This is a genomic window from Streptomyces sp. NPDC005898 (assembly GCF_040629635.1).
Classification (GTDB): domain Bacteria; phylum Actinomycetota; class Actinomycetes; order Streptomycetales; family Streptomycetaceae; genus Streptomyces.
The window spans coordinates 230,687-286,389 of record NZ_JBEXWC010000004.1 but is presented as its reverse complement, the minus strand read 5'-3'; the positions used below and the strand labels follow the sequence as shown (position 1 = coordinate 286,389).

Below are 55,703 nucleotides of genomic sequence, written 5' to 3'. Positions count from 1 at the left end.
TGCCGGTGACGCAGTGGGCCGAGGAGACGGGGACGGTGACGAATCTGGAGGGGCGGGTGCTGCTGCGCCGCCGGGCGGTGTCCGCGCCTGCCGGGGTCCGCAGCGACCTGGAGGTGCTGCACGGGCTCGCGGCGCGGCTCGGCCACGGGAAGGGCTTCCCCACCGACCCGGAGGAGGTCTTCGAGGAACTGCGGAGGGCGAGCGCGGGCGGGCCCGCCGACTACTCGGGGATCTCGTACGAGCGGTTGGAGGAGGGCGAGGGCGAGGGCGTCTTCTGGCCGTGCCCCGCTCCGGAGGGCGTGACCGAAGGGGCTGACGGGAGTGACGGGGCCGAAGAGGGTGACGGGGTCGGAGGTGGTGACCGGGCCGAAGGGGGTGACGTGGCCGGAAGCGGTGGCGGGGGTGGGGCTGGGCTCGTGCACCCGGGGTCGCCGCGGCTGTTTCTGGACCGGTTCGCCACGGAGGACGGGCGGGCGCGGTTCGTGCCGGTGGCGCACCGGGCCGCCGCGGAGGAGCCGGACGCGGAGTACCCCGTGCTGCTCACGACCGGGCGGGTGCTCGCGCAGTATCAGTCGGGGGCGCAGACGCGGCGGGTCGACGAGCTGAACGCGGCGGCGCCGGGGCCGTTCGTGGAGCTGCATCCGCGGCTCGCGGCGCGGCTCGGGGTGGCCGACGGCGCGGCGGTCGCCGTGGTGTCGCGGCGGGGCCGGGCGGTGGCCCCGGCGCGGGTGACGTCGTCCATCCGCTCGGACACGGTGTTCATGCCGTTCCACTGGCCGGGCGAGGGGCGGGCCAACGCACTGACGAACCCGGCGCTGGATCCCGTGTCGCGGATGCCGGAGTTCAAGGTCTGCGCCGTGCGGCTCGAACCGGTGGAGGGGACCGGAGCCGGCGAAGACGGGGGCGGGGGCGGGGCCCGGGACGGCGTGCGCCCGGGCCCGTAGGAGGAGGCCCGCAGGAGGAGCCCCTAGGAGGAGCGGATCAGCAGGTGCGTCCGATGTACCAGGCGCCGTCCACGTCCCCGGCCTCGCCGATCCAGGTGACGCCGGGGCCGACGCACCTGACCGTGTTGGGGCCCCAGTCGTCGATCTCGATGAGGATCTTCGAGCCGTCGCTGGTGCAGTGGTTGTAGTAGGCGTCGCTGTGCGTCTCGTAGAAGCCGCAGGGGTTCTGGACGGCCGGCGAGGCGGCGGTGGCGCTCCCCGTCATCGACATGCCGAGGGCGAGGGTGACGGCTCCGACAAAAGCCGGCAGAGAACGGCGCATTCGCATGAGGCGGCTCCTTCTTGAGGGCGTGGTGCTTGAGGCCGTGGTGCTTGAGGCCGTGGTGCTTGAGGCCGTGGTGCTTGAGGCCGTGGTGCTTGAGGCCGTGGTGCTTGAGGCCGTGGTGCTTGAGGCCGTGATGCACGCCGGTCGCGCGCACCGTTCGGCGCGCACGCAGAGTCTGCATGTCGCTACACCGCGTGGTCACGCGGTATCGCTCGGACGAGTGGTGGAGTACGCCGGATCGAGTGCGCCGGGGTTTGAACTGCGGCTTTCGCCTCGCGGGGGGGGCGGAGGTGACCGAAGAGGCTCAGCGGCCTCGGCGGAAGGCCGTCCAGTCGCCTCCCTCGATCACCGCGCCCGACGCCCGCAGGTATGCCGTGACGCGGGGCGCCGCCACGTAGACCCAGGCCCGTACCGTCGCCCCGTCGGCGGTGCGGGTGACCTCGCGCGTGACGCGGTCGTAGAGGTTGCGGGGGTCGCCCGGCGTGTACTCCTCCAGGAGGTCGAGGGCGGCGAGCAGCCGGTCGTGGGCGTGGGGCGCGGCCGTCACCAACTCGCCGTGGACGGGCCCGGCTTCCGGGCCTTCCACCGCGTACGGGTAGCCGGGGCCCTCGTACAGGACCGCGCCCGGGAGCAGGGCGGGCTCTTGCGCGTCCACGTCGTCGCCCCGGAGGTGGACGGCGTGGTTCCGCTCCCCCGGGCGCAGCGTGCCGTACACGAAGAACGGCAGCCGGGGCGCGGGCCGCTCGGTCACCCGGTGGTCTCCCGTTCCACCCATGCCAGATAGGCCGCACTCCCCCGGGTCACCGGCGTCGCGATGATCTCGGGGGTGTCGTAGTCGTGGGCCTCGGTGAGCCACGCCTCCAGGGCGGCGTAGCGCGCGGCGGTCGTCTTGAGGAGCACCTGCCATTCCTGGGCGGTCTCGATGGCGCCCTCCCACCGGTACACGGAGGTGACGGGGCCGGCGATCTGCGCGCAGGCCGCGAGCCGCGCCCGGACCGCCTCGCGCGCGAGGTCACGCGCCTTGTCCTCCGCGTCCGTCGTGGTCAGCACGGTCAGTACGGTCGGCACGGTCAGCACGGTCGGCGTTGTCTGGTCGTCGTCCATACGCCGATTGTGCACAGCGGGGGCGGGCGGGAGCGGACCGGGCATCCTCGGAGTCACCCCTGCGGATCGCTCACCGCCGCACCCAAGGGCCGCGCCCCCTCAACTGCCGTACGGGCGATCCGCCTTGGCCTTGCGCAGTGCCCAGCCCCACCACGCCACCTGGTCGAGCATGGCCTTCGCCGCGGCGTCGGCGGCCGCCGGGTCGCGGTGGCGGCCCGCGTCGTCGAAGAGGGCGCCGGCGTTGTGGAAGGAGACGGTGTCGCGGATGGTCACGGTGTGCAGCTCGGCGAAGACCGGGCGCAGGTGCTCGACGGCGCGCAGACCGCCGGAGAGCCCGCCGTACGAGACGAAGGCGACGGGCTTGGCCTGCCACTCGCCCTTGTGCCAGTCGATGACGCTCTTCAGCGACGCCGGGTAGGAGTGGTTGTACTCGGGGGTGAGGACGATGAACGCGTCGGCGGCGGCCAACTTGGGCGTGACCTTGGCGAGTTCGGTGGAGACGGCGGTGGAGGGGCGGAAGGAGAGGGACGTCGGCAGGTCCACCTCGGCCAGGTCGACGACGTCGACGGTCAGGTCGGACCGCTCGCGGACCCGGGCCAGGAGCCATTCGGCGACGGTCGGCCCGAAGCGGCCCTCGCGGTTGCTGCCCACGATGACGGCGACCCGCAGCGGCGCGTCGTCGCCTCCGCCGCCGAAGGCCGAGGCGAGGGAGGTCGCGGCGGAGGAGACGACGGCGGGGGCAGGGGCGGGAAAGGAAGACGTGGTGTCGGTCATGGGTGAAGCCTCGTAGCTCAACCATGGTTGAGGTCAAGCGGCTCTGCCGACCAATCCGGGCGCGCGGCGAGCACATCGTGGGGCGAGCCGGTGAGCGCGGGCCGAGGGGGTCGCGTCGCCTCCCTAACCGGAGTTGAGCGCCTGCTCGGGCGGGGCAGGGGACGGGGGCGGCCGGGGTCCCCTCGGCGGTCTCGTAGCGTGGTCGCATGACATATCCGGCGCTGGTGCAGCGCATCGAGATCGACGGGCAGCCGGTCACCGCGGGGAGCCTGCTCTGGCCGGCCCTCGTCACCACCGGGCACTTCACGGCGATGCAGGTCAGAGGCGGCAAGGTGCGCGGCATCGGGCTGCACCTGGCCCGGCTCGACGCGGCCACGCGCGAGCTGTTCGGGCGGGAGCTGGACGGGGAGCGGGTGCGCGGCGTGGTCCGGCACATCCTGCGGGACGACATCGACGACGCGTCCGTACGCGTCTACGTCCACGCGCCCGACGGGGAGCCGTCCCTCATGGTCACCGTGCGGCCGCCCGTCGAGCTGCCCGCGGGCCAGGAGGCGCGCGCGCAGTCACTGATGTCCGTGGCATATCAGCGGCCGTTCGCCCACATCAAGCATCTGGGCGGTTTCGGGCAGGCCCGGCACGGTGAGCTGGCGCGGGGCGCCGGCTTCGACGACGCGCTGCTCACCGGGGACGGCGGGCGGATCAGCGAGGGTGCCGTCACGAACATCGCGTTCTTCGACGGCACCGGGATCGTATGGCCGGACGCACCCCATCTGGCCGGTGTCACGATGCAGCTTCTCAAGGCGTGCCTGCCCGGGGCGGGCCTGCCCACGCGGCACGCCCCCGTCACCCTCGCGGACCTGCCGTCGTACCGGGCGGCCTTCGTCACCAACTCCTGGGGGGTCTGTCCGGTGCGGCGGATCGACGACGTGTCGTACGGCATCGACGAGCAGCTGATGACGACGGTCATGGACGCCTATGAACAGATCCCCTGGGACACGATCTGACGCCGCCGCCACCTCCCCGATGCCCCTTCACCGGCGGGGCGCCCCTTCCTCCCCGGCCGCCTCCGGTCACCCATTCACAGCCGCCCCGCCCGCTCTTCGGAGTCCGGCGGGTGAAAAGGCGGTGACCTGCTGGAACGCCGGTTCCCTTGTGGCGTGGAGCCGCTCGTTCGGCGGCTTTTCGACGAGGTCTCAGGAGGCGTGGGTCGCGCGGTGCCACTTACCTCGGTAGAGCGGGGCTCGACCGACGCAGCGGCACTTGGGGGTGCCGCGGGCCGTGTTCCGCGAAGGCCTCGGAGGAACCAGCACCATGCGCAACACCCGCCTGCTGTCCGGTACCGCGCTCGCCGTAGCGGTGGCGGGCGCCCTGGCCGCTCCCGCCGCCGCCGCGCCGGCCGGCGGCCTGGAGATCCAGCCGTCCACCGTCACCCCCGGCACCGCCGTCACCGTGCACACCACCGCCTGCGGCCCGGGAGGGACCGCGACGGGCGACGCGAGCGCGGTCGGGGCGGGCACGTTCAGCCTGGCGCCCGGCAAGGCACCCGGTGAGGCGGCCGGGCGGTTCGAGGTGCCGCCGTCGGCGCAGCCGGGCACCTACGAGATCGTCGCGAAGTGTTCCGGCGCCGGTGGCCGGGCGACGAAGGACAAGCAGGTCGCGGGCGATCTGGTGGTGACCATCACCTCCACCGCGGCCGCCGGGGAACGGCCGCGGCCGCACCCCAAAGGACACGTGAAGACGGGGGTCGGCGGCGCGCTCGGTCCCGACCCCGCACAGACCGCGGCGGGAGTGGCGGCCCTGGCCGTCGCCGCCGCGGGCGGTACCTGGCTCCTGCATCGCCGGGCGAGAGGCGACAGGATCTGACGGACACCCTCCGCTGTCCGACCGGTACCGCCGCCCCCGCCCCCTCCCGGCCCGTGTCCCCTCGTGGGCCGGGAGGGGGACGAGGGTCCGGCCCCACCGACCCCGAGGGGGACGCCGTATGCGCGAGAAGACCGGCAACGCCGTCATAGCGACCGTCAGCCTCGTGGCGCTGTGCTCCGGCGCCTGGCTGCTGAGCAGCGGCACCGCCGCGCACCCACCGCCGCAGCCCTCCACCGCGCAGGCGGCGCAGGCCGCGCAGAGCCCGCGGGCCCCGCGTCCCGACCCCCGCCCCGATCCGGGCACCGCGCCGCTGGCGCCGTCCCCGCCGGACCGCGTGCGGATCCCCGCGATCGGCGTCGACGCGCCCCTGATGGGGCTCAAACTCACCCCTCAGGGCAGCCTGGACGTGCCGCCGCCCGAGCGCGAGAACCTCGCGGGCTGGTACGAGGCGGGCACCACGCCGGGTGAGCGCGGCACCGCGATCGTGGCCGGCCACGTCGACAACAAGGAGGGCCCGGCCGTCTTCTACCAGCTGGGCGCGTTGGCCAAGGGCCGCACGATCGAGGTCGAGCGCAGGGACGGCAGCGTCGCCGTCTTCACGGTCCACGCGAACGAGGTGTACGACGCCAAGGACTTCCCCGACGAGAAGGTGTACGGCCCGGCGCCCCGGCCGGAACTGCGGGTGATCACCTGCGGCGGGAAGTACTCGAAGCGGACCGGCTACCAGGGCAATGTGGTGGTCTTCGCCCACCTGACGGCGGTGCGCTGAGCCCGGTCGTCGCCGGGGGCGCTGCCCGCCTCGGGCTCCCCGACGCCTCGGGCTCCCCAACGCCTCAGGCGACCCACTGCTCGTACGCCATCTTGACGACGAGTCCGAAGACGGTGGTCAGCAGCACGACCCGGACGAACCCGCTGCCCTTCTTCAGCGCGGTGCGCGCGCCCAGCATGCCGCCGGCGAGGTTGAAGACGGCCATCAGCGCGGCCAGTTTCCACAGGACCACGCCCTGCCAGGCGAACATCGCGAGGGCGCCCGCGTTGGTGCAGCAGTTGACGATCTTGGCGGTGGCCGAGGCGGTGACCAGGTCCAGGTGGAGCACGGCGGTCAGGGCGAGCACGAGGAAGGTGCCGGTGCCCGGGCCGATGAAACCGTCGTAGAACCCGATGCCGAGGCCCGCGAGGCCGATCGCGGCGAGGATCCGGCGCGGCGAGGCGGGCCCGGTGGCGGGCGCGGTGCCGAAGGCGGGCCGCAGGATCACGAAGGTGCCGACGCCGACGAGCACCACCATGATCACGGGCTTCAGTACGTCGGTGCTCATCCCGGCCGCGAAGAAGGCGCCGGCCATCGACCCGGCGAGCGCGGCGAGGCCGATCCGCACGGCGGTGCGCACGTCGACGGGTGCCTTGCGCGCGTACGTCACCGCCGCGCCCGCGGTGCCGACGATCGCCACGGCCTTGTTGGTGCCGAGCGCGTGCGGGGCGGGGGTACCGCCCGGCAGACCGAGCAGCAGGGCGGGCAGCAACAGCAGTCCCCCACCCCCGACCACGGCATCGATCCAGCCGGCCACGAGCGCGGCGAGACACAGCACGACGACCACGGCCAGCGATATGTCAGGCATGATCGCGACCTTATAACCCCCACGACGCCCCCCCTACGGCAAGGACCCGACGCCGCGAGACGCGCGGACCAAGCCCCTACGGCATGGGCCAGACGCGGCAAGACGGGCGGGTGGGTGGGAAAAGCCCCTACGGCAAGGGCCAGACGCCGCGAGACGGGCGGGTGGGTGGGAAAAGCCCCTACGGCAACGGCCAGACGCGGCGAAACGGGCGGGTGGGTGGGAAAAGCCCCTACGGCAAGGGCCCGACGCCGCGAGACGGGCGGGTGGGTGGGAAAGGCCCTTGCGGCAAGGGTCCGACGCCGAGACGAGCGGGTGGGTGGCGAAACCGCAGCGGCACCCCAGCGCCCCTCACACCGCCCCCGGCCCCCCGCTGAGCGCACCGTTCCCCGAGGGAAACAACCCGGCCCCGACCGGGAAACACCCACCCCGCAGGCTGCGGAACATGACATCCACGGCAGTGGTGATCGGCGCGGGCCTGGCCGGCACCCGCGTAGCGCAGCGCCTCGGCGCCGAGGGCCCCGGGGCCACCGACACCGTGCTCATCGGCGAGGAGGACCACGCCCCGTACAACCGCGTCCTGCTGGCGGAGGTCCTCGCGGGCCGGTACGGGGCGGACGTGATCACCCTGCCGACCCCCACGGGCACCGTGCTGCGCACCCGCGCGGTCCGCATCGACCGCGCGGAGCGCCTGGTGCACTGCGAGGACGGCACGGTCGTCCCGTACGGCACCCTGGTCCTCGCGACCGGCTCCAACCCGGTCCTGCCGCCGCTGCGCGGCCTGTTCGCGCCCGGCGCGCGGGAGCTGCCGCGCGGTGTGCACGCCTTCCGGACGATGGACGACTGCCTCGCCCTGTCCGCCGCGGTGACGCCCGGCGCCCGGGTCGTGGTCATCGGCGGTGGCCTCCTCGGCGTCTCGGCGGCCCGCGCGCTGGCCCGGCGGGGCGCCCAGGTCGTCCTGACGCAGCAGGCCGAGCGGCTCATGGAGCGCCAGCTCGACCCGGCCTCCTCCGAGCTCGTGCGGGCCCACCTGACGGGCCTGGGCGTCGAGGTGCACACGGAGTGCCGGGTGCGCGGGGTCGGCGTCACCGACGGCGCCGTGCGCCACGTGGAGCTGGCCGACGGCTACGCGCTGGAGGCCGAGCTGACCGTGCTCGCCTGCGGGGTGCGCCCCCGCACCGGTCTGGCGCTGGCCGCCGGACTCGACGTACGCAAGGGCGTCGTCGTGGACGACCGGCTGCGCACGTCCGATCCGCACATCAGGGCGGTCGGGGACTGCGCGGAGCACGCCGGGCGGGTCTACGGCCTGGCGACCCCGTCCCTGGAACAGGCCGACGCGCTGGCCGACACCCTGCTCGGCCGGGCCCGCGCGCCCTACGCCGGCAGCCGCATGCTCACCCGCCTCACCCTGTCCGGCCCGGGCCCCCTGGACCTCGCCGCGTTCGGTGACCCCGAGGCGCTCCCCGACGACGACGTCGTCCAGCTCGCCGACGCCACCCGCGGCACCTACCGCAAGGTCATCGTCCGCGGCGACCGCCTGGTCGGCGGTGTCCTGGTCGGCGATCTCGCCTCGGTGGGCGCGCTGGCCCGCGCCTGGGAGGCGGACGAACCACTGCCCGACGACGACAGCCCCCTGCTCCACCTGCTCACCCATCCCCAAGCTCTCGACTCCGTTCGAGCAGGGCAGACCCCCATCGGAGGCCGCTGACATGCCGAAGCCGAACCCCGCACAGACCCCGCACCGCCCCACGATCGTGCTCGTCGGCCACGGCATGGTCGGCCAGCGCTTCCTGGAGGCCGCCGTCGAGCGCGGTCTGGCGGCGAGCCACCGGATCGTGGTGCTGTGCGAGGAGCCGCGCCCCGCCTACGACCGGGTGCAGCTGACCTCGTACTTCTCGGGCCGCACGCCCGACGAACTGTCCCTCACCGACCGGGAGTTCCTGGACCGGCACGGCATCGAGCTGTACGTCGACGAGCCCGCCGAGCGCTTCGACCGCGCGGCGCGGACGGTCACGGCCCGCTCCGGGCGCGTCTTCCCGTACGACACGCTGGTCCTCGCCACCGGTTCGTACCCCTTCGTGCCGCCCGTGCCCGGCAAGGACGCGACGGGCTGCTTCGTGTACCGCACCATCGAGGACCTCCTGGCGATCGAGGAGTACGCGAAGAAGCACGCGACGACCGGCGCGGTGGTGGGCGGTGGTCTGCTGGGCCTGGAGGCGGCGGGCGCGCTGCGCGGCCTCGGTCTCGCCACGCACGTCGTGGAGTTCGCGCCGCGCCTGATGCCCGTACAGGTCGACGAGGGCGGCGGCGCGGCCCTGCTGCGCACCATCACCGGCATGGGGCTGAGCGTGCACACGGGCACCGGCACGCAGGAGATCGTGACGGGCGAGGACGGCGCCGTGCGCGCCATGAAGCTGTCCGACGGCAGCGAACTGGCCACCGATCTGGTGGTGTTCTCCGCCGGTGTCCGCCCGCGCGACCAGCTCGCCCGCGAACACGGCCTGAGCGTCGGTGAGCGCGGCGGCATCACCGTCGACGCGCAGTGCCGCACCAGCGACCCGGACGTGTACGCGATCGGCGAGTGCGCGCAGGCCGTGGACGGCCGCGTGTACGGCCTGGTCGCGCCCGGCTACGAGATGGCGCAGACGGCCGCCGCCGCCATCGCCGCCGACCGGGAGGCGAGCTTCACCGGCGCCGACCTGTCGACCAAGCTGAAGCTCCTCGGCGTGGACGTCGCCTCCTTCGGTGACGCGCACGGCACGGCGGAGGGTTGCCTCGACGTCGTCTACTCCGACTCGCGTTCGGGCACGTACAAGAAGCTGGTGATGGGTCCGGGCGGGGAGCTGCTCGGCGGCATCCTGGTCGGTGACGCGGAGGCGTACGGCCTGCTGCGCCCCCTCACCGGGAGCGTGCCGCCGCTGCCGCCCGAGCAGTTGGTGCTGCCCGAGGGCGCGGGCGCCCCCGTCGCGCTCGGCCCGGAGTCGCTGCCCGGCTCGGCGGTGATCTGCAGTTGCCACAACGTCACCAAGGACGCCATCCAGGCCTGCGCCACGCTGCCCGAGGTCAAGAAGTGCACGAAGGCCGGTACGGGCTGCGGCAGTTGCGTGAAGGTGATCGGGCAGCTGCTGCCCCGTTCCGGCGACCAGGGGCTGTGCGGTTGCTTCACCCAGACCCGCCAGGAGCTGTACGAGATCGTGCGCGTCCTGCGGATCACGTCCTTCCGGGCACTGCTCGACGGGCACGGCCGGCAGGCGGCGCGCGGCGGCGAGGGCTGCGAGGTGTGCAAGCCGACGGTCGGCTCCATCATCGCCTCGCTGGCCCCGACGATCGGCGCCGAGGGCTACGTCCTGGATGGCGAGCAGGCCGCGCTGCAGGACACCAACGACCACTTCCTCGCCAACCTCCAGAAGAACGGCTCCTATTCGGTGGTGCCCCGCATCCCCGGCGGCGAGATCACCCCGGACAAGCTCATCGTCATCGGCGAGGTGGCACGGGACTTCGGCCTCTACACGAAGATCACCGGCGGTCAGCGCATCGACCTGTTCGGGGCGCGCGTCGAGCAGCTGCCGATGATCTGGACCCGGCTGGTGGACGCCGGTTTCGAGTCCGGGCACGCGTACGGCAAGGCGCTGCGCACGGTGAAGTCCTGCGTCGGGCAGACCTGGTGCCGCTACGGCGTGCAGGACTCCGTGCGCATGGCCATCGACCTGGAGCTGCGCTACCGCGGGCTGCGCGCCCCGCACAAGCTGAAGTCGGCGGTGTCCGGCTGTGCCCGCGAGTGCGCCGAGGCCCAGTCGAAGGACTTCGGCGTGATCGCCACGGCCAGCGGCTGGAACCTGTACGTCGGCGGCAACGGCGGCGCCACCCCGCGCCACGCCGATCTGCTCGCGCAGGACCTGGACGACGCCGGGCTTGTCCAACTCATCGACCGGTTCCTGATGTTCTACATCCGCACCGCCGACCGTCTGGAGCGCACCGCCGCCTGGCTGGAGCGGATCGACGGCGGCCTGGACCACGTGCGGGACGTGGTCGTCCACGACTCGCTGGGCATCTGCGCCGAACTGGAGGCGCTGATGGCCGACCACGTCACGCACTACCGCGACGAGTGGGCCGAGACCCTGGACGACCCGGAGCGCCTGGCGCGCTTCGTGTCCTTCGTGAACGCGCCGGGCGTGCCGGACCCGACGGTCGGCTTCGTCCCGGAGCGCGACCAGATCAAGCCGGACCTGCCCCTGCTCTCCCTCAGCCCCCGGCCCCTGGAAGGAGCCTCCCGATGAGCACGACGCCCACCCGTGTCCAACTGCGCCTGGCGGACGACTGGTTCGAGGTCTGCGAACGCGCCCGGCTGACCCCGGGGCGGGGCCTGGCCGCCCTGCTGCCCGACGGCCGGCAGGCCGCGCTCTTCCTCGACCGCGAGGGCCGGGCGTACGCGATCGACAACCGCGACCCGTTCACGGGCGCCGCGGTGCTCTCCCGGGGGCTGCTCGGTTCGCGGGGCGGGCGGCCGTTCGTCGCCTCGCCGCTCCTGAAGCAGCGGTTCGACCTGGAGACGGGGCGGTGCCTGGACGACGACGAGGTGGCGGTGGCCGTGCACCCTGTGCGCATCGCCTGACCCCGCCCGGCCTCGCGCGCCCCCCAAGGTACTTGACCGCCCGTTCCAGAAAAACGTAGGGTCACCGTCGTGGCCAGGACCAAGGAATTCGATCCGGACGCCGCGTTGCAGTCGGCCCTGGAGCTGTTCTGGCGGCGCGGCTACGAGGCGACGTCGATGGCGGATCTCGTCGAGGCGCTCGGCATCGGGCGCGCCAGCATCTACGCGACCTTCGGCAACAAGCACGCGTTGTACCTGAAGGCCCTGGAGCGGTACGCCGAGATCCAGAACCCGCGCCTGCTGGCCACGCTCTCCCGGCCGGGCCCGGCACTGCCCGCGGTGCGCGAGGTCGTACGCCGCTTCGGCGGCGAGGCCGCTTCCGAGGAGGACCGCCGCAGCGGTTGCTTCGTCACCAACACCGCGGCCGAACTGGGCCCGCACGACGAGGCGGCCCTGCGCCGCGTGGAGCGCAGCTGGGAGCACATCGAGACCCTGCTGCACTCCGCGCTCGTGCGCGCCCAGGCCCAGGGGGAGCTGCCGGCGGACCGCGATCCGCGGGGGCTCGCCCGCCTGCTGCTCGTCCTGATGCAGGGCCTGCGCGTCGTCGGCAAGGCGTCCGCGGACCCGGCGCGGGTGCGGGACGCGGTGGAGCAGGCGCTGGCCCTGCTCGACTGACCCGCCCGCCCCCTATGCCCACCGTTCACCTTCTGTTGTTTTTTGCTGCCCTCATACTGAACCGATCGGTCAAGAAAAGAGACTGTCATGACGGCCCTCGCCGCCCGCACCCGTTTCACCGGCCGCACCGCCCTCGTCACCGGGGCCGGCTCCGGCCTCGGCCGCGCCATCGCCCGCGCCTTCGCCGCCGAGGGGGCGAACGTGGTGGTGGCCGGGCGCACCGAGGCGCCCCTGAAGGAGACCGTGGCCCTCATCGAGGCCGCCGGCGGCACGGCGCTCGCCGTCACCGCCGACGTCTCCCGCTCGGCCGACCTCGCCGCGCTGGTCGCCGCGACCGTGGACCGCTTCGGCTCCTTGGACGTGGCCGTCAACAACGCGGGCGTCCTGCGGGCCGGGCAGCCGGTCGCGGAACTGCCCGAGGAGGACTGGCGCACGATGCTCGACATCAACGTCACGGGTGTCCTGCTCGCCCTCCAGGCGGAGGTCAAGCAGATGCGCACGCAGCCCGCGGGCGGCGCGATCGTCAACATCGGCTCGACCCTGGGCGCCCACACCAGCGCCCCCGGCACCGCCGCCTACGGCGCGACCAAGGCGGCCGTCTCCGCGCTGAGCCGCGCGGCGGCCGCCGAACACATCCGGGACGGGGTCCGCATCAACACCGTCAGCCCCGGTGCCGCCGACACCTCCATGTCGTTCCGCCCCGGCGAGAAGGAGGCCGACCGGGCGGCGCGCATGAAGGAGCAGACCCCGCTCGGCCGGGTCTCCACCACCGAGGAGGTCGCCGCCGCCGTGCTGTACCTGGCGTCGGACGAGTCGGGTTCGGTGGTCGGCGCCGACCTCCTCGTCGACGGGGGCGCGGCCGCCTAGCGCAGGCGCCCTCGCAGGCGTACGGCCCTACGCCGCGCCCCGCAGGCGTACCGCCGCCAAGGGGATGAAGCCCGGGCCCTCGCCGGCGGTGGGTGTCTCCTGGCCCGCCAGGCGTCGCAGCAGGGCGAGGGCGATCCGCTCCCCGTGGGCCTTCGCGCGGTCCGCGTGCGGGCCGTGGTGCAGGCCGTCGATCGTGGCGTGCCAGAGCTGGACCCAGCGCCCGGCGTGCTCGGCGGTCAGGGGGCGCACGGCGTGCAGTGCGGCGTGCGGCGCGAAGGCGTCGCGCCGGTAGTCGGCGGTGCGCCAGAGCGCGCGCTCCCAGAAGTCGGTGATGTGCGGCAAATGGGCGTCGAGGTCGGTCCCGGCGATCTCGGTGAAGAACGGGCCGATCAGCGGGTCGGCGAACGCGGCCGCGTAGAAGCGGCGGAGCAGCACGTCGAGGTCGGCGCGGGTGGTGATGTCCTCACCGCCCGCTCGGGTGTCGCGGTCCATGCCCCCAGTGTCCCCTCTCCCTCCGGGGTTCCCCAGGGGCGAAGGTCACCGGGAGGCGTGCGCCGGGGCGCGGGCGCCTGCGGCTACCGCAGGCCCGACGCCTCGAACACGCCCCGCGCCGCCGCCGCGTCGACGCGTGCCGCGAGCCGCCGCAGTTCGGCGCAGCCCGTCCTGAGCAGCCCCGCCTCGCGCGCGCGCCGGGCCCCGACTTCCAGGCGGTGCAGCAGCAGCGGGTTGTCGACCAGGACGCGCGGGTCCAGTTCGACGCGGTTGCCGAGCGAGTCGCACAGGACCAGCCGCGCGGCGACGCCCTCGCTGTGGCGCACGGCGGTCAGCAGTCCGGTGCACACGTGCCCGCCGCGCCACAGCCCCCGTACGGCGAGCCAGCCGGGGCCCGCCGTCACCCGCACGGGGTGCAGCACCGCGTACAGCAGGGCGGACAGGCCCGCCCACAGGGCGGTTTTGGCCATGCCGGGCGTGCCGTCGAGGAGGTCGAGGAGGACCAGGAGCACGAAGAGCGCCGACGCGCTGAGGGCGGCGGTGCGCACGTGCGCCGGCCGGGTCCGGTCGGTCGCGATGTCCGGAGTCGCCCGCCTGGTCCCGCCGCTTCGCGGTGCCGTGTCCCGCGTTGTCCTGTCATGCCCCATGTGCGACACGGTAGAACGGCGGCGCGGCCCGTGGCGACCGCCTTGACGCGGCGCATACACCCGCGCGGCCCGCCTTGACGGAACGCTGACACTCGGCCGCAACACCTCTGTCGTAATCCCCGCGCATGGTTGATCGTTGGGCCCGACACGTACAGGAGCCACGACAGCACGCAGGGGGACGATCAGGATGACCATCAGCCGCAGGGCACTGCTCGGGACCGGCGCGGCGCTCGGACTGCTCACCGCGTGCGGGTCCAACACCGGGCGCGAGGGAGGTTCGGGCGGCAAGGGACCGCGCCTCGCGCAGTGGTACCACCAGTACGGCGAGCCGGGCACCGAACAGGCCGTGAAGCGGTACGCCGCCGCGTACCGCAAGGCGGACGTGCGCGTGCAGTGGCGGCCCGGCAACTACGACGAGCAGACGGCCGCCGCCCTGCTGACCGACTCCGGCCCCGACGTCTTCGAGGTCAACGGCCCCTCCCTGGACCAGATCCAGGGCGGCCAGGTCGTCGACCTCACGGACCTCTTCGACGGTGTGCGGGACGACTTCAACCCGGTGGCGCTCGCCCCGAAGACGTACGACGGGAAGATCTGGGCGATCCCCCAGGTCCTCGACACGCACCTGCTCTACTACCGCAAGAGCCTGCTGGCCGACGCGGGCGTGCGAGCGCCCCGGAGCATGGACGAGCTGGTCGACGCGGCGAAGGCGCTGACCACCAAGAAGATGAAGGGCCTCTTCCTCGGCAACGACGGCGGCGCGGGCGCCCTCGGCATGACCCCGCTGTACGCGGCGGGCCTCTCCTCCGTCACCGAGGACGGCGAGGTCGGCTTCGACGACCCGGCCGCCGCCCGCGTCCTCGGCAGACTGCGCCAGCTGTACGCCGACAAGTCGCTGCTCCTCGGCGCGCCCGCCGACTGGTCGGACCCCTCGGCGTTCACCCAGGAGCTGACCGCCATGCAGTGGTGCGGCCTGTGGGCGCTGCCCGCCGTGCGCGAGAAGCTGGGCGACGACTTCGGCGTCCTCCCGCTGCCCGCCGACGGGCCGCACGGGAGGCCCGCGCTGCCGGTCGGGGCGTACGGCGCGGCGGTGAGCGCCCGCAGCGGCCACAAGAAGGAGGCGAAGGACTTCCTCAAGTGGCTGTGGATCGACGGGACGCGCCACCAGGAGGACTTCGCGCTCTCCTACGGCTTCCACATCCCGGCCCGGCTCTCCCTGGCGAAGAAGGCCGACAAGCTGACGAAGGGTCCGGCGGCGGACGCCGTGCGCCACGCCACCGAGCACGGCTACGCCGAGCCGCTGCTGTGGACGCCCGCGAGCCGCACCGCCTACCAGGACGCGCTGAGCCGCGTCATCAAGTCCGGCGCGAATCCGGAGAGCGAGCTGAGGTCCGTGGTGCGCGAGGTGCGGGCGGAGCTGGCCCGGGTGAAGAAGAAGTCATGAGGGGCGCGGCACCGGCACGCCGGCCGCTGGGCAGCCAGAACCGCACGCTCTGGTTCTGGGTGTTCGTCGGCCCCTTCGCTCTCGGCCTGGTCCTGTTCACGTACGTACCGCTCGCCTGGAGCGTCTACCTCAGCTTCTTCGACGCCCACAACACCGTCTCGCCCACGGACTTCGTGGGCCTCGACAACTACGCGTCGATGCTGCGGAACGACGCGTTCACCGACAGTCTCGCCACCTTCGCGCTGTTCTCGGCGTTCATCGTGCCGACGACGTTCGTCCTGTCGCTCGCCCTGGCCCTGATGGTGAACCGCACGCGCCGGGCGCAGGCGTTCTTCCGGTCGGTGTTCTTCCTGCCCGCCGCGTGCAGCTATGTCGTGGCGGCGCTGATCTGGAAGCTGTCGATCTTCAACGGGGTGCGGTTCGGGCTCGCCAACACCGTCCTCGGCTGGTTCGGCGCCGAGCAGGTCGCCTGGCTGTCGACGACCGAACCGCCCTGGTACTGGCTGGTCGTCGTCACCGTGCGGCTCTGGCTCCAGGCGGGCTTCTACATGATCCTCTTCCTGGCGGGCCTCCAGCGGATCCCGCCCGTCCTCTACGAGGCGGCGGCGGTGGACGGGGCGCGGCCCGGCTGGCAGGTGCTCCGCCACATCACGCTCCCACAGCTGCGCGCCACCTCCGTGGCGGTGACGCTGCTCCTGGTGATCAACGCCTTCCAGGCCTTCGACGAGTTCTACAACCTGCTCTCGGACTCCCGCGGCTATCCGCCCTACGCCCGTCCGCCGCTCGTCTACCTCTACTACACGGCGCTCGGGCAGGGGCAGAACCTCGGGCTCGGCAGCGCGGGCGCGGTGATCCTCGCGCTGATCATCGCGGTGGTGACGGTCGGCCAGGCACGCTGGTTCGGCCTGAGCGGGAAGGAGGAGCGACGACGGTGACCGCTCCCGTGAAACGGCCCACGGGTCCCGCGCAAGGGCCCACCGCTCCTGTGCGACGGCCCACGGAGGACGCCCTGGTCCGGGCGGGCCGCGCGCTGCGGCTGGTGACGCTGATCGCGCTCGCCCTGCTGTTCCTGATCCCCTTCTACCTCCTCGTGCGCAACGGCCTCGCCTCCGAGGACGACATCACCTCCCCCGACTGGACGTTCTTCCCCGCGACCCTGCACTGGTCGAACCTGTCGGAGCTGTTCGCGGACCCGACGGTGCCGATGGCGCGCGCCCTGCTCAACTCGGCGCTGATCGCGGTCGTGACCACCCTCGCCACCCTGGTCCTGGCCTCGCTCGCCGGGTACGGCCTGGCCCGCATCCCCTACCGGCACGCCGACCGCGTCTTCTACGCGATCCTCGGCACGATGATGGTCCCGGCGGCCGTCACCTTCGTGCCGAGCTTCGTGCTCGTGTCGTCGCTCGGCTGGGTGTCGACCCTGCGCGGCCTGATCGTCCCGACGCTCTTCTCGGCCTTCGCGTGCTTCGTCTTCCGCCAGTACTTCCTCGGCTTCCCGAGAGAGCTGGAGGACGCGGCCCGGGTCGACGGCCTCGGGTACTGGCGTACGTACTGGCGCGTGGTCGTCCCCAACTCCCGGCCCGCCTTCGCGGCCGTCGGCACCATCGTGTTCATCGGCGCGTGGAACTCCTTCCTGTGGCCGCTGGTGATCGGCCAGGACCGCGAGGCGTGGACGGTCCAGGTCGCCCTGGCCACCTTCACCACGTCCCAGGTCATCCGCCTGCACGAGCTGTTCGTCGCGGCGGCCGTCTCGATCGTGCCGCTGCTGGTGGTCTTCCTGCTCTTCCAGCGGTGGATCGTGGCGGGGGTGGAGCGGTCGGGGATCGACGACTAGGGACGGCCCGCGTGTCCGTATCTGTGGGACATGTGGCCCCACGGCCATGGCGCGGTGATCCGGCGGCGCGAAGACTTGAGGCCACCGCAGCGGCGGACAGTCGACCCGAAGGACCGGGGCCACCGGGGCGCTCGCGGCCGGCGCGGGCGCGTCCCGTCGGGGCGTCCGGATGTCGATATCGGATCGCCCCGAGCAGCGTGATTCTCGCCACGCCTGAACGATCTTACGCTCAGATGAGCGATTGCGGGGCGGCTGCACTTCTCCAAGGGGTGGCACTCAGTGCCAATGCTCGATCATTCACGACGTGAACTCACATCTGAGAACTTCCCGCTCGTTTGAGCGTTTAGCAGGGTCTACGGGGGTAGTCACTTCAAGACTTGAACACAACCTTCTCCCTCTCCCTACCGCTGAGTCACTTTCGATCTAGCGGCGGACGGGTGGTTACGGCCGCATGACGCGCAAGTGGACGTACCCAGACGCCTTCGATCTGGGTATGTTCCTCGCCGTCAGGGCAGCCACCGAGTCCTCGAGGAGTCGAGACCCGTGTCGGAAAACAAAGATCTCCACGTAGCTCACACGAGTGAGACGACCGAGGCGACCGAAGCGGTGAAGTTCGTCTACGACTTCACCGAGGGCAACAAGGACCTCAAGGACCTTCTCGGCGGCAAGGGTGCGAACCTCGCCGAGATGACCAACCTCGGGCTGCCCGTCCCCCCGGGCTTCACCATCACCACCGAGGCGTGCAAGACGTACCTCGACAGCGGCGAGGAGCCCACCGAGCTGCGCGACGAGGTCAGCGCGCACCTCGACGCCCTGGAGCACAAGATGGGCAAGAAGCTGGGTCAGGCCGACGACCCGCTGCTCGTCTCCGTCCGCTCGGGCGCCAAGTTCTCCATGCCCGGCATGATGGACACGGTCCTGAACATCGGGCTCTCCGACAAGTCCGTGACCGGGCTCGCCAAGCAGTCCGGCGACGAGCGCTTCGCGTGGGACTCCTACCGCCGGCTCATCCAGATGTTCGGCAAGACCGTCCTCGGCGTCGACGGCGACCTCTTCGAGGACGCGCTGGAGAAGGCCAAGGAGGCCAAGAAGGTCACGGTCGACACGGACCTGGAGGCCGGCGACCTCAAGAAGCTGGTCACCAAGTTCAAGAAGATCGTCAAGACGGAGGCCGGGCGGGACTTCCCGCAGGACCCGCGCGAGCAGATGGACCTCGCGATCCGTTCCGTCTTCGAGTCCTGGAACACCGACCGCGCCAAGCTCTACCGCCGCCAGGAGCGCATCCCGCACGACCTGGGCACGGCCGTCAACGTCTGCTCGATGGTCTTCGGCAACCTCGGCCCCGACTCCGGCACCGGCGTCGCCTTCACCCGCGACCCGGCCAGCGGCCACCAGGGCGTCTACGGCGACTACCTCCAGAACGCGCAGGGCGAGGACGTCGTCGCGGGCATCCGCAACACCGTGCCGCTCGCCGATCTGGAGCAGATCGACAAGAAGTCGTACGACCAGCTCATGCAGATCATGGAGACCCTCGAGACGCACTACAAGGACCTGTGCGACATCGAGTTCACCATCGAGCGCGGCCAGCTGTGGATGCTCCAGACCCGCGTCGGCAAGCGCACCGCCGGTGCCGCGTTCCGCATCGCCACGCAGCTCGTGGACCAGGGCCTGATCGACGAGGCCGAGGCGCTCCAGCGCGTCAACGGCGCCCAGCTCGCCCAGCTGATGTTTCCCCGCTTCGACGAGAGCGCCAAGGTCGAGCAGCTCGGCCGGGGCATCGCCGCGTCACCGGGTGCCGCCGTCGGCAAGGCCGTCTTCGACTCGTACACCGCGATCAAGTGGTCGCGGTCGGGCGAGAAGGTCATCCTGATCCGCCGCGAGACCAACCCCGACGACCTCGACGGCATGATCGCCGCCGAGGGCATCCTGACCTCGCGCGGCGGCAAGACCTCGCACGCCGCCGTCGTGGCGCGCGGCATGGGCAAGACCTGTGTCTGCGGCGCCGAGGAGCTGGAGGTCGACACCAAGCGGCGCCGGATGACGGTCGGCTCCACCGTGGTCGAGGAGGGCGACGTCGTCTCCATCGACGGCTCGACCGGCAAGGTCTACCTCGGCGAGGTACCCGTGGTGCCCTCCCCCGTCGTGGAGTACTTCGAGGGCCGCATGCACGCGGGCGCCGACGACGCCGACGAGCTGGTGGCCGCCGTGCACCGGATCATGGCGTACGCGGACCGGGTGCGGCGCCTGCGGGTGCGCGCCAACGCCGACAACGCCGAGGACGCGCTGCGCGCCCGCCGCTTCGGCGCGCAGGGCATCGGCCTGTGCCGCACCGAGCACATGTTCCTCGGCGAGCGCCGCGAGCTGGTCGAGCGGCTGATCCTCGCCGACGCCGACGACGAGCGCGAGGAGGCCCTCAAGGGGCTGCTGCCGCTGCAGAAGCGGGACTTCGTGGAGCTGTTCGAGGCGATGGACGGCCTGCCCGTCACCATCCGCCTGCTCGACCCGCCGCTGCACGAGTTCCTGCCCGACATCACCGAGCTGTCGGTGCGCGTCGCCCTCGCCGAGTCCCGCAAGGACTCCAACGAGAACGACCTGCGCCTGCTCCAGGCGGTGCACCGCCTGCACGAGCAGAACCCGATGCTCGGCCTGCGCGGTGTGCGCCTCGGCCTGGTCATCCCGGGCCTGTTCACCATGCAGGTGCGGGCCATCGCGGAGGCGGCCGCCGAGCGGAAGAACGCCAAGGGCGACCCGCGTGCGGAGATCATGATTCCGCTGGTCGGCACGGTCCAGGAGCTGGAGATCGTCCGCGAGGAGGCCGAGCAGGTCATCGCGGAGGTCGTCGAGTCCACCGGCGTCGAGCTGAAGCTGGCGCTCGGCACGATGATCGAGCTGCCGCGCGCCGCGCTGACCGCCGGTCAGCTCGCGGAGGCCGCCGAGTTCTTCTCCTTCGGCACGAACGACCTCACGCAGACCGTGTGGGGCTTCTCCCGTGACGACGTGGAGGCGAGCTTCTTCACCGCGTACCTGGAGAAGGGCATCTTCGGCGTCTCGCCGTTCGAGACCATCGACAAGGACGGCGTCGGCAAACTGGTCAAGGACGCGGTCAAGGCGGGCCGCGAGACCCGCCCCGACCTGAAGCTCGGCGTCTGCGGCGAGCACGGCGGCGACCCGGAGTCCGTGCACTTCTTCCACGAGGTGGGCCTGGACTACGTCTCCTGCTCACCGTTCCGCATCCCGGTGGCCCGGCTCGAAGCGGGCCGCGCGGCCTCGCACTCGACGGGCAGCGACCACCGGTAGAGCCCCGGGACCGCCGCCGTGTCCCCGACCCTCAGTACCGATGCGGCGGCGGCCCCGGCCCACGACGAAGAGGCGACACCCTGTGCGGGGGTGCCGCCTCTTCGGGCGTTCGGGCGTGGTCAGCGGGGACGGCGGCCGGCTCGGTTCTTCGCGATGTTCCGGGTCTTCTTGGTGCGGGCCGACCCGGCGACCACGGCGAGCACCGCCGGCGACGTCGACCACTCGGCGAGATGGCGCTGCATCCAGTCCGTGACCTGCGCCAACTCGGCCGCCGTCGGCACGTGGCCGTCCTCGACGGCCAGGTGGAACAGCCAGTCCTGGACGCGCCGGAGGATGAACTCGCGGTACGCCTGCGTCCTGAGCCGGTCGATCTCCGGCAGCAGCTCGTCCGCCCACCGCCGGAACTCGGCGGGACCGGTCGCCTTCCTCGCGATCTCGTCCACGAGGGCGACCACCGCCGTCTTCGCCCCCATCTCGTTGGGGTCGCGCAGGATCGCGGCCACGATGGCGCGGTCCCGGTCGCGGCTCTGCGAGGCGGCGGTCACCGAGACGACGCGCAGGTACGCGGACGTCCGGGCGTGGTCATTGGCGACGGCGTCGTCGACGTCCACATCGATGATGCCGGCCTCCGCCAGCAACTCGGCCACATCGGCGTGCAATGTCATTGCTTCATCCCTACTTGCAGGGTTTCTTGGCGGCGTCCTTCTCGGCCTTGACCCGCTCTGCTTCCTGCATGGTCCGCTGATTTCGCCAACCGAGCTTTCTGACGGCGGTCCTGATCTGCGGCTTGAAGTGCTCTACCGCCTGCCGCTGCTTGTTCGAAAGCTCCGGTTGGTTGTGCAGGGGTTTGCCGTTCGGCCCGATCCTGACCTCGCGGCCCCCGCCACCGGTGACATGAGCGTGCGCCGGCCAGTCGACGTCGTACTCGTGCACGACGATTTTCACGCCGTGCTTGCTGACGTCGAGGAGGGAGAGGCCGAGAGGGTCGATCCACTTGACCGGATTGGAAACGTAGTTGTGCGGCGCGAAGCCACCGGCCAGACCGATCGGGTCCGGGGTGAGGTAGCGGGCGGTCTCGGGGTCGTAGTGCCGGAAGTAGTTGTAGTGCAGCCCCGTCTCGGGGTCGTGGTACTGGCCGGGGAAACGCAGGGGGGTGTAGGCGGTGGCGCCTCGGTTCCAGACCGTGGTGCCCCACAGGGTGGTCCTGGCGCGCCAGGCGATGCCGCCCTGTTCGTCGAGGAGTTCGGTCGGGGTGCCGACGAGGTCGGTGACGATGGCGTAGAAGCGGGCGTCCACCTCTGCGTCGGTGAGGTGTTTGCGCTCCGTCTGGGCCAGGGGGCACAGCCCGTCATGGTCCCACGTGAGGGTCACCGATTCCGGTGCGCCCGGGGTGTGGCTCGTCTGTTCGCAGAGGGTCAGGTCATCCCAGGTGAAGTCGGTCTGTTCCGCCACCCCCTGTTCCGTCACGCGCTGCTTGGACACTCGGCGGCCCAGGGGGTCGTAGAGGTAGCGCCACCTTGTGCCGTCGGGCGTCACGACGTACGTGAGGCGGTCCTCCGCGTCCCATTCGTAGTACCACGTATCGGGTCTGCGGGACAGGCGGGTCTTCTGACGCAGGATGGTGCGGCCCGCTGCGTCGTATGTGTAGCGGACGTTGCCCGCCGCGGTGACACGGGTGCCGGTGTACGCGCGGGGGCCTGTCGCCTCTTGACCTGGCATGGGGGCCGGCCAGGAGGCGTCGGTCTGGTTGCCCGCCGCGTCGTAGGCGTAGGTCTCCGTCCAGCCCGCCGCGTGGACCGCCAGGACTCGGCCCGCCGCGTCCAGATCGAACCGCCGCGCACCGTTGAGCTGGTCCCACATGCCGATCAGGTGATCGTCCGCGCGGTACGTGTACACACGCTGCTGGACAGGCTTGTTGGCCGGGCCGAGCAGTTCCTGCTTCGACAGGCGGCCCACGACGTCGTACACGTTTGTCAGGGTCAGGGCCTCACCGACCGAGCGGGTGAGTTCCCGGCCCGCCCCGTCGTACGTGAAGGCCAGTCTCTTCCCGGACGCGGTCAGCACGGTGTGACGGCCCGCCGCGTCGTACGTCCAGGTGCTCATCGCACCGGACGGTGTGGTGCGGCCGACGCGGCGGCCCAGTTCGTCATAGGTACTGGTCAGGGTGCGGCCGTTGACCGTCTCCGAGACCAGGCGGCCTGACCCGTCTCTCACCAGGGTGAGTGTCACGTCCGGGCTCACCGCCTCGGCGAGGCCGCCCGCCGCGTCGTACGTGTAGCGGGTGACCGCGGTGCCCGCCACGGTCTTCGTGACCGTCCGGCCCAGCGCGTCCCGCTCGAAGGTGATCTCGTCGCCCGTGGCCGTCGTACGGGACATCAACTGGCCCGCCGCGTCATGGGTGTACGTCAGCGTGCGGTCGTCGAAGTCCGTCTCCGCCATCAGGCGGCCCGCCGGGTCGTACTCGTAACGCCAGGTCAGGCCCTGCGGGTTGGTGACCTTGCGGAGCTGGAGCTGGGTGTCGTGCTCGAACGCGTGGCGCACGCCGTCGGGGTCCGTGCGAGCCGCGATCAGGTCGAAGTGCGTGTACTCGTGTGTCGTGGTCGCACCCATCGCGTCCGTGTGCGAGACGCAGTTGCCCTCGCCGTCGTACGTCCACGACTCCGACGAGCCGTCCGGCCCCGTACGCCGTGTCAGCCTGCCCTCGACCGTCCACTCCAGCCGCGTGACCGCGCCCGTGGGGTCCGTGATCGTGGTCGGGCGGCCGAAGGCGTCGAGTCCGTAGCGGGTCACCGCGCCCAGCGGGTCGGTGACTTCCAGCGGCAGGCCCGCCGCGTCGCAGCGCAACACGGTGGTGTGGCCGAGCGGGTCCATGAGGGTGGACACGGCTCCGGTGGCGTGGTGGGTGAAGCGGTGGGTCGCGCCGTCGGGGGCGGTCACGCTGGTGCGGTTGCCGCGCTCGTCCCATGTCTGGCGCTGGACGGCACCGTCCGGTCCGACGATCTCGACGAGCAGGTCGAGGTCGTTGTACACCGCCCTGGCATACGTGCCGTCGGGAGCACGGGTCGCGATCAGATTGCCGTGTTCGTCCCAGGTGTTCTCGGTGCGGCGCCCCAGGGCGTCGGTGCGCGCGAGCAGGTTGTCCCGGCTGTCCCACTCGGTGTGGACCGTGCCGCCCAGGGGGTCCGTCTCGGACAGGAGCTGGCTGAGTTCGTTGTAGCGGTAGACGGTGGTCCGGCCGAGGGCGTCGGTGTAGCGGGTCTCCCGCTCGTCGGGGCGGTACTCGATGACGCAGGCGAGGTGGCCTGCGGTGCTCTCACCGCGGACGCAGCGGTCCTCGTCGTCGTAGGTGAAGCGGTACCAGGTGTGGTTGCTGTCGGTCCAGGACGTGATGCGGGCACGGTCGTCGTAGTCCAGCCGCAGCCTGGGCCCGGCCGAACCGTGGACCTCGGCGAGATTGCCGACCTCGTCGTAGCCGTACGCGGCCACCAGCGTGCCGCCGGGGACGTCCTCGGCGGTGGTGCGGGTGCCCGGGGAGAGCAGGCGCAGCGCGGTGACACGGTGGTCGTCGGTGTCGACCTTCAGGTGGTAGCCGCCGGTGTGGCGGATCGCCGTGGGTGCGCCGGCGGGGTCGCGGTCGATGTCGACGCGGTTGCCGTTGCGGTCGGTGATGGCTCGCAGGGGCAGGACTTCGTGCCGTTCACCGGCCGTGGGCTCCCCGGCCGTTCGCTCGTCGTCCGCTGCGGGCGCCTTGTCCGCCGCATCCGCCGGGTCGGGTGCGAGCGGGTCGGGTGTGAGCGGGAGGAAGTGGCGGACGAGGCCGGTGTACGGGTCGGTGACCGTGACCGTGCCCGTGTCGGCCACGTGCAGCGGCAGGCGGGGGCCGTGGGCGGGCAGCACCGGTTCGCCGCCGGGTCCGGGGTGGGGGTAGGACAGCAGCTGGCCGTCCTCGGTGGCGTGGATCAGGCCCTCGTCGTCGATCTCGACCCGCTCGTCCAGCGTGGAGGCCCATGAGTCGCCGTACCAGTGGCCCCAGCGATACGTGGACAGGTGCGTCCGCTGGAGGACGAGGGGGAGGAGCCCCGGCAGGGCCACATCGGTCTGCTCCATGAGCATTTCGCCGGAGACCATGTCGATGGGGTCGCCGTTCTTGCAGCGGCCCTTGCTCGGCTTTGCCTTGCTCGCGACCTTCTTCATGCCGCCAGCGAGGGCCTTGCGGAGCCCCCCGGAGCGCAGTCCGCGGGCGGCGGCCTTCATGCCCTTGGCGAGTTTGGCGGCGGTGGTGATGCCCTTGGCGCCGGGGACGCAGTCCATGGCGGCGAAGGCCACGTCCAGCAGGCCCGCTTGGCCTTTTCGGTATTTGTTGAGGGTGTCGGCCAGGACGATCGCGCCGGCGACGATGACGATCGCGGCGAGGATGGGGCCGCCGACGATCATCGCGATGATGCCGACCACGGCGACGACGACCTTGCAGACCGCGACGATGCTGTCCCAGTTGTCCGAGACCCAGTCGCCGATCTCCTCCCACCACTTGCGGTTGCGGATACCGGCGTCGGACGCCTCGTCGATCTTCCGCTTGGCCGCCCCGGCCGCCTCCTCACGCATCTTGCGCGCATCAGCGGCCATCTTCTTCGCCGCCTCCAACGCGCTCTTGGCCGCGTCGACATCACCCTGCGCGGACTTCTGCGCCTTCTCGGCGGAGGCGGCGTTGCGGGTGGCGGCCTTGACCTTGTCCGGGTCGGGCTGGGGCACGTCCTTGCCCAGACTCTTGTCGTCCTTGTACTTGTCGGCCTCCTTGCCCGCCTTGTCCATCCAGGAGTCGGCCGAGGTGAGGCGGGACGTGGCGGAGGACAGGTCGGCCTGCGCCTCGCGGCCCTTGACCAGGGCCTTGTCGGCCAGGGCCTGGGCGCGCTCCAGCTCGGGCCAGTACGCGGCCAGCGCGTCCCCGGCCATGCCGTAGGACTTCTTGAGCTTCTTCAGCTTCTCGGGGGCCTTCTCGAACTTCTCCGTGAAGGCCTCGGCCGTCTTGCCCGCCCAGGTGAGGATCGCGTCCTCGCCCGCCATGCCCTTGATGTCCCGCAGCACCCTGCCGACGTCGTCGGAGAAGTCGTGCAGGTCCTTGGCCAGCTTGCGCACCCGGTGCGGATCACCCGGCGTCGGATCCTTCTCCAGGTCGAGTACATGCCAATCGGTCGGACGGTACGACACGTGAACTTCCCCCCGTTGATGTTGAACCGCGGCCGCCCTCCTGGTGGTGGTCGGCCGCCCCCCTATGGCCCCTGGCTGTCAGCCGCCCGAGGTGTCCAGTTCCGCGTCCTCGCCGACGCCCGCGCAGTCGTAGGGGTCCTTCAGCCAGCCGTCGGGCAGGACCACGCGGTTGTTGCCCGAGGTGCGGCCGCGGGGGCCGTCCGCGCCCGTGGGCCACGGCTGGTCGAGGTCCAGCTCGCCGAGGCCGTCCTCCAGCTCGGCGAGCGAGGAGGTGATCGCGAGGCGCTTGCGCATCTCCGAGCCGACCGCGAAGCCCTTCAGGTACCAGGCGACGTGCTTGCGGAAGTCGATGACGCCGCGCGACTCGTCGCCGATCCACTCGCCGAGCAGCGTCGCGTGGCGCAGCATGACCCGGGAGACCTCGCGCAGGGTCGGCGCCTGCGGGGCGCCCGTGCCCTCGAAGGCGGCCACCAGGTCACCGAAGAGCCAGGGCCGGCCGAGGCAGCCGCGGCCCACGACGACGCCGTCGCACCCCGTCTCGTCCATCATCCGGATCGCGTCCGCCGCCGACCAGATGTCGCCGTTGCCGAGCACCGGGATCTCGGGCACGTGCTCCTTGAGGCGGGCGATGGCGTCCCAGTCGGCCGTGCCGCCGTAGTGCTGGGCGGCCGTGCGGCCGTGCAGCGCGATGGCGGTGACACCCTCCTCGACGGCGATGCGGCCCGCGTCCAGGAAGGTGATGTGGTCGTCGTCGATGCCCTTGCGCATCTTCATCGTCACGGGCAGGTCGCCCGCGCCGGCGACCGCCTCCTTCAGGATGGCGCGCAGCAGGTTGCGCTTGTACGGCAGCGCGGAGCCGCCGCCCTTGCGGGTCACCTTGGGGACGGGGCAGCCGAAGTTGAGGTCGATGTGGTCGGCCAGGTCCTCTTCCGCGATCATGCGGACGGCCTTGCCGACGGTCGCCGGGTCGACGCCGTACAGCTGGATCGAGCGCGGCTTCTCCGTCGCGTCGAAGTGGATCAGCTGCATCGTCTTCTCGTTGCGCTCCACCAGGGCGCGCGTGGTGATCATCTCGCTGACGAAGAGGCCCTTGCCGCCGGAGAACTCCCGGCACAGCGTCCTGAACGGCGCGTTCGTGATGCCCGCCATGGGGGCGAGCACGACGGGCGGCTGTACGGTGTGCGGGCCGATCGTGAGGGGCTGGGACGGCATGGGTGCTCTCCGGGACGGACGACGGGACCCTCCATTGTCCCTCACTCGCCCGGCGCCCGTGACGACGGCTGCGACAGCTCCGCGAGCCGCTCCAGGCGCTCCTCCGTCTCGTCGTCCGCGGGGACGTACGCGATGAGGCGGTGCGCCCGCGCCACCGGGGCCGTCCAGAGCATGCGGTGCTCCAGCCGCAGCAGCCCCACGCGCGGGTGCCGGTACCGCTTGACGTGCGGGACCATCGTCGCCACCTCGTGCCGCTCCCACAGCTCGCGGAACTGTGCCGACTGAGCGAGCAGCCGGTCCCGCAGCTCCTTCCACCCGGGCTCCGCGCCGTGCTCGGTCATCGACGCGCGGAACTTGGCCGTCAGGTCGCGCAGCATCTCGTCCCGGTCCAGGCAGGTCTCGCGCCAGCGGCGGCTGGTGGCCAGGAGCCACAGGCAGTTGCGGTCGCGCGGTTCCATCGCGTCGAAGTCCCCGAAGACGTGCGTCCAGGAACGGTTGTGGGCGAGGACGTCGTAGCGGCCGTTCTGCACGGTGGCCGGATAGGGCGCGATCCGGTGCATCAGCCGGCGGACCGGCGCGGAGAGCGCCGGGCGCCCGGCCTCCGGGCGCGGGTCGACGGCGCCGGCGAGGGCGAAGAGGTGGGCGCGCTCGCCGGGGTCCATGAGCAGCGCGCGGGCGACGGCGTCCAGGACCTGCGCCGAGACCGTGATCGGCCTCGCCTGCTCCAGCCACGTGTACCAGGTGACGCCCACGCTCGACAGCTGCGCCACCTCCTCGCGGCGCAGCCCCGGGGTGCGGCGCCGGGGCCCGCGCGGCAGACCGGCCTGCTCGGGCGTCACCCGCTCGCGGCGGCTGCGCAGGAAGGCGGCGAGTTCCCGCCTGCGGATGTCGGCGCCGGCGCCCCTCGCCGCGCCCCCGGTCATGCTCGTGCTCGTGCTCGTGCTCGTGGTCATGGTCATGGTCGTCGTCACGGGGCAAGCCTGGCGGACCGCCCATCCCGTTTCCAGGTGCCTCCGGTACCAGGATGAAGACGCTCTGGTACCCCTCCGCCGGCCGCACGAGGGTCGTCGGCGTGACGCTCGCTGACCACTCACCGAAGACACCCGCGACCCCCGCCCCCGACCCCGCCCCGCTCACGCCCCTCGGCCTGTTCACCGTGCTGCTCGGCGCCGCCCTCTCCAGCATCGACTTCTTCGTCGTCAACGTCGCCCTGCCCGGCATCGGACGCGACCTCCGCGCCTCCCCCGCCACCCTGGAGATGGTCGTCGCCGGCTACGCGGTGGCCTACGCCGTGCTGCTCGTCCTCGGCGGGCGGCTCGGGGACACGTACGGCCGCAGGAAGCTGTTCCTGTGGGGCGTCGCCGCCTTCGGCCTGACCTCGCTGGCCTGCGGACTCGCGCCCGGCGTGTGGTGGCTGGTGGCGGCGCGCGCGGCCCAGGGCGCCGCCTCCGCGCTGATGCTCCCGCAGGTCCTCGCCACCCTCCACGCCACCACCCGCGGCGAGCGGCGCGCGAAGGCCGTCGCGGCGTACGGCTCCGTCAGCGGGCTCGGCGTCGTCCTCGGGCAGGTGCTCGGCGGGGTCCTGGTCGCCGCCGATCTCGCGGGGACCGGCTGGCGCATGGCGTTCCTGGTGAACGTGCCGGTGGCGGTGGCCGCCCTGCTCTGCGCGGTCCGCGCGGTGCCGGACAGCCGGGCCGAGCGGCCCCGGCGCGGCGACGTCGGCGGCACCCTGCTGCTGGGCGCCGCCCTCACCGCGCTGCTGCTGCCCCTCTCCGAGGGCCGGGCCACCGGCTGGCCCCTGTGGTCGGTGCTGCTGCTGGCCGCCGCGCCTCCGCTGGGCCTGGCGTTCACGGCCGTCGAGCGGCGGGCGGAGCGCACCGGGGGCAGCCCGCTGCTGCCGCCGTCGCTGCTGCGCGAGCCCGGTGTCCGCAGGGGGATCGCCCTCGGGCTGCCGATCTTCATCGGGTTCAGCGGCTGGATGTTCGTCACCGCGGTGACGCTCCAGCAGGGCCTCGGCTACGGCGCGCTCACGGCGGGCCTGACGCTCGTGCCCATGGGTCTCGCGCAGTTCGCCGCCTCGGTCCTCGCCCCGCGGCTGGCGTCGCGGCTCGGCGGCCGGGCGATGACGGTGGCGGCGCTCACGCACGGCTTCGGCCTGCTGGTGCTCGCCCTGACCGCCCTGTGGCTGCCGTGGCCCTCGCTCGGGCCGCTCGCGCTGGCTCCAGGGCTCGTCCTGTGCGGGCTCGGGCAGGGCGTCGAACTCGCCCTGTACTTCCGGCTCGTCCTGGCCGCCGTGCCGGCCGCGCGGGCGGGCGCCGGGAGCGGGCTCGCGGCGACCGTGCAGCAGTCGTGTCTGGCGGTGGGCGTGGCGACGATCGGCTCGCTGTTCCTCGCGCTCGTGCCGGGGCTCGGCATGCGGGACGCGTTCGTCGTCGTACTCGGGGCGCAGCTCGCGGGCCTGCTCGGGCTTGCGCTGCTGAGTCTGCGGCTGCCGCGACGGCTCGCCTAGGGGGTGGCCCGGAGCGTTACCGTCACTTGCATGGCCGATGAACTCACCTCCCGTCGACGGATGCTCGTCCTCGCGATCTGCTGCATGAGCCTGCTGATCGTCAGCCTCGACAACACCGTCCTGAACGTCGCCCTCCCCGCCATGCGCGGTGAGTTCGACGCGAGCGTCTCGGGCATGCAGTGGACGATCGACGCGTACACGCTCGTCCTCGCCTCGCTCCTCATGCTCGCGGGCTCGACCGCCGACCGGATCGGCCGGCGCAAGGTCTTCCGGGCGGGCCTGACCGTCTTCACCCTGGGCTCGGTGCTCTGCTCGCTCGCGCCGAACCTGGAGTCGCTGGTGGCGTTCCGCATGGTCCAGGCGGTGGGCGGCTCGATGCTCAACCCCGTCGCGATGTCCATCATCACCAACACCTTCACCGAACCGCGCGAGCGGGCCCGCGCCATCGGCGTGTGGGGCGGTGTCGTCGGCATCTCCATGGCGGCGGGCCCCCTCGTCGGCGGGCTCCTCGTCGACTCGGTCGGCTGGCGCTCGATCTTCTGGATCAACCTGCCCGTCGGCCTCGCCGCGCTCCTCCTGACCACGCGGTACGTGCCCGAGTCCCGCGCCCCGCACCCGCGCCGCCCCGACCCCATCGGGCAGCTGCTGGTGATCGGGCTGCTCGGCGCGCTGACGTACGCGATCATCGAGGCGCCCACGGCGGGCTGGACGTCCCCGCTGATCCTCTCCTTCGCGGGCGCCGCCCTGCTGGCCCTGCTCGGCCTGCTCCGCTACGAGCCGCGCCGCGCCGAGCCCCTGATCGACCTGCGCTTCTTCCGCTCAGCGCCGTTCACCGGGGCCACGGTGATCGCGGTGAGCGCGTTCGCGGCGCTGGCCGGCTTCCTCTTCCTGTCGACGCTGTACCTCCAGGACGTACGGGGCCTGGACGCGCTGCACGCCGGGCTGTGGATGCTGCCGATGGCGGCCATGACGCTGGTCTGCGCCCCGCTGTCGGGGCGGCTGGTCGGCAGCCGCGGGCCGCGCCTCTCGCTGCTGGTCGCGGGGGTGGCGATGACGGCGTCCGGGGTGCTCTTCGCCGCGTTCGAGGCGGAGGACACGGGCGGGACCCGGTTCCTCGGCTATGTCCTCTTCGGGCTCGGCTTCGGCTTCGTCAACGCCCCGATCACCAACACGGCGGTGGCCGGGATGCCGCGCGCCCAGGCGGGCGTGGCCGCGGCGGTCGCCTCCACCAGCCGCCAGATCGGCCAGACGCTGGGCGTCGCGGTGATCGGCGCGGTCCTGGCCTCGGGTGTGGCGTCGTCGTACGCGAGGGACTTCGCCGGGGCCAGCCGGCCCGCCTGGTGGATCATCGCGGGCTGCGGCCTCGCGGTGCTGCTGCTCGGGGCGCTGTCGAGCGGGCGCTGGGCCCGGGGCACCGCGGAGCGGACGGCCCAGCGACTGGAGCGGGAGCCCCAGCCGGTACGGGCCTGACGCCGCCCTGCCGGCTCCGCACCCGTTGGGCGTCGTGGCCGGTGATGAGAGGATCACTGCCTGTCCGGATCAGGACGTTGCTGGGTTCGCACGGCGGAGGTGTGCAGTGGGGATGGGAACGGTGGTCGTCACCGGGGCGGCAGGGAACATCGGCTCGGTCGTGCGCCGGGCGTTGCGCGGCGAGGTGAGCCGCCTGGTTCTGCTCGACCGCGTTCCGCTCCGTGCCGAGGCCGCGAACGAGGTGGTCCATACCGTCGATCTTCGGGACGCGGCGGCCGTCGAGACCGCGCTCGCGGGTGCGGACGCCGTGCTCCATCTGGGCGGCCTGCCGGACGAGGCGCCGCTCGAGCATCTGCTGGACGCGAACGTGCTGGGCACCCACCATGTGCTGGAAGCTGCCCGAAGGGCGGCGATTCCGCGGGTCGTGCTGGCCAGCAGCAACCGCGTGAGCGGGTTCTATCCCACGGCCCATCGCACTGACCCGCGGCAACCCGTGCGCCCCGACGGCCTGTACGGGGTGAGCAAGGCAGCCGTCGAGGCCCTGGGGCGGCTGTATGCGGACAAGTTCGACGTCTCCGTGATCTGCCTGCGCATCGGCAGCTTCGAGGAGGCGCCCACCGAGTCGCGCCACCTGGCGACCTGGCTCAGCCCGCGTGACGCCGTCGGTTTCTGCCGCGCCGCGCTGACCGCCCCGCTCTCCACGCGCTTCGCCACGGTGTACGCCGTCTCCGCCAACACCCGCCGCTTCTGGGAACTCCCCGCGGAGTCCGAACTGGCCTACACGCCCATCGACAACGCCGAAACACATGCATCGCACATCACCGACGCCGACGTCCCCGCCGATCCCGAAGCCCCGCAGGCCGGCCCGTATGCCCGGCCCGAGTTCACGTTGAAGCACATCCGGCCCTGACCGGCACCCGGTTCGCGGCGGCGCGGCATGATCGACCCGGTTCAGCGCCCGTCCCGGTCCGGCCGGTGCTCCACGTACTCGATCACCGTGCCGTCGGCATGGCGTGCCGTGAAGCCGGAGCCCGTGGGGACGGCGATCAGCGGCTCCGTGATCTCGGCGCCCTCGGCCGCCAGGCGCTCCAGATAGGCCCGCGCCGAGTCGACGAGCAGCGTGCCGTCCGTCGCGCGGAAGGGCGCCAGTGTCTCCTCGGTGCCCTCGATCAGGAGGAACGGGCCGACGGCGGCCAGGGCGAGTCGCTTCTCCGGGTACGTGAACCACATGTCCCGTTCCGTGCTCAGCAGGCGCTCGTACGAGGCGGCCAGGGCGTCCAGGGTGCCGGGGCCGGTGTAGACGCGGACGAAGGGGCGGGGCCGCGCCAGGTCGGAGGAGTCGTTGCGGCGGCGCCACATGGTGGGCGTGGCGGGTGCGTGTGCGCTCTTTTCGGTCATGGAGGCAGCCTCCATCGTGCCGGGCGCCCCGGCCAGACAGGCGTCCATGGGGATGAGCCCAGGTCATAGGCTGGGCGGCATGGGGACAGTGGCTGCGGCGCACGAGGCGGCACTACGGCGGGAGTTGGGCGGCTTCCTGCGGGCCCACCGCGAACGGCTGGCGCCCGCCGACGTGGGGTTGCCGGCCACGCGGCGCAGGCGTACGTCGGGGCTGCGCCGGGAGGAGGTCGCCGCGCTGTCGGGGGTCTCCGTGGCGTGGTACACGTGGCTGGAGCAGGGGCGGGTGGACGCCTCGCGGCAGGTCCTGGACGCCGTGGCCCGCGCCCTGCGGCTCGGTCGGGAGGCGCACCGGCACGCCCTGGCCCTCGCCGGCTTCACCGCCCGGCAGCCGGACGGCGACGACGCCGGCGACCCCGGTCTGCGGGCGGTGCTCGACAGTTGGCCGGACAGCCCGGCCCTGCTGCTCGGGCCCGCGCTGGACATCCTCGCCTGGAACCGCGCGTACGCGGCGCTGTGGCCGGACCCCGGCGGCTTCCCCGAGGAGCGGCGCAATCTGCTGCTCCTGCTGGTCCGCGACCCGGATCACCAGCGGTTGCTGCCCGCCTGGGAGCCCGTCGCGATGGACCTGTACCGGCATGTGCGCACCCGCGCCGACCGGCGCCCGCACTCCCCCGCCCTCCAGGGCGTCACGGCCCGACTGCGCGCCGAGCGGCCGGACTTGGACCACTGGTGGGCCTGCCGCTCGGTGGGCGACTTCGCCTCGCGGACGGTGGAGATCACCCCGCCGGACGGCTCGGGTGCGCCGCCGCGCGCGTACGGCATGACGCTGCTCCGCGCGCCCCGGCCGAGCGGCGCCGTCCTCCTCGTACAGACCCCGAAAACACAGACCCCGGAGACAGAGGCCTCGGAACGCGCCGGGCCCCCGGCTCCATGAGCGGAACCGGGGGCCCGACGTCACGCGCCGTGGGTCAGCAGCCCACGAGGCGCGTCGCGAGGTAGCCCTCGATCTGGTCGAGGGAGACCCGCTCCTGCTTCATCGAGTCGCGCTCGCGCACCGTCACGGCGTTGTCGTCGAGGGTGTCGAAGTCGACGGTCACGCAGTACGGGGTGCCGATCTCGTCCTGGCGGCGGTAGCGGCGGCCGATGGCGCCCGCGTCGTCGAACTCGATGTTCCAGTTCTGGCGCAGCGCGGTGGCCAGGCCCTTGGCCTTGGGCGACAGCTCCGGGTTCCGGGACAGGGGGAGCACCGCGACCTTCACCGGGGCGATGCGGTGGTCGAAGCGCATGACCGTGCGCTTCTCCAGCTTGCCCTTGGCGTTGGGCGCCTCGTCCTCGAAGTAGGAGTCGAGCAGGAAGGCGAGCATGGTGCGGCCGACACCGGCGGCGGGCTCGATGACGTACGGCGTGTAGCGCTCGCCCGCCTCCTGGTCGAAGTAGGAGAGGTCCTGGCCGGACGCCTTGGAGTGCGCGGTCAGGTCGTAGTCGGTGCGGTTGGCGACGCCTTCCAGCTCGCCCCACTCGTTGCCGCCGAACTGGAAGCGGTACTCGATGTCAGCGGTGCGCTTGGAGTAGTGGGAGAGCTTCTCCTTCGGGTGCTCGAACCACCGCATGTTCTCCTCGCGCAGGCCGAGGCCGGTGTACCAGTTCCAGCGCTGCTCCATCCAGTACTCCTGCCACTGCTCGTCCTCGCCCGGCTTGACGAAGAACTCCATCTCCATCTGCTCGAACTCGCGGGTGCGGAAGATGAAGTTGCCGGGCGTGATCTCGTTGCGGAAGGACTTGCCCATCTGCGCGATGCCGAACGGCGGCTTGCGGCGGGAGGTCTGCTGGACCTGGGCGAAGTTGGTGAAGATGCCCTGGGCGGTCTCGGGGCGCAGGTAGGCGACGGAGCCGGTGTCCTGCGTCGGGCCGAGGTGCGTGGCGAGCATGCCGGAGAACTGCTTGGGCTCGGTGAACTGGCCCTTGGTACCGCAGTTGGGGCAGTTGACGTCCGCGAGGCCGTTGGCCGGCGGGCGGTTGTGCTTGGCCTCGTAGGCCTCTTCCAGGTGGTCGGCGCGGTGGCGCTTGTGACAGGAGAGGCACTCGGTGAGCGGGTCGGAGAAGGTCGCGACATGGCCGGAGGCCTGCCAGACCTCGCTCGCCAGGATCACCGACGAGTCGATGCCCACGACATCCTCGCGCGAGGTGACCATGTAGCGCCACCACTGGCGCTTGAGGTTCTCCTTCAGCTCGACGCCCAGCGGTCCGTAGTCCCAGGCGGCGCGCTGGCCGCCGTAGATCTCGCTACAGGGGAAAACGAAGCCACGGCGCTTGCTCAGGCTGACGATGGTGTCGATCTTGTCGGCGGCCACGGTGCTCTCTTCATAAGACGGTGGGCGAGGCGAATGCCTCAGGTTACCGGCGGCCCGGCCCCCCTAATCAAATCGGTTCCCCCCAAGCCGCTTCGGGCCCCTGCCGCCGAGCCTCCGCCGGGCCTCCGCAGGACCCCCGCCGGGAGCATTATTGACAATCGTTTCCACATTTGTTGAAAATGAGTGTCATGAACGTACGACGACGCCTCATACCCACCGCCGCCCTCGCCTCCGCGACGGTCCTCGGCCTCACGGCGCTGACCGCCTGCTCCTCCACCGCGGACGACAAGGACGGCAAGCTCGACGTGGTGGCGTCGTTCTACCCCATGCAGTACCTCGCGGAGCGCATCGGCGGCGACCACGTCTCGGTCACCACCCTCACCGAGCCCGGCCAGGAGCCGCACGACCTCGACGTCTCCGCCAAGCAGCGCGGGCAGCTGGAGGAATCGGACGTCGCGCTGTACCTCAAGGGCCTGCAGCCCGCCGTGGACAAGGCGATCGACCAGTCCGGGATCGACACCAAGGTCGACGCCGGCTCCCTGACCGGCATGGAGAAGCACGGCACCGAGGTCGGCGGGCACGCGCAGGGGCACGAGGAAGAGGGTCACGAGGGCCACGGCCACGACCACTCCCACGAGGGCGCCGACCCGCACATCTGGCTCGACCCGGTGAAGTACGCCGAGGTCGCCGAGGGCGTCGGCAAGGCCCTGGAGAAGGCCGACCCCGACCACGCGGCGACGTACAAGAAGAACACCGCGAAGCTGGTGAAGGACCTCGATGGCCTGAACAAGAGCTACGAGGACGGCCTGAAGAACACCAGGAACAAGGTGTTCATCACGACCCACGCCGCCTTCGGCTACCTCGCCGAGCGCTACGGCCTCACCGAGGAGGCCATCAGCGGCCTGGACCCCGAGGCCGAACCGAGCGCCAAGCGCGTCAAGGACCTCCAGAAGATGGCCGAGGAGGACGGCGTCACCACCGTCTTCTACGAGACGCTCGTCAGCGACGAGACCGCCAGGACCCTGGCGAAGGACGCGGGCCTGCGGACTGATGTACTCGACCCGGTCGAGGGCATCACCGGCAAGTCCAAGGGCGAGGACTACATCCAGGTCATGGAGTCCAACCTGAAGGCCCTGCGCAAGGCCCTGGGCGCCAAATGACCCCACCCCCTGTGGCTACGGAGGCACGAGCCATGAGCAAGCACGCCACGTCCGCGGACGGGGACGCCGTCATATCCCTGCGCAAGGTGACGGCCGAGCTGGGCTCGCGTCCCGTGCTGCGCGGCATCGACCTCACGGTGGGGTGCGGCGAGGTCGTCGCCCTGCTCGGCGCCAACGGCTCGGGCAAGTCCACCGCCGTGCGTTCGATCATCGGCCAGGTGCCGGTGTCCGGCGGCGACATAGAGCTCTTCGGCACCCCGCGCCGCCGCTTCCGCGACTGGGCCCGCGTCGGGTACGTCCCGCAGCGCACCACCGCCGCCGGCGGCGTCCCGGCCACGATCAGCGAGGTCGTCGCCTCCGGGCGGCTGTCCCGCGCCCGCTTCGGCGTGCTCCGCAAGGCCGACCGGGAGGCCGTCGCCCGCGCCATCGAGCTGGTGGGCCTCGGCGAGCGCGCCAAGGACTCCGTGAACGCGCTCTCCGGCGGCCAGCACCAGCGGGTCCTGATCGCCCGCGCGCTGGCCTCCGAGCCCGAGCTGCTGATCATGGACGAGCCGATGGCGGGCGTCGACCTGGCCAGTCAGGAGGTCCTCGCGGCCACCTTGCGCGAGCAGGTCGCCAAGGGCACCTCGGTCCTGCTCGTCCTGCACGAACTGGGCCCCCTGGAGCCGCTGATCGACCGCGCCGTGGTCCTGCGCGACGGCTGCGTCCTGCACGACGGGCCGCCCCCGCGGGCGGTCGGCCAGCACGCCCTGCCGGGCCACGACCACGTCCACCCGCACGCCGCCGACGCCGAGCCGGTCCGCACCGGCCTGCTCACCTGAGGACCCTGGCGATGGAAATCCTTGAGTACGCCTTCATGCAGCGGGCCCTGCTCGCCGCCGTCCTGGTCGGCATCACCGCGCCCGCCGTCGGCATCTACCTCGTCCAGCGCCGCCAGGCGCTGATGGGCGACGGCATCGGCCACGTCGCGATGACCGGCGTCGGCCTCGGCTTCCTGCTCTCCGCGTCCCCGGTGTGGATGGCGACGGCCGTCGCGATCGTCGGCGCCGTGGTGATGGAGCTGATCCGCTGGTACGGCAAGACGCGCGGCGACATCGCCCTCGCCATGCTGTTCTACGGCGGCATGGCGGGCGGCGTGATGTTCATCAACCTCGCCCCCGGCGGGTCGAACGCGAACCTCCAGTCGTACCTCTTCGGCTCCCTCTCGACGGTCTCCGAGGAGGACGTCAGCGCGATCTGCCTGCTCGCCGCCTTCGTGGTGCTGGTCACGGTGGGCCTGCGCCGCCAGCTCTTCGCGGTCAGCCAGGACGAGGAGTTCGCCCGCGTGACCGGGCTCCCGGTGCGCGCCCTGAACCTGCTCACCGCCGTCACCGCCGCGGTCACGGTGACCGTCGCCATGCGCGTGGTGGGCCTGCTCCTGGTCTCCGCGCTGATGGTGGTGCCGGTGGCGGCCGCCCAGCAGCTCACCCGGAGCTTCGCGGCGACGTTCGCGATCTCCGTGGCGATCGGCGTCGCGGTGACGATCGGCGGCACGGCCACCTCGTACTACCAGGACGTGCCGCCGGGCGCGACGATCGTGCTGCTGACCATCGGGGTGTTCATCGCCCTCACGGTCCTCGCGACGCCGCTGGCCAGGCGCAGGGCGCGGGCCGCGGCCGCCGCGCGGGCGGCCGGGGATCCGGCGGAGTGCTCGGTGCCGGCCCAGCCGGTGGCCAGGACCTGACCCCGGTCCGGGCCGACCTGGCACAATGGCCCGGCAGGCCCAGACCAGAGCGCAGACGCGAGGAGACAACCGTGGGAGCCCCGGTTCGAGGCAGATCCACCCGCCAGCGCGCGGCGGTGGCCGCGGCACTCGACGACGTGGACGAGTTCCGCAGTGCGCAGGAGCTGCACGACATGCTCAAGCACAAGGGCGACTCGGTCGGTCTGACCACGGTCTACCGCACGCTCCAGTCACTGGCCGACGCCGGCGAGGTGGACGCGCTGCGCACCAGCGAGGGCGAGACGGTCTACCGCCGCTGCTCGACCGGTGAGCACCACCACCACCTGGTGTGCCGCCTGTGCGGCAAGGCCGTCGAGGTGGAGGGCCCCGCCGTCGAGAAGTGGGCGGAGGCCATCGCCGCCGAGCACGGCTTCGTGAACGTGGCGCACACGGTGGAGATCTTCGGCACCTGCGCGGAGTGCGCGAGCAAGTAGGCATACGTACGAAGGGGCCCGCGCCGTCACTGTGACGGCGCGGGCCCCTTCGTGTGCGCGCGGGCGCGGTCAGCTCTCGGCGATCTGCTGCTCGTTCGGGACGGCACCGCCGAAGCGGCGGTCGCGCGAGGCGTACTCGAGGCAGGCGCGCCACAGGTCGCGACGGTCGAAGTCCGGCCACAGCACGTCCTGGAAGACCATCTCGGCGTACGCGCTCTGCCACAGCAGGTAGTTGGAGGTCCGCTGCTCGCCGCTGGGCCGCAGGAACAGGTCCACGTCCGGCATGTCCGGGTAGTACAGGTACTTCGCGAAGGTCTTCTCGCTGACCTTGGACGGGTCGAGCCGGCCCGCCCGCACGTCCTCGGCGAGGGCCTGGGCGGCGTCGGCGATCTCGGCGCGCCCGCCGTAGTTCATGCAGAAGTACAGGGTCAGCTTGTCGTTGTCCTTGGTCTGCTCCTGGGAGATCTCCAGCTCCTTGGCGACCGACTTCCACAGCTTCGGCATCCGGCCGACCCAGCGCACGCGGATGCCGAGCTCGTCCAGCTGGTCGCGGGTCTTGCGGATGAAGTCACGGTTGAAGTTCATCAGGAACTTCACCTCGTCCGGGGAGCGCTTCCAGTTCTCCGTGGAGAAGGCGTACAGCGAGATCGCGCCGACGCCCATCTCGATGCCGCCCTGGAGGACGTCCAGGACGCGCTCGGCGCCCACCTTGTGCCCCTCGGTGCGCGGCAGACCGCGCTCCTTGGCCCACCGGCCGTTGCCGTCCATGACGATGGCGACGTGCTTGGGCACCAGCTCGCCGGGGATCTTCGGCGGCCGGGCGCCCGTGGGGTGCGGCTCGGGGGTGGCGTACTCACGGCGGGACCGTCCGAGGATTCCGCGTCGTGCCATGGGGCTCTCTCTCCTACGTGACTTCAAGGGGGTGCTGCTCAGCTTTTCTCTACGTACCGCAGTGAGCGCAGGCCGCGCTCCAGGTGCCAGTGCAGATAGGCCGAGACCAGCCCGCTGCCCTCGCGCGCGTGCCGCGCCTCGCACGCGTCCGCCGTCGCCCAGTCGCCGGTGAGCAGCGCGCCGAGCAGGGTCAGGGCCTCCTGCGACGGTACGACGCTGCCGGGCACCCGGCAGTCGACGCAGACGGAGCCGCCCGCCGCGACCGAGAAGAAGCGGTTCGGTCCGGGCAGGCCGCACTTGGCGCAGTCGCCGAAGCTCGGCGCGTAGCCGTTCACCGCCAGGGAGCGCAGGAGGAACGCGTCCAGGACGAGGTGCGGCGCGTGCTCCCCGCGCGCGAGGACGCGCAGCCCGCCCACCAGCAGCAGATACTGCTGCACGGCGGGCTCGCCCTCGTGGTCGGTGAACCGTTCCGCCGTCTCCAGCATGGCCGTGCCGGCGGTGTAGCGGGCGTAGTCGGCCGCGATCCCGCTGCCGTACGGCGCGATGGTCTCACTCTGCGTGCACAAGGGGAGCCCGCGTCCGACCAGCTCGCTCCCGCGCGCGAAGAACTGCACGTCGACGTGGGAGAAGGGTTCGAGCCGGGCCCCGAACTTCGACTTGGTGCGCCGCACCCCCCGCGCCACGGCGCGTACCCGCCCGTGACCGCGCGTGAGCAACGTGATGATCCGGTCCGCCTCGCCCAGTTTCTGGGTGCGCAGCACGATGCCGTCGTCGCGGAACAGACTCATGGGGCCATTCTCGCGCACGGCGGGGGGTGCGAGGTACGCCGTACGGCTGAGCGGTCAGACCACCTCGCCCCTGCTGCGGGCGTTCGCGTACGCCGTCGCCGCGCGCAGCCGTTCCGCCATGGTCGCCGTGCGGACCTCCTCCGGGGCGCAGTCCCACTCGCGGCCGCCGCCGTAGGGGCGCAGCTGCACGTAGGGGCCTTCGTGGCCCATGACCCGGCCGACGCGTCCGCTGGTGGTGTCCACGACGTACGAGCCGACGGGGAGGTGCGCGGGAAGGCTCACGGCGCGCTCCTCAGGGCGGCGGCCAGGCGTTGCGCCACGGCGACGGAACACCCGCCCAATTCGATGCGGGGGCAGGGTGCCTCCCTGGCCACCGTCGCGGGGTCGATCCGCAAGGACGGCAAGGTGATTTCCGCTCGCGCGAGTGCGGCGCGCAATTCCCTCAATGTTTCCTCCGCCTGTTCGACGCATACCACTGCGTGGCGCTTTGATTCCGCCTCCACGTGACTCCCCTTCGCCTTCGGATTTCACTCTTCGCACCCCTACGGTGACGTATCGCGCCTACACTCGGCAGGGGTCTGCCCTCTACAACTGCGGGGCAGTGGAAGGCGGTTGGCCATGGCCAATGGTTCACGTCAAGCGGCGTGGGAGTTCTTCGGCACGGAGCTGAAGCGGCGCCGGGAGGACGCGGGGATCACCCAGTCGGCACTGGGTACGCGGGTTTTCGTCTCCGGGGGCTACATTGGGCAATTCGAACAGGCTATTCGTAAACCGCAGTTGGACGTGGCCGAGCGGATCGACGAGGTCCTGCAAACCGACGGTATTTTCGGACGCATGTTCCGCAAGCTGATCAAAGAGACCCCTTATGCGGAGTACTTCGCGCATGTGGCGGAGCTGGAGCGGCTTGCGACGGAGATCTGTGACTTTGCGCCGGCGGTCGTTCCGGGGCTTCTCCAAACACCGGAGTACGCGCGCGCAGTGTTCCTGGCCAGCCACCCGTTCGCCACGGATGACTACGTCGAGGAGAGAGTCAAGGCCCGCATGGATCGTGCACACGTCCTCAAGGGTGCTACACGGCCCGTGTATTGGGTGATCGTGCACGAAACCGCTCTGCGTACTCCTGTCGGGGGTCCAGCGGTCATGGTCCAGCAGTTGGAGCACATCGCCACCACGGCACGTGAGCGCCGGGCGATGGTGCAGGTGCTGCCGTTCGCTGCCGGGGCCTACCCGAGCATGGGCAAGATGCTGAAGCTCATGGAGTTCCCGGACGCCCCGCCAACCGCCTATACAGAGGGCGTGCTTTCGGGGAACCTGCTGGATGATCCGGCAATGGTGAAACAGGTACAGGCGGCATACGATCAACTCAGGGCCGCCGCGCTGTCACCGGAGGCGTCCCTGGCCTTGCTCGGATCGGCGGCGGAGGACTACAGACAATGCGTGAGTACGACCTGAGCACCGTCCGCTGGCGCAAGAGCAGCTACAGCGGCGGAGACAGCGGGGAATGCGTCGAGGTCGCCGACGGGGTCCCCGGGGTCGTGCCCGTGCGGGACAGCAAGGTGCCGCAGGGCCCGGCCCTGATCATCGGCGCCCCCGCCTGGCAGGCGTTCGTCAACGGCGCCCACGGCGAACCGCTCAGGTCAGTTGCGCGACCAGCATGACCACCGCCGCGACCAGCACCACCGCGCCCACCGCCCGCTCCATCAGGTAACCGGCGCGAGTGGGCTCGGTGGCGTCGTAGTCCTTCACGAACGGCTTTTGAAGGGGACGGTTCACCCTCCACAGAAGCTGCGGCTTCACCACTTGGACCGCCGCCATCACGATGAACACGCACAGGAACGCCACAGCCATGAAGGGGACCTCTCTCCGGCTCTGCCGGGCTCGCACCGCCCGGTGACGTCACGCTGCCCCCGAACAGGTCCCTGACACGCGGCGGCGGTCAGGAGAAGCTGCCGGACAGGCCCCCGCTTCCGTGCGCGTCGCCCGTGGCCCAAGATGCCCTCATGAAGAGTGACTTGTTCTCCAGTGACCACATGGCGCAGCCGGCCCTCGCCCCCGGGATGACCCTCCAGAACGCCAAGTCGATCAAGTACGCGGTGAACGGCGAGATGTTCGCCCGGCAGGGCGCGATGATCGCCTACCGGGGCGAGCTGCAGTTCGAGCGCAAGGGGCAGGGCGTGGGCGGCATGCTCAAGCGGGCCATGACCGGGGAGGGGCTGCCGCTGATGGCCGTGCGCGGCCAGGGCGAGGCGTGGTTCGCGCACGAGGCGCAGAACTGCTTCATCGTGGACGTCGAGCCGGGCGACGTCCTCACGGTCAACGGCCGCAACGTCCTGTGCTTCGACGCGACCCTCTCGTACGAGATCAAGACGGTGAAGGGCGCGGGGATGACCGGGGGCGGCCTGTTCAACAGCGTCTTCACGGGCTCGGGCCGCCTCGGCCTGGTGTGTGACGGCAACCCGCTGGTGATCCCCGTCTCCCCGCAGCAGCCCGTGTACGTCGACACGGACGCGGTGGTCGGCTGGACCGCCGACCTCGCCACCTCGCTGCACCGCTCGCAGTCCATCGGGTCGATGATCCGCGGCGGCTCGGGCGAGGCGGTCCAGCTGATGCTGCGGGGTGAGGGGTACGTCATCGTCCGCCCCAGCGAGGTGACGCCGCAGAAGGCGCAGCAGCACTGAGCGTGCCGCCGCGCCGAGCGGTCGGCGCGGCGGCAGGTCAGGCGGCTTGGCCGGCCCGCTGCTCGTATCCGGCGAGGCGGACGCAGACGGTCAGGCCGCGCATGGCCTGCTCCAGGTCGGCGAGGCCGGGGTAGCTGGGCGCGATCCGGATGACGGCGTCGCGCGGGTCCTGGCCGTAGGGGTGCGTGGCGCCGGCCGGGGTCAGCACGATGCCGGCCTCGGCGGCGCGGCGCACGACCTCCTTGGCGCAGCCGTCGGGCACCTGGAGGGTGACGAAGTAGCCGCCCTTGGGCGAGGTCCAGGTCGCGAGACCGGTGCCGCCCAGCTCGGCCTCCAGGATGCGGGCGACCGTCTCGAACTTGGGCCCGAGCAGGGCGCGCTGGCGCTCCATGTGGGCGCGTACGCCGTCGGCGTCCCGCAGGAACAGCACGTGCCGCAGCTGGTTGATCTTGTCGGGGCCGATGGAGCGCTTCTGGTTGTTGGCCAGGAGCCACTTCACGTTGGCGGGCGAGGAGCCGAAGAAGGCGACGCCCGCGCCGGCGGCGGTGATCTTCGAGGTGGAGCCGAAGACGAACACCCGGTCGGCGTTGCCGGCCTCGGCGCAGGCGCCGAGGAGGTCGGCGATCTCGGTGGGCTCGTCGGTCAGGTGGTGGACGGCGTAGGCGTTGTCCCAGAAGATCCGGAAGTCGGGGGCGGCGGTCTCCATGCGGGCGAGGCGGGCCACGGTCTCGTCGCTGTAGGAGACGCCGTCGGGGTTGCTGTACTTGGGCACGCACCAGATGCCCTTGACCGCCGGGTTCTCGGCGGCGAGCCGCTCCACGGCGTCCATGTCCGGGCCCTGGTCGGTCATCGGCACGGGGATCATGTCGATGCCGAACCGCTCGCAGAGCGCGAAGTGCCGGTCGTAGCCGGGCACGGGGCACAGGAACGCGATGCGCTCCTGGTCCACCCAGCGGGACTCGGCGCCGGGGAGCTTCCCGAGGAGGGCGTGCACGAGGCAGTCGTGCATCAGCTCCAGGCTGGAGTTGCCGAGCGCGAGCAGCTGGCCCACGGGCACCTGGAGCAGGCCGGCGAAGATCTCGCGCAGCTCGGGCAGACCCTGGAGGCCGCCGTAGTTGCGTACGTCCGTGCCGTCGGCGGCGGTGTGGCGTCCGCCGGGCAGGGCGAGCAGGTCCTCGCTGAGGTCGAGCTGTTCCGGCGCGGGCTTGCCCCGGGTGAGGTCGAGGGAGAGCCCGCGCGCGGCGAGCTCCTCGTAGTCCTTCCGGGCCCGCTCCAGGAGCCCGTCCAGGGCCGGGGCGTCGGGGCTCAGCTCGGTGGTCATGGTGTTGCCTCTCGCAGGGTGCGGCTTCGGTGGGTCACGCCCCCGGTGGGGCACGCGGGGGTCGCGTTCGGTGCGTCGCGCCTGCCGAGAATACAAACCGGCTCCGCCCCGTGCGCCCGGTCCACGAGACCGGCGGTGCCCCGGGCCGCCGGGGGCCCACCCGCCGGGCCCCGCTCGCCAATGGGGGTGAAATGCCGTGTGCGGGGCCTTGACCGGCCCCCGCACCCCTCTTATGGTCGCCACGCCACCCACGACGTAGGACGTGGGATCTCTCCAGGGAGCAAGGGAGACACCGTGAGCGACCCGATCCCTCGAACCGCGACGCGGCCCGACCGCCGGTCCTTCCTGCGGTACACCGGCGCCCTGGGCGCGGCCGCCACCGTCACCACCTCGCTCTCCGCCTGCTCCTCGGGGCCGGAGTCCACCAACGAGACCGGGGGCGGCGGCCAGGGCGGCGACGCCACGCTCACCGCCGTCATCGGCTACGGCAACGACGGCAGCTGGGACCCGACGCAGACCGCCTCCGCCTTCGCCATGGCGGGCAACGAACACATCTACGAGGGTCTGCTCGGCACCGACCCGATCAGCCGCGAGCCCTACCCGGCGCTCGCCACCGAGATCCCCGGCGACCTCCGGGCGACCACGTGGAAGTTCACCCTGCGCCCGGGCGCCAAGTGGCACGACGGCAAGCCCGTCACCGCCGACGACGTGGTCTTCGTGTTCGACCGCATCCTCGATCCGAGGACCCAGACGCTCGCCAAGGGGTTCTTCGCGAGCTGGCTGAAGGAGGTCAGGAAGGTCGACGCCACCTCCGTCGAGCTGATCCTGAAGTTCCCCTTCCCCGACGGCGCCGCCCGCCTCTCCCTCGCGAAGATCATGCCGAAGCACGTCTTCTCGAAGCCCGGCGCCTGGGAGGACGCGACCAAGGGCAAGGCGGTGGGGTCGGGACCGTACCGGCAGACCGCGCACCACCCGAAGTCGAACACCACCTTCGAGGCCTTCGCGGACTACAACGGCCCCCGCAAGGCCGCGTTCAAGAAGATGAACTGGCTGACGATCGTGGACGCCGCGCCGCGCGTCGCGAAGATCTCCGGCGCGAGCGCGGACGCGGAGATCGCCGACAACATCCCCTACGCCAACATCGCGCAGCTGGAGAAGAGCGGCATGAGCGTCGAGGGCGGCGCCGGGATGAACAACCTCTTCCTGCTCTTCAACACCGCGCACCAGCCGTTCGACGACGTACGGGTGCGCCAGGCGCTGCACTACGCCATCGACCGCGACAAGATGATCGAGGCCGCCCTGCGCGGGCACGGCAAGGCGTCGACGTCCTTCCTGAACGAGGCCAACCCCTCCTACCGGCCCGCGCGGACCGTCTACGCGTACGACCTGGCGAAGGCGCGCAAGCTCCTGAAGGCGGCGGGCGTCGGCAAGCTGCGGGTCGAACTGATGGCGGTGAACGTCAGCTGGATCGTGGACTGCCTGCCGACCATCCAGGACGGCTGGGAGAAACTCGGCGTCGAGGTGACGCTCGACCCGCAGGAGACCACCGCCGTCTTCACCAAACTGGACCAGAAGAAGGACTTCCAGGTCGTCGCCGCCGCCTCGAACCCCAACCAGTTCGGGCTCGACGCCGACCTGATCATGCACTACAACTACGGCCCCGAGAACCTGTGGATGGGCTACGCCCGCTGGGCCGGCGACCCGGTCGCCAGGAAACTCTTCAAGGACATGGCGGCGGCCACCCGCGAGCCCGAGGCGAGCCGCAAGAAGACCATGATCCAGGAGTACATCGACGTCATCGCCGAACAGGCGGTGCTCTATCCGGTCGTGCACAACGAACTCATGACGGCCTGGGACCCGAAGAAGATCGGCGGCGTGCGGGCCCAGCCGTATCCGGGGATCAACCTCCTCCAGGCCAAGTGGGCCTGACCACCGCCCAGTCCACCGGCCAGTTCGGGGGTCGTGCTCCGTGACCGCAGTCCTCAGAATCCTCGCCCGCCGCATCGCCCTGCTCGTCCCGCTGCTGCTCGGCATCGTGCTCTTCGTCTTCCTCGTGATGCGGTTCTCCGACGTCGACCCGGCCTCCGCCTTCTTCCAGGGCGCGAACCCGACCCCCGAGCAGCTGCACCGGTTCCGCGAGGAGAACGGCCTCCTCGACCCGCTGCCGGCCCGCTACATCGCCTTTGTGGGGGACCTCCTCCACGGCGACCTGGGCATCAGTGTCCTCAACCGCTCCCCCGTCCTGGACCAGGTCACCACCGCCCTGCCGCTCACCATGCAGCTGACGTTCCTCGGCCTCGGCATCGCCGTCGTCCTCTCGCTGACCCTCGGCGTGACCGCCGCGATCCACCGCGACCGGCTGCCGGACCAGCTCATCCGCGTCGTCTCCCTGACCGGTGTCGCGGCGCCCGGCTTCTGGCTGGCGCTCCTGATGATCCAGTACCTGGCCGTCGACCTCGGCTGGTTCCCGACCGGCGGCTACATCAACCCCGCCGACTCCCTCACCGGCTGGCTGCGGACCATGACGCTGCCCGCCCTCGCCCTCTCCCTGCCGGTGGCGGCCGGCCTCACCCGCGTCATCCGCACCGCCGTGGTCGAGGAGCTGGACAAGGACTACGTCCGTACGGCCATCGGCAGCGGCCTGCCCCCGGTGGTCGTCGTCGGCCGCAACGTCCTGCGCAACGCCCTCATCAACCCGCTCACCGTGCTCGGACTGCGCGTCGGCTACCTGCTGGGCGGTGCCGTCGTCATCGAGACGATCTTCTCGCTGCCCGGCATGGGCAAGCTGATGATCGACGCCGTGAAGAACGGCGACCCGGCCGTCGTCCAGGGCGTCGTCATCACCACCGCCGTCGGCTTCGTCATCGTCAACCTCGTCATCGACATCCTGCACCTGCTGGTCAACCCCCGCCTGAGGGGGACGAGTTGACGTTCACCTCGCGCAAGGCGCTGACCGAGCGCCTGTCCGTGCCCGGCCTGCGGCTCCGCCCGTCGCACAAGCTGCCCGTCCTGTCCAGGGTCGCGGTGGGCGTCCTCGCCCTGGTCGTCCTGGTGGCCGCCCTCGCCCCGCTCGTCGCCCCGCACGACCCCCTCGACCAGCAGCCCCAGACCGACGGCACCGGCCACCCCTCCGCCGGCCACTGGATGGGCCAGGACAGCCTCGGCCGCGACATCCTCAGCCGGCTGATGTACGGGGCGCGCTGGTCGCTGGCCATCGGGCTCGGCGCGACCCTGCTGGCCCTCGCCGTCGGCGCACTCGTCGGCGCGGTCGCGGCGACCTCCCGCAAGGCCGTCGACGAGACGCTGATGCGCTGCCTCGACGTCGTCATGGCCTTTCCCGGCATCGCGCTCGCCGCCGTGCTCGTCGCGGTCTTCGGCGGCGGCATCACCGTACTGATCTGCGCCATCGCGTTCCTGTTCACCCCGCCGATCGCCCGCGTCGTCCGGGCCAACGTCCTGGACCAGTACGGCGAGGACTACGTCGTGGCCGAACGCGTCGTCGGCGCGCGCACCCCGCACATCCTCATCCGGCACGTCGCCGTGAACTGCGCGGCGCCCATCCTGGTCTTCTGCACCGTGCAGGTCGCCGAGGCCATCGTCTTCGAGGCCTCGCTCTCCTTCATCGGCGCGGGCGTCCGGCCGCCCGACCCCTCCTGGGGCAGCGTCATCGCCGACGGCAAGAACATGGTCCTGATCGGCGGCTGGTGGGCGACGGTCTTCCCCGGCCTGCTCATGCTGATCACGGTCCTCGCCCTGAACATCCTCTCCGAGGGCGTCTCCGACGCGTGGGCCGCGCCCTCCGGCCGGGACGTGCCCGACGCGGCCCGCGCCGAGGACCGCCTCGAAGCGCCCGAGCCCGGCACCGGCGAGGTCCTGGACCTGCCGGGCCTGACCGAGGCCGCCGCGCGGCTGCGCGCCCGCGCCCGGCCGCTGCCCGAGGGGCCGCCCGTCCTGACCGTCACCGGCCTCGCCGTCGGCTTCGCCCAGCGGCACGCCGGGACGGACATCGTCGACGGCATCGGCTTCCACGTACGCCCCGGCGAAGTCCTCGGCCTGGTCGGCGAGTCGGGCTGCGGCAAGTCGCTGACGGCGCTGACGGTGATGGGCCTGGAGCCCCGGGGCGCCCGGGTGCGGGGCAGCGTCGTGTTCGACGGGCGGGAGCTGGTCGGCCTGCCCGCGCGGGCCCGGCGCCGGCTCCTCGGCCACCACATGGCGATGATCTACCAGGACGCCCTGTCCTCGCTGAACCCGGCGATGACGGTCCGCTCCCAGCTGGGGCAGGTCGTCCGCAGGGGCGGCCGCCGCACGGCCGCCGAGCTGCTCGAACTGGTGGGCCTGGACCCCGAGCGGACCCTGCGCAGCTATCCGCACGAGCTGTCCGGCGGCCAGCGCCAGCGCGTCCTGATCGCCATGGCCCTCTCCCGCGACCCGAAGCTGATCATCGCCGACGAGCCGACGACGGCGCTCGACGTCACCGTGCAGGCCCAGATCATCGAGCTGCTGCTGCGGCTGCGCGCGGAGCTGGGGTTCGCGCTGATCCTCGTCTCGCACGACCTGGCGCTCGTCGCGGACGTCACCGACCGGGTGGTGGTGATGTACGGCGGACAGATCGTCGAGACGGGCGTCACCGCCGACCTGGTGGGCGCCCCGGCGCACCACTACACGCGCGGGTTGCTCGGCTCCGTGCTCTCCCTGGAGTCGGCGGCGCGGCGGCTCACGCAGATCAAGGGCGTGGTGCCGTCCCCGGCGGACTTCCCGCCGGGCTGCCGGTTCGCGGACCGCTGCCCGCTGGCCTCGACGGTCTGCCGGGACGCGACCCCGGCGCTGGTGGGCCCGCCGACCCACGAAACGGCGTGCCACCACCCGGCAGTGCCCCGCCGGGAGGCGCCCCGAAGGGGCGCGGGGAACTGCGCGCCCAGCCCGGACGATCCCGCACAGGGGGACCCGACATGACCACTCCCCACACCCCCCTGATTCAGCTGAGCGACGTGCACGTCACCCACCGGGCCCGCTCCGGAGGGCTGTTCTCCCGGGACCAGGTCCACGCCCTCACGGAGGCGAACCTGGCAATCGCCCCCGGCGAGACCCTCGGCGTCGTGGGCGAATCGGGCTGCGGCAAGTCCACCCTGGCCAAGGTCCTGGTCGGGGTACAGCGCCCCACCGGCGGAACGGTGACGTTCAGGGGCAGGGACCTCTGGACGATGGCCCCCGCGACAAGGCGGACGGAGATCGGCACCCGCACCGGCATGATCTTCCAGGACCCGTCCACCGCCCTGAACCGCAGACTGTCGGTGCGGCAGATCCTGCGGGACCCCCTGGACGTGCACCGGCGCGGCACGCCGAGGGAACGGGAGGACCGCGTACGGGAGCTGATGGCTCTGGTCGGTCTGCCCAAGGCCCTCGCGGACCAACTGCCCGGCCGGCTGTCCGGCGGACAGCGCCAACGCGTGGCCATCGCCCGCGCCCTGGCCCTCGAACCGGACCTGGTCGTCGCCGACGAACCGACCAGCGCGCTCGACGTGTCCGTGCGCGCCCAGATCCTCAACCTCCTCCTGGACCTGAAGGAACGCCTCGGCCTCGCCCTGGTCTTCGTCTCGCACGACATCCAGACCGTGCGCAGGATGAGCGACCGCGTCATCACCATGTACCTGGGCCGGATCGTGGAGGAGGCGCCCGCCGCCGAGATCCTGGACCGCGCCCGGCACCCGTACACCCGCGCCCTGTTCTCCGCCACGCCGGGCCTGCTGGCCCCCATCGACCCGATTCCGCTGGTGGGGCCGGTGCCGTCGGCGACCCGGCCGCCGAGCGGCTGCCCGTTCCGCACGCGCTGCTGGAAGGCGGACGCCGGGTGCGCCGAGGTGATGCCGGACGCCGAACCGGCGGGCCCGGGGCACCGGTTCCGCTGCCACCACCCGGTCGGCGCGGGCCAGTCGACGCATGAACTCGCCGCCCAGGCCGCCGCCACGGCCCGAACCCCGGCCGCCGCCACGGCCGCACACCCCAGGGAGCATCCATGACCCTGCCCACCCCGCTGACCGGTGTCGTCCCGCCCGTCTGCACCCCGCTGACACCGGACCGCGAGGTGGACACCGCCTCCCTCGTCCGGCTCGTGGACCACTTGACCGGGGGCGGCGTCGACGGCCTCTTCGTGCTCGGCTCCACCTCGGAGGCCGCGTACCTGACGGATCGGCAGCGGGCGCTGGTCGTCGACACGGTGGTCCGGCACGTCGGTGGCCGACTGCCGGTACTCGCCGGGGCGATCGACATGACCACGCCCCGCGTCCTGGACCATGTGCGGGTGCTCGCCGAGGCGGGCGCGGACGCGGCCGTCGTCACCGCGCCCTTCTATACGCGCACCCACCCGGCCGAGATCGCCCGCCACTTCCGGCTGGTCGCGGACCGCTCACCGGTGCCGGTCATCGCGTACGACATCCCGATGTCGGTGCACTCCAAGCTGGGCGCGGAGCTGGTACTGGAACTGGCCGCGGAGGGCGTGCTGGCGGGCCTGAAGGACTCCAGCGGCGCCGAGGGAGCGTTCCGGAGCGTGCTCCTCGGCAGGCGGTCGCTCCCGACGCCCTTCAGCGTGCTGACCGGTTCGGAGGTGACGGCCGACGCGGCGCTCGCGATGGGCGCGGACGGAGTGGTGCCGGGCCTCGGCAACGTCGACCCCGCCGGATACGTACGCCTGTACGCCGCCTGCCGCGAGGGCGACTGGGAGCGGTCACGGGCCGAACAGGAGCGGCTGTGCGCCCTGTTCGGGATGGTCACGGCGGGCGCCCCGACCCGGATGGGCGCCGGCTCATCGGCCCTGGGCGCCTTCAAGACGGCGCTGCACCTGCGCGGCGTGATCACCTGCCCGACGACGGCGGAACCGCAGATCCCGCTCTCCCCGAGGGAGACGGAGACGGTGGGCAGCCACCTGAGGGCGGCGGGACTGCTCTGAGGGGCTGCTCCTCGGAGCACTGCCCCCATCCTGGCTCAGCGCAAGGCGTCGGCGAGATAGGCGTTGCGGGTTCTGATGAGGCGGGGCATGTACCAGTGCAGAACGGTGCGGTCAGCGACGCGGCCGAGAAGCCCGAACGGCGAGGCGAATTCGATGACGTCCCTCATGACGGTGCCGCCGGTGCCGTCCGGCTCGAAGCGGTGGCTGTGATGCCACCGCTTGAAGGGGCCGGACTCCTGCTCGTCCACGAAGCACCGGGGCGGGTCGTACGACGTGATGCGGGCGGTGAGCCGCCAGGTCAGGCCGAAGTGGCGCGCTTCGAAGGTCACCGTGTCGCCGAGCGAGAGGGCGCCTCGGGTCCTGCCACCGACCGCCCGCTCCGCCGCATCGGCCATCGACCGGGTGTGCGCCTCCACGTCAAGGCACGCCTCGCACACCCGCTCCGGGGGCGCGGCGACGGCTGTCACGACTTCGAAGCGCGGCACCGGAACTCAGGACGGCGTGCGTGCCGTCACCAGCAGGCGGATCACGTCCTCCGTGCGGAGGGTGAGCGCGCAGCCCGTCGTGGTGAGCACATCGCGTTCGGCGGTGGTGTAGGGGCCGTCGGCCAGGGCGATGCGGGCGCCCTGGAGGAGCAGCGCCTCGCGGCCCGCGGGGGCGAGGTGGGGGGCCAGCGGGCCGAGCGCCTCGTGCAGTTCTATGGCGAGGCCCGGCGTGCAGTCGGCCTCGGTGGCGCGGCCGGTGTCCGCGGCGAGCGCGCCGACGAGGGCGACGAGCTGCTCCTCGGAGCAGTCGGCGTAGCCCGCGGCGCGCAGCGTGCCGACGGCCGTGTCGAGGGTGGTGCGCGTGAGGGAGCCCGCGCTCGACAGGACGGCGAGGACGACGGTGTGCACGGCGTCGCGCAGCATGGCGGAGAGCCGTGTGGTGGTGGGGTGGTCCAGGACGTCTGGGTCGAACAGGTCCTGGCAGGCGGCGCATTGGACGACGGGCCCCGCGTCGCCGCGCGGCACGACGGGCAGGCCGAGCAGCATGAAGCGGCGCCGGCCGGTGAGCCGCTGGTAGTTGCGGTCGCCCCCGCAGGCGGGACAGAAGAACTCGCCGTCGCCGACGGCGTCCCAGGCGGTGTGCACGCCGACCACCCGCTTGCACAGCGCCCGACCGCGCGAGACGGGCCTTGCGGAGATACGGGCCTTCTTGCCGTTCGCTCCCCGTTCTGGCAGCACCACGCACCTCCGTGACTCCCCGGCTGCATTGCCGCGTTGGCGTGATGTTAGCCACATCGTTGATGCGGCGTCAGCATGTCGTGCCGAAGAGCGGTCCGGACATGGCCGGGAGATGACGCGGCCCCGCCCGCCGGGGAGGCGGACGGGGCCGGTGGGAACGCGGGGGCGGGTCAGCGCGCCGCGCGGTTGACGGCCGACACGACGGCCTTCAGCGAGGCGCGCGTGGTGTTGGCGTCGATGCCGATGCCCCACAGCACCTTGTCGCCGATCGCGCACTCGATGTACGAGGCGGCCTGCGCGGACGCGCCCTCGCTCATCGTGTGCTCCTGGTAGTCCAGCAGGCGTACGTCGATGCCGACGCCCTGCAGCGCGTCGAAGAACGCGGAGATCGGGCCGTTGCCGGAACCGGTCAGGACGGTGTCCGCGCCGTCCAGCGTCGCCTCGACGGTGAGGGTGTCGACGCCGTCCGTGTCGGTCGTGGTCTGACCGTTCTTGACCTGAATCCGACCCCACGGGTTGTCGGGGTTGGGCAGGTACTCGTCCTGGAAGACGCTCCAGATCGCGCCCGGGGTGACCTCGCCGCCCTCGGCGTCGGTCTTCTGCTGGATGATCTTGGAGAACTCGATCTGCATGCGGCGCGGCAGGTCCAGCTTGTGGTCGTTCTTCAGGACGTACGCGACACCGCCCTTGCCGGACTGCGAGTTGACCCGGATGACGGCCTCGTAGGAGCGGCCGACGTCCTTGGGGTCGATGGGCAGGTACGGCACGGCCCACTCGATGTCGTCCACGGTCTTGCCCGCCGCGGCCGCCCGCGCCTGCAGCGCGTCGAAGCCCTTCTTGATGGCGTCCTGGTGGGAGCCGGAGAAGGCGGTGTAGACCAGGTCGCCCGCGTAGGGGTGCCGGGGGTGGACCTCCATCTGGGTGCAGTACTCGTACACCCGCCGGACCTCGTCGATGTCGGAGAAGTCGATCTGCGGGTCGACGCCCTGGCTGAAGAGGTTCATGCCCAGGGTGACCAGGTCGACGTTGCCGGTGCGCTCGCCCTGACCGAACAGGCAGCCCTCGACGCGGTCGCCACCGGCCATGACGGCCAGCTCGGCGGCGGCGACGGCGGTGCCGCGGTCGTTGTGCGGGTGGATGGACAGGCAGACGAACTCGCGCCGCGAGAGGTTGCGGGACATCCACTCGAAGCGGTCCGCGTGGGTGGAGGGCGTGGAGCGCTCGACCGTGGCGGGCAGGTTCAGGATGATCTCCCGCTCCGCGTCGGGCTGCCAGACGTCCATGACGCCCTCGCAGACCTCCAGGGCGAAGTCCAGCTCGGTGTCGGTGAAGATCTCGGGGCTGTACTGGTATCCGAACGTCGTACGGTCGTCCAGCAGCTTGTCGGCGTACTCCATGACCAGCCGGGTGCCGTCGACGGCGATCTGCTTGACCGCCTCGCGCGAGCCGCGGAAGACCACGTCGCGCCAGACGGGCGCGGTCGCGTTGTACAGGTGGACCGTCGCGCGGCGGGCGCCCTTCAGGGACTCCACGGTGCGCTCGATCAGCTCTTCGCGGGCCTGGGTCAGGACGGAGATCGTCACGTCCTCGGGGATCGCGTCCTCGTCCTCGACGATCGAGCGCACGAAGTCGAAGTCGGTCTGGCCCGAGGAGGGGAAACCGACCTCGATCTCCTTGTAGCCCATGCGTACCAGCAGGTCGAACATGGCACGCTTGCGGGCCGGTGACATGGGGTCGATCAGCGCTTGGTTGCCGTCGCGCAGGTCGGTGGAGAGCCAGCGGGGAGCGACCGTGATCCGCTTGTCCGGCCAGGTGCGGTCCGGGATGTCGACCTGCTCGTACCGGCCGTACTTGTGGATCGGCAGGGACGTGGGGCGCTGGAAGTTCGGCATGTGCGGGGCTCCTCGGAAGTGTCCTGAAGGACGGCCGACGGTCTTAGCGCAACGCCGAACTCCGCGGGGAGGGGGTCGGCCTCGACTACAGGCCCTCGCCGCGGCAGCTAAGGAGAAGCAGCCCGAATCGCATGATGTGCCGCAGCCTAGCCGAGTCGCGCCCGGCGCGCGGGCCCGTATCAGTATGCGGGACCGGCGCGGATTAAACGTCCGGCGGTGAGCAATCCCTCTATTTCAGCAATCATGGTGGCAGGTAGTGACAGCGGCATGACCCAGTGCCACATTGCCGCCATGACCGCCAAACCGACGGGCTTCGAACCCGTCTTCTGCACCATCGTGCCGCCGCACGTCCTGGACACCCTGGCCCGCAACCAGGACGCGGCGCTCGCCGGACCGGCCCGCCGCACCCTGGAACGGGACGCCGTGGAGCGCACCCGGCGCCGGCTGACCACCGTGATCGGCGCGCCCGCCGTCGCCCCGCCCGGGGAAGCCGCGGCGGACAAGCCGCACCGCACCGTCTACGACGCCAGGAACCGCACGCAGCTGCCGGGCCGCAAGGTCCGCGGCGAGGGCGACGAGCCCGGCAAGGACGCCACCGTCAACCGCGCGTACGCCGGTCTCGGCGCGACCTTCGAGCTGTTCCAGAAGGCGTACGAACGCAACTCCATCGACGGCAACGGCCTGCCGCTGGACGCGACCGTCCACTACGGCGAGGACTACGGAAACGCCTTCTGGAACGGCGAGCAGATGGTCTTCGGCGACGGCGACGGCGAGATCTTCCTCGACTTCACCATCCCCGTGGACGTCATCGGCCACGAGCTGACCCACGGCGTCGTGCAGTACACGGCGAACCTCACGTACTTCGGCCAGCCCGGCGCCCTGAACGAGTCGATGGCGGACGTCTTCGGCTCGATCATCAAGCAGTACACGCTCGGCCAGAGCGCGCGGGAGGCCGACTGGCTGATCGGCGCCGGCCTGCTCGCCCCGCGCGTCACCGGCAAGGCGCTGCGCTCCATGAAGGAGCCCGGCACGGCGTACGACGACGACGTGCTCGGCAAGGACCCGCAGCCCGCCGACATGGACCACTACGTCAGCACGGGCCGCGACAACGGCGGCGTGCACATCAACTCCGGCATCCCCAACCGCGCCTTCTACCTGGTGGCCGACGCCCTCGGCGGCCATTCGTGGGAGCGGGCGGGACAGATCTGGTACGCCGTGCTGACCGGCGGCGAGCTGGCGCAGGACGCCTCCTTCGAGGACTTCGCGAAGCTGACGGTGGCCGCCGCGCGCCAGAAGTACGGCGACGGCGACGAGCTGAAGGCCGTCACCGACGCCTGGACCACGGTCAAGGTGCCGGTCTCCGGTGGGGCGTCCAAGAAGGCCTGACGGCCGCCGAGGCCGCCTCCCACGGGCCTCCCACGGCTGACGGCGCGCTACCGGCCGCCCGCGCGGTGGAGTAGACAGGAGCCATGCGTATCCAGGTGAAGCGCACGGGCGGTTTCGCGGGCATCGAGCGGCACGCCGAGGTGGACACCTCGGAGCTGGTCGATGCCCCCGAGTGGCACGCCCTGGCGGAACAGGCCCTGGCCGACGGCCGGGACACGCCCCCCATCGGGGTGCCGGACGGCTTCGGCTACCAGCTGACGGTGGACGGCCGCACGGTGTACTGCTCGGACCCGCGGCTGACCGAGCCCCAGCGGACCCTGATCTCCCGGGTCCTCAAGGAGGGCGCGTAAGAAAGCGTGGTGAGAACTGGAGGGCACGTAAAAACCTGAGCGTTGTTCATCTTTTTCGGGTCCGCCCATTGACTTCCCTGCCCGGCGGTACGCAGGATCCCGCCCATGGCAGCGACCGCGGCGAGCCCGATACCCCCTTTCCCCCGCGACTTCCTGTGGGGCGTGGCCACCTCGGCCCACCAGGTCGAGGGCGCCACCGACGAGCGCGGGCCCTCGGTGTGGGACGCGTTCACGGCCGTGCCGGGGAACGTGAAGGACGGCAC

General features: G+C 71.8%; 53 protein-coding genes (2 of these 53 running past the window's edge). 32 read left to right on the top strand and 21 right to left on the bottom strand.

Annotated elements, in window-relative coordinates:
* Nucleotides 1-944, top strand: partial view of a molybdopterin oxidoreductase family protein gene (locus ABZ385_RS08590; RefSeq protein WP_358910503.1) — the final stretch only. 1,363 nt of this gene lie to the left of the window's left edge; only the last 944 of its 2,307 coding nucleotides appear in the window; the start codon falls outside the window, past its left edge; it ends in the stop codon at nt 942-944.
* A gap of 37 nt (nt 945-981) precedes the next feature.
* Here ABZ385_RS08590 and ABZ385_RS08585 read toward each other — a convergent pair whose 3' ends face one another.
* From ABZ385_RS08585 to ABZ385_RS08570, 4 genes are all read right to left on the bottom strand, one after another.
* Nucleotides 982-1,272, bottom strand: a complete 291-nt coding sequence (locus tag ABZ385_RS08585) for a DUF6355 family natural product biosynthesis protein (protein WP_358910501.1) — start codon at nt 1,270-1,272, stop codon at nt 982-984.
* Nucleotides 1,273-1,573: 301 nt separating this feature from the next.
* Nucleotides 1,574-2,020, bottom strand: coding sequence for a gamma-glutamylcyclotransferase family protein (locus ABZ385_RS08580; protein WP_358584338.1), 447 nt, complete (start codon nt 2,018-2,020; stop codon nt 1,574-1,576).
* Nucleotides 2,017-2,373: a divalent-cation tolerance protein CutA gene (gene cutA / locus ABZ385_RS08575; protein ID WP_358584337.1), complete on the bottom strand. Its 357-nt coding sequence runs from the start codon at nt 2,371-2,373 to the stop codon at nt 2,017-2,019. Before cutA ends, ABZ385_RS08580 begins: the two co-directional genes overlap by 4 nt.
* Before the next feature lie 99 nt (nt 2,374-2,472).
* The gene (locus ABZ385_RS08570) at nt 2,473-3,147 is read right to left on the bottom strand and encodes an NAD(P)H-dependent oxidoreductase (protein WP_358910499.1); all 675 of its coding nucleotides are present in this window, start codon (nt 3,145-3,147) and stop codon (nt 2,473-2,475) included.
* Between the two features lie 206 nt (nt 3,148-3,353).
* Here ABZ385_RS08570 and ABZ385_RS08565 point away from each other — a divergent pair, with 206 nt between their 5' ends.
* The 3 genes from ABZ385_RS08565 to ABZ385_RS08555 all read left to right on the top strand — a co-directional run bounded on the left by ABZ385_RS08565 (nt 3,354) and on the right by ABZ385_RS08555 (nt 5,779).
* Nucleotides 3,354-4,151, top strand: coding sequence for an aminotransferase class IV family protein (locus ABZ385_RS08565; protein WP_358910498.1), 798 nt, complete (start codon nt 3,354-3,356; stop codon nt 4,149-4,151).
* A gap of 307 nt (nt 4,152-4,458) precedes the next feature.
* A complete protein-coding gene (locus tag ABZ385_RS08560) occupies nt 4,459-5,010 on the top strand; it encodes a hypothetical protein (protein WP_358584334.1) in 552 nt (183 codons plus the stop codon).
* 118 nt (nt 5,011-5,128) lie between these two features.
* Entirely contained in the window at nt 5,129-5,779 is a 651-nt protein-coding gene (locus ABZ385_RS08555) for a class F sortase (RefSeq protein WP_358584333.1), read from the top strand.
* A 64-nt stretch (nt 5,780-5,843) separates the two neighbouring features.
* Here ABZ385_RS08555 and ABZ385_RS08550 read toward each other — a convergent pair whose 3' ends face one another.
* Complete coding sequence (locus ABZ385_RS08550) at nt 5,844-6,626, bottom strand: TSUP family transporter (protein ID WP_358910496.1); 783 nt, start codon at nt 6,624-6,626, stop codon at nt 5,844-5,846.
* A gap of 442 nt (nt 6,627-7,068) precedes the next feature.
* Here ABZ385_RS08550 and ABZ385_RS08545 point away from each other — a divergent pair, with 442 nt between their 5' ends.
* The 5 genes from ABZ385_RS08545 (at nt 7,069) to ABZ385_RS08525 (ending at nt 12,756) form a co-directional block, all read left to right on the top strand.
* Nucleotides 7,069-8,331, top strand: a complete 1,263-nt coding sequence (locus tag ABZ385_RS08545) for an FAD-dependent oxidoreductase (RefSeq protein ID WP_358910494.1) — start codon at nt 7,069-7,071, stop codon at nt 8,329-8,331.
* Between the two features lies 1 nt (nt 8,332).
* A complete protein-coding gene (gene nirB, locus ABZ385_RS08540) occupies nt 8,333-10,900 on the top strand; it encodes a nitrite reductase large subunit NirB (protein WP_358699678.1) in 2,568 nt (855 codons plus the stop codon).
* The gene (gene nirD / locus ABZ385_RS08535; protein WP_358587728.1) at nt 10,897-11,235 is read left to right on the top strand and encodes a nitrite reductase small subunit NirD; all 339 of its coding nucleotides are present in this window, start codon (nt 10,897-10,899) and stop codon (nt 11,233-11,235) included. Before nirB ends, nirD begins: the two co-directional genes overlap by 4 nt.
* Before the next feature lie 69 nt (nt 11,236-11,304).
* Nucleotides 11,305-11,889 (top strand): TetR family transcriptional regulator, encoded by a 585-nt coding sequence (locus tag ABZ385_RS08530; protein WP_358910492.1) that lies wholly within the window; start codon nt 11,305-11,307, stop codon nt 11,887-11,889.
* An 87-nt stretch (nt 11,890-11,976) separates the two neighbouring features.
* Entirely contained in the window at nt 11,977-12,756 is a 780-nt protein-coding gene (locus ABZ385_RS08525) for an SDR family oxidoreductase (RefSeq protein ID WP_358910490.1), read from the top strand.
* A gap of 27 nt (nt 12,757-12,783) precedes the next feature.
* On the opposite strand, the gene ABZ385_RS08520 is transcribed toward ABZ385_RS08525, so the two are convergent.
* Together ABZ385_RS08520 and ABZ385_RS08515 are read right to left on the bottom strand one after the other, a co-directional pair.
* Nucleotides 12,784-13,248, bottom strand: a complete 465-nt coding sequence (locus tag ABZ385_RS08520; RefSeq protein ID WP_358587721.1) for a group III truncated hemoglobin — start codon at nt 13,246-13,248, stop codon at nt 12,784-12,786.
* Nucleotides 13,249-13,331: 83 nt separating this feature from the next.
* Complete coding sequence (locus ABZ385_RS08515) at nt 13,332-13,895, bottom strand: hypothetical protein (RefSeq protein WP_358910488.1); 564 nt, start codon at nt 13,893-13,895, stop codon at nt 13,332-13,334.
* A 187-nt stretch (nt 13,896-14,082) separates the two neighbouring features.
* Between ABZ385_RS08515 and ABZ385_RS08510 the strand changes: the two genes are divergently transcribed.
* The 4 genes from ABZ385_RS08510 (at nt 14,083) to ppdK (ending at nt 20,467) form a co-directional block, all read left to right on the top strand.
* On the top strand, nt 14,083-15,336 hold the full coding sequence (locus ABZ385_RS08510; protein WP_358910486.1) for a sugar ABC transporter substrate-binding protein: 1,254 nt from the start codon (nt 14,083-14,085) through the stop codon (nt 15,334-15,336).
* Complete coding sequence (locus ABZ385_RS08505) at nt 15,333-16,271, top strand: sugar ABC transporter permease (RefSeq protein WP_358910484.1); 939 nt, start codon at nt 15,333-15,335, stop codon at nt 16,269-16,271. The genes ABZ385_RS08510 and ABZ385_RS08505 overlap by 4 nt, the downstream gene beginning before the upstream one ends.
* 50 nt (nt 16,272-16,321) lie before the next feature.
* The gene (locus ABZ385_RS08500; RefSeq protein ID WP_358698307.1) at nt 16,322-17,170 is read left to right on the top strand and encodes a carbohydrate ABC transporter permease; all 849 of its coding nucleotides are present in this window, start codon (nt 16,322-16,324) and stop codon (nt 17,168-17,170) included.
* Between the two features lie 543 nt (nt 17,171-17,713).
* The gene (ppdK, locus tag ABZ385_RS08495) at nt 17,714-20,467 is read left to right on the top strand and encodes a pyruvate, phosphate dikinase (RefSeq protein WP_358587713.1); all 2,754 of its coding nucleotides are present in this window, start codon (nt 17,714-17,716) and stop codon (nt 20,465-20,467) included.
* Between the two features lie 119 nt (nt 20,468-20,586).
* Here ppdK and ABZ385_RS08490 read toward each other — a convergent pair whose 3' ends face one another.
* The 4 genes from ABZ385_RS08490 to ABZ385_RS08475 all read right to left on the bottom strand — a co-directional run bounded on the left by ABZ385_RS08490 (nt 20,587) and on the right by ABZ385_RS08475 (nt 27,807).
* Nucleotides 20,587-21,132, bottom strand: coding sequence for a hypothetical protein (locus ABZ385_RS08490; RefSeq protein WP_358587710.1), 546 nt, complete (start codon nt 21,130-21,132; stop codon nt 20,587-20,589).
* Between the two features lie 10 nt (nt 21,133-21,142).
* Nucleotides 21,143-25,672 carry an RHS repeat-associated core domain-containing protein gene (locus ABZ385_RS08485; protein ID WP_358910482.1) on the bottom strand — a complete coding sequence of 1,510 codons (4,530 nt, stop codon included), beginning with the start codon at nt 25,670-25,672 and terminating at the stop codon, nt 21,143-21,145.
* A gap of 78 nt (nt 25,673-25,750) precedes the next feature.
* Nucleotides 25,751-26,884 (bottom strand): tRNA dihydrouridine synthase DusB, encoded by a 1,134-nt coding sequence (gene dusB, locus ABZ385_RS08480; RefSeq protein ID WP_358589028.1) that lies wholly within the window; start codon nt 26,882-26,884, stop codon nt 25,751-25,753.
* Nucleotides 26,885-26,925: 41 nt separating this feature from the next.
* Nucleotides 26,926-27,807 carry a helix-turn-helix transcriptional regulator gene (locus ABZ385_RS08475; RefSeq protein ID WP_358910597.1) on the bottom strand — a complete coding sequence of 294 codons (882 nt, stop codon included), beginning with the start codon at nt 27,805-27,807 and terminating at the stop codon, nt 26,926-26,928.
* Between the two features lie 101 nt (nt 27,808-27,908).
* Between ABZ385_RS08475 and ABZ385_RS08470 the strand changes: the two genes are divergently transcribed.
* From ABZ385_RS08470 to ABZ385_RS08460, 3 genes are all read left to right on the top strand, one after another.
* Complete coding sequence (locus tag ABZ385_RS08470) at nt 27,909-29,393, top strand: MFS transporter (RefSeq protein ID WP_358589030.1); 1,485 nt, start codon at nt 27,909-27,911, stop codon at nt 29,391-29,393.
* A 30-nt stretch (nt 29,394-29,423) separates the two neighbouring features.
* On the top strand, nt 29,424-30,863 hold the full coding sequence (locus ABZ385_RS08465; RefSeq protein WP_358910480.1) for an MFS transporter: 1,440 nt from the start codon (nt 29,424-29,426) through the stop codon (nt 30,861-30,863).
* A 112-nt stretch (nt 30,864-30,975) separates the two neighbouring features.
* Nucleotides 30,976-31,773, top strand: coding sequence for an NAD(P)-dependent oxidoreductase (locus ABZ385_RS08460; RefSeq protein WP_358589051.1), 798 nt, complete (start codon nt 30,976-30,978; stop codon nt 31,771-31,773).
* 41 nt (nt 31,774-31,814) lie between these two features.
* Here ABZ385_RS08460 and ABZ385_RS08455 read toward each other — a convergent pair whose 3' ends face one another.
* On the bottom strand, nt 31,815-32,261 hold the full coding sequence (locus ABZ385_RS08455) for a hypothetical protein (protein WP_358589034.1): 447 nt from the start codon (nt 32,259-32,261) through the stop codon (nt 31,815-31,817).
* Between the two features lie 79 nt (nt 32,262-32,340).
* Between ABZ385_RS08455 and ABZ385_RS08450 the strand changes: the two genes are divergently transcribed.
* Nucleotides 32,341-33,195 (top strand): helix-turn-helix domain-containing protein, encoded by an 855-nt coding sequence (locus ABZ385_RS08450; RefSeq protein WP_358910478.1) that lies wholly within the window; start codon nt 32,341-32,343, stop codon nt 33,193-33,195.
* A 34-nt stretch (nt 33,196-33,229) separates the two neighbouring features.
* Here the strand turns inward: ABZ385_RS08450 and ABZ385_RS08445 are convergent, their stop codons facing one another.
* Complete coding sequence (locus ABZ385_RS08445) at nt 33,230-34,612, bottom strand: glycine--tRNA ligase (RefSeq protein ID WP_358589038.1); 1,383 nt, start codon at nt 34,610-34,612, stop codon at nt 33,230-33,232.
* 188 nt (nt 34,613-34,800) lie between these two features.
* Here ABZ385_RS08445 and ABZ385_RS08440 point away from each other — a divergent pair, with 188 nt between their 5' ends.
* The 4 genes from ABZ385_RS08440 (at nt 34,801) to ABZ385_RS08425 (ending at nt 37,968) form a co-directional block, all read left to right on the top strand.
* Entirely contained in the window at nt 34,801-35,772 is a 972-nt protein-coding gene (locus ABZ385_RS08440) for a metal ABC transporter substrate-binding protein (protein WP_358589040.1), read from the top strand.
* Between the two features lie 32 nt (nt 35,773-35,804).
* Nucleotides 35,805-36,593, top strand: coding sequence for a metal ABC transporter ATP-binding protein (locus ABZ385_RS08435; RefSeq protein ID WP_358910476.1), 789 nt, complete (start codon nt 35,805-35,807; stop codon nt 36,591-36,593).
* Nucleotides 36,594-36,604: 11 nt separating this feature from the next.
* Entirely contained in the window at nt 36,605-37,495 is an 891-nt protein-coding gene (locus tag ABZ385_RS08430) for a metal ABC transporter permease (RefSeq protein WP_358589044.1), read from the top strand.
* 71 nt (nt 37,496-37,566) lie between these two features.
* Nucleotides 37,567-37,968 (top strand): transcriptional repressor, encoded by a 402-nt coding sequence (locus ABZ385_RS08425; RefSeq protein WP_358589046.1) that lies wholly within the window; start codon nt 37,567-37,569, stop codon nt 37,966-37,968.
* Between the two features lie 69 nt (nt 37,969-38,037).
* On the opposite strand, the gene ABZ385_RS08420 is transcribed toward ABZ385_RS08425, so the two are convergent.
* From ABZ385_RS08420 to ABZ385_RS08410, 3 genes are read right to left on the bottom strand one after another with little or no spacing between them, the layout of a single operon-like run.
* Nucleotides 38,038-38,859: an isoprenyl transferase gene (locus tag ABZ385_RS08420; RefSeq protein ID WP_358586423.1), complete on the bottom strand. Its 822-nt coding sequence runs from the start codon at nt 38,857-38,859 to the stop codon at nt 38,038-38,040.
* Nucleotides 38,860-38,897: 38 nt separating this feature from the next.
* Nucleotides 38,898-39,647 (bottom strand): DNA repair protein RecO, encoded by a 750-nt coding sequence (gene recO, locus ABZ385_RS08415; protein WP_358586422.1) that lies wholly within the window; start codon nt 39,645-39,647, stop codon nt 38,898-38,900.
* Nucleotides 39,648-39,701: 54 nt separating this feature from the next.
* Entirely contained in the window at nt 39,702-39,929 is a 228-nt protein-coding gene (locus tag ABZ385_RS08410; protein ID WP_358586426.1) for a hypothetical protein, read from the bottom strand.
* Between the two features lie 336 nt (nt 39,930-40,265).
* On the opposite strand from ABZ385_RS08410, the gene ABZ385_RS08405 reads away from it, so the two are divergent.
* The gene (locus ABZ385_RS08405) at nt 40,266-41,099 is read left to right on the top strand and encodes a helix-turn-helix transcriptional regulator (protein ID WP_358586421.1); all 834 of its coding nucleotides are present in this window, start codon (nt 40,266-40,268) and stop codon (nt 41,097-41,099) included.
* On the top strand, nt 41,081-41,305 hold the full coding sequence (locus ABZ385_RS08400) for a DUF397 domain-containing protein (protein WP_358586420.1): 225 nt from the start codon (nt 41,081-41,083) through the stop codon (nt 41,303-41,305). The genes ABZ385_RS08405 and ABZ385_RS08400 overlap by 19 nt, the downstream gene beginning before the upstream one ends.
* On the opposite strand, the gene ABZ385_RS08395 is transcribed toward ABZ385_RS08400, so the two are convergent.
* A complete protein-coding gene (locus tag ABZ385_RS08395; protein WP_358586417.1) occupies nt 41,280-41,495 on the bottom strand; it encodes a DUF6199 family natural product biosynthesis protein in 216 nt (71 codons plus the stop codon). The genes ABZ385_RS08400 and ABZ385_RS08395 overlap by 26 nt on opposite strands.
* Nucleotides 41,496-41,647: 152 nt before the next feature.
* Here ABZ385_RS08395 and ABZ385_RS08390 point away from each other — a divergent pair, with 152 nt between their 5' ends.
* Nucleotides 41,648-42,325 (top strand): AIM24 family protein, encoded by a 678-nt coding sequence (locus tag ABZ385_RS08390; RefSeq protein ID WP_358697884.1) that lies wholly within the window; start codon nt 41,648-41,650, stop codon nt 42,323-42,325.
* A 37-nt stretch (nt 42,326-42,362) separates the two neighbouring features.
* Here ABZ385_RS08390 and ABZ385_RS08385 read toward each other — a convergent pair whose 3' ends face one another.
* Nucleotides 42,363-43,646 carry an aminotransferase class I/II-fold pyridoxal phosphate-dependent enzyme gene (locus ABZ385_RS08385; RefSeq protein WP_358697885.1) on the bottom strand — a complete coding sequence of 428 codons (1,284 nt, stop codon included), beginning with the start codon at nt 43,644-43,646 and terminating at the stop codon, nt 42,363-42,365.
* A 294-nt stretch (nt 43,647-43,940) separates the two neighbouring features.
* Here ABZ385_RS08385 and ABZ385_RS08380 point away from each other — a divergent pair, with 294 nt between their 5' ends.
* Genes ABZ385_RS08380 through ABZ385_RS08360 form a run of 5 tightly spaced genes read left to right on the top strand, consistent with a single transcriptional unit; the run spans nt 43,941 to nt 50,589 of the window.
* On the top strand, nt 43,941-45,575 hold the full coding sequence (locus tag ABZ385_RS08380) for an ABC transporter substrate-binding protein (RefSeq protein ID WP_358586412.1): 1,635 nt from the start codon (nt 43,941-43,943) through the stop codon (nt 45,573-45,575).
* Between the two features lie 40 nt (nt 45,576-45,615).
* Nucleotides 45,616-46,575: an ABC transporter permease gene (locus ABZ385_RS08375; RefSeq protein WP_358586410.1), complete on the top strand. Its 960-nt coding sequence runs from the start codon at nt 45,616-45,618 to the stop codon at nt 46,573-46,575.
* Nucleotides 46,572-48,599: a dipeptide/oligopeptide/nickel ABC transporter permease/ATP-binding protein gene (locus ABZ385_RS08370; RefSeq protein ID WP_358910474.1), complete on the top strand. Its 2,028-nt coding sequence runs from the start codon at nt 46,572-46,574 to the stop codon at nt 48,597-48,599. The genes ABZ385_RS08375 and ABZ385_RS08370 overlap by 4 nt, the downstream gene beginning before the upstream one ends.
* Complete coding sequence (locus ABZ385_RS08365; RefSeq protein ID WP_358910473.1) at nt 48,596-49,663, top strand: ABC transporter ATP-binding protein; 1,068 nt, start codon at nt 48,596-48,598, stop codon at nt 49,661-49,663. The genes ABZ385_RS08370 and ABZ385_RS08365 overlap by 4 nt, the downstream gene beginning before the upstream one ends.
* Entirely contained in the window at nt 49,660-50,589 is a 930-nt protein-coding gene (locus ABZ385_RS08360) for a dihydrodipicolinate synthase family protein (RefSeq protein WP_358586403.1), read from the top strand. The genes ABZ385_RS08365 and ABZ385_RS08360 overlap by 4 nt, the downstream gene beginning before the upstream one ends.
* A 35-nt stretch (nt 50,590-50,624) precedes the next feature.
* Here the strand turns inward: ABZ385_RS08360 and ABZ385_RS08355 are convergent, their stop codons facing one another.
* The 3 genes from ABZ385_RS08355 to leuA all read right to left on the bottom strand — a co-directional run bounded on the left by ABZ385_RS08355 (nt 50,625) and on the right by leuA (nt 53,704).
* Nucleotides 50,625-51,074, bottom strand: a complete 450-nt coding sequence (locus tag ABZ385_RS08355) for an SRPBCC family protein (protein ID WP_358586400.1) — start codon at nt 51,072-51,074, stop codon at nt 50,625-50,627.
* Between the two features lie 6 nt (nt 51,075-51,080).
* The gene (locus ABZ385_RS08350; RefSeq protein WP_358586398.1) at nt 51,081-51,812 is read right to left on the bottom strand and encodes a TerB family tellurite resistance protein; all 732 of its coding nucleotides are present in this window, start codon (nt 51,810-51,812) and stop codon (nt 51,081-51,083) included.
* 170 nt (nt 51,813-51,982) lie between these two features.
* Entirely contained in the window at nt 51,983-53,704 is a 1,722-nt protein-coding gene (gene leuA, locus ABZ385_RS08345; RefSeq protein ID WP_358586396.1) for a 2-isopropylmalate synthase, read from the bottom strand.
* 291 nt (nt 53,705-53,995) lie between these two features.
* Between leuA and ABZ385_RS08340 the strand changes: the two genes are divergently transcribed.
* From ABZ385_RS08340 to ABZ385_RS08330, 3 genes are all read left to right on the top strand, one after another.
* Nucleotides 53,996-55,090: a M4 family metallopeptidase gene (locus tag ABZ385_RS08340; RefSeq protein ID WP_358699143.1), complete on the top strand. Its 1,095-nt coding sequence runs from the start codon at nt 53,996-53,998 to the stop codon at nt 55,088-55,090.
* Nucleotides 55,091-55,173: 83 nt separating this feature from the next.
* On the top strand, nt 55,174-55,440 hold the full coding sequence (locus ABZ385_RS08335) for a protealysin inhibitor emfourin (protein ID WP_358586393.1): 267 nt from the start codon (nt 55,174-55,176) through the stop codon (nt 55,438-55,440).
* A 105-nt stretch (nt 55,441-55,545) separates the two neighbouring features.
* Nucleotides 55,546-55,703 carry the 5' portion of a GH1 family beta-glucosidase gene (locus ABZ385_RS08330; protein ID WP_358910471.1) on the top strand. Its footprint extends 1,195 nt past the window's final position, so only the first 158 of its 1,353 coding nucleotides appear in the window; the start codon lies at nt 55,546-55,548; its stop codon lies off the right edge, out of view.

Coding starts and splice junctions, on each gene's coding strand:
- ABZ385_RS08585 (WP_358910501.1), bottom strand. CDS start 1,272: ATGCGAATGCGCCGTTCTCTGCCGGCTTTTGTCGGAGCCGTCACCCTC.
- cutA (WP_358584337.1), bottom strand. CDS start 2,373: ATGGACGACGACCAGACAACGCCGACCGTGCTGACCGTGCCGACCGTA.
- ABZ385_RS08570 (WP_358910499.1), bottom strand. CDS start 3,147: ATGACCGACACCACGTCTTCCTTTCCCGCCCCTGCCCCCGCCGTCGTC.
- ABZ385_RS08565 (WP_358910498.1), top strand. CDS start 3,354: ATGACATATCCGGCGCTGGTGCAGCGCATCGAGATCGACGGGCAGCCG.
- ABZ385_RS08560 (WP_358584334.1), top strand. CDS start 4,459: ATGCGCAACACCCGCCTGCTGTCCGGTACCGCGCTCGCCGTAGCGGTG.
- ABZ385_RS08555 (WP_358584333.1), top strand. CDS start 5,129: ATGCGCGAGAAGACCGGCAACGCCGTCATAGCGACCGTCAGCCTCGTG.
- ABZ385_RS08550 (WP_358910496.1), bottom strand. CDS start 6,626: ATGCCTGACATATCGCTGGCCGTGGTCGTCGTGCTGTGTCTCGCCGCG.
- ABZ385_RS08545 (WP_358910494.1), top strand. CDS start 7,069: ATGACATCCACGGCAGTGGTGATCGGCGCGGGCCTGGCCGGCACCCGC.
- nirB (WP_358699678.1), top strand. CDS start 8,333: ATGCCGAAGCCGAACCCCGCACAGACCCCGCACCGCCCCACGATCGTG.
- nirD (WP_358587728.1), top strand. CDS start 10,897: ATGAGCACGACGCCCACCCGTGTCCAACTGCGCCTGGCGGACGACTGG.
- ABZ385_RS08525 (WP_358910490.1), top strand. CDS start 11,977: ATGACGGCCCTCGCCGCCCGCACCCGTTTCACCGGCCGCACCGCCCTC.
- ABZ385_RS08520 (WP_358587721.1), bottom strand. CDS start 13,248: ATGGACCGCGACACCCGAGCGGGCGGTGAGGACATCACCACCCGCGCC.
- ABZ385_RS08515 (WP_358910488.1), bottom strand. CDS start 13,895: ATGGGGCATGACAGGACAACGCGGGACACGGCACCGCGAAGCGGCGGG.
- ABZ385_RS08510 (WP_358910486.1), top strand. CDS start 14,083: ATGACCATCAGCCGCAGGGCACTGCTCGGGACCGGCGCGGCGCTCGGA.
- ABZ385_RS08505 (WP_358910484.1), top strand. CDS start 15,333: ATGAGGGGCGCGGCACCGGCACGCCGGCCGCTGGGCAGCCAGAACCGC.
- ABZ385_RS08490 (WP_358587710.1), bottom strand. CDS start 21,132: ATGACATTGCACGCCGATGTGGCCGAGTTGCTGGCGGAGGCCGGCATC.
- dusB (WP_358589028.1), bottom strand. CDS start 26,884: ATGCCGTCCCAGCCCCTCACGATCGGCCCGCACACCGTACAGCCGCCC.
- ABZ385_RS08475 (WP_358910597.1), bottom strand. CDS start 27,807: ATGACCGGGGGCGCGGCGAGGGGCGCCGGCGCCGACATCCGCAGGCGG.
- ABZ385_RS08470 (WP_358589030.1), top strand. CDS start 27,909: ATGAAGACGCTCTGGTACCCCTCCGCCGGCCGCACGAGGGTCGTCGGC.
- ABZ385_RS08465 (WP_358910480.1), top strand. CDS start 29,424: ATGGCCGATGAACTCACCTCCCGTCGACGGATGCTCGTCCTCGCGATC.
- ABZ385_RS08460 (WP_358589051.1), top strand. CDS start 30,976: ATGGGAACGGTGGTCGTCACCGGGGCGGCAGGGAACATCGGCTCGGTC.
- ABZ385_RS08455 (WP_358589034.1), bottom strand. CDS start 32,261: ATGACCGAAAAGAGCGCACACGCACCCGCCACGCCCACCATGTGGCGC.
- ABZ385_RS08450 (WP_358910478.1), top strand. CDS start 32,341: ATGGGGACAGTGGCTGCGGCGCACGAGGCGGCACTACGGCGGGAGTTG.
- ABZ385_RS08440 (WP_358589040.1), top strand. CDS start 34,801: ATGAACGTACGACGACGCCTCATACCCACCGCCGCCCTCGCCTCCGCG.
- ABZ385_RS08435 (WP_358910476.1), top strand. CDS start 35,805: ATGAGCAAGCACGCCACGTCCGCGGACGGGGACGCCGTCATATCCCTG.
- ABZ385_RS08430 (WP_358589044.1), top strand. CDS start 36,605: ATGGAAATCCTTGAGTACGCCTTCATGCAGCGGGCCCTGCTCGCCGCC.
- ABZ385_RS08420 (WP_358586423.1), bottom strand. CDS start 38,859: ATGGCACGACGCGGAATCCTCGGACGGTCCCGCCGTGAGTACGCCACC.
- recO (WP_358586422.1), bottom strand. CDS start 39,647: ATGAGTCTGTTCCGCGACGACGGCATCGTGCTGCGCACCCAGAAACTG.
- ABZ385_RS08405 (WP_358586421.1), top strand. CDS start 40,266: ATGGCCAATGGTTCACGTCAAGCGGCGTGGGAGTTCTTCGGCACGGAG.
- ABZ385_RS08400 (WP_358586420.1), top strand. CDS start 41,081: ATGCGTGAGTACGACCTGAGCACCGTCCGCTGGCGCAAGAGCAGCTAC.
- ABZ385_RS08395 (WP_358586417.1), bottom strand. CDS start 41,495: ATGGCTGTGGCGTTCCTGTGCGTGTTCATCGTGATGGCGGCGGTCCAA.
- ABZ385_RS08390 (WP_358697884.1), top strand. CDS start 41,648: ATGAAGAGTGACTTGTTCTCCAGTGACCACATGGCGCAGCCGGCCCTC.
- ABZ385_RS08385 (WP_358697885.1), bottom strand. CDS start 43,646: ATGACCACCGAGCTGAGCCCCGACGCCCCGGCCCTGGACGGGCTCCTG.
- ABZ385_RS08365 (WP_358910473.1), top strand. CDS start 48,596: ATGACCACTCCCCACACCCCCCTGATTCAGCTGAGCGACGTGCACGTC.
- ABZ385_RS08360 (WP_358586403.1), top strand. CDS start 49,660: ATGACCCTGCCCACCCCGCTGACCGGTGTCGTCCCGCCCGTCTGCACC.
- leuA (WP_358586396.1), bottom strand. CDS start 53,704: ATGCCGAACTTCCAGCGCCCCACGTCCCTGCCGATCCACAAGTACGGC.
- ABZ385_RS08340 (WP_358699143.1), top strand. CDS start 53,996: ATGACCGCCAAACCGACGGGCTTCGAACCCGTCTTCTGCACCATCGTG.
- ABZ385_RS08335 (WP_358586393.1), top strand. CDS start 55,174: ATGCGTATCCAGGTGAAGCGCACGGGCGGTTTCGCGGGCATCGAGCGG.